Genomic DNA, 54,615 nt, shown 5'->3' with positions numbered 1-54,615 from the left:
AGTGACAAGCCGATGGCCTTTAATACGTCAGACAAGTGCAACTCGGCCGGCAGAGCATAGATCCCGCGAATGGCCGGGTCCCACACCCCGCCCCCCATCAGGAAATTCACGAACGAGAATATCGGATCGATATAAAGCGCAAAAAGGCATCCTAGAATGACGCCCATCGTGGTGCCGATGATGCCGGTGAACGCACCGCAAATAAAGAACACGCGCAGGATTGACCCCTCGCTCAGCCCGATGGTGCGCAAGATCCCGATATCCCGACCCTTGTTTTTGACCAGCATGATCAGACCCGACACAATGTTCATCGCGGCGATCAGAACCAGGATCGACAGGATGATGAACATGACATTGTCTTCAACCTCAAGCGCACGCAGGAATCCGCCAGAGGCGTCCTGCCATGTCCATAATTGCGACCGCTCGCCTGCAGCTTCGAGGATCGGGATCAGAACAGGATTCAGGTTTTCCGGCTGCGCCACCATGACTTCGATCTCATCGGCAACACCATCCCGGTTGAAAAAGCTCTGCGCCTCGGCAAATGGCATGTAGACCCGCGTGCGGTCGATGTCGTAGCGGCCAGCCGAGAACACATAGACCACCTCATAGGCGTTGACCCTGGGTGATGTGCCAAAAGCCGTCTTGACCCCGTTGGGGGACGTGACCTTGATCCGGTCACCCACGGTTGCGCCGATTGCGCGGGCCACGCCGGAGCCGATTGCGATACCCTCGGGATATCGGCTCAGATCACCGTAAGCCTGATCACTCTCAGCAATGCCTGGCAGCTGATACAGATCCTCAGGGCGCATGCCAAAGACCTCAACACCGGTGCTGCGGTCTCGGTTGGTGATCAGAACCTGCCCCTTGACCAAGGGCGCGGCACGTTCAACCCCGGGCACGTTAGCAATGCGTTGCGCCATGCCGTCGAAATCTGTCAGCGTCCGATCAACCCGGCCCTGTGCGTCAAGCTCTCCGGCGGAATACACGCTGACATGCGCGTTGGCCCCCAGGATCGTACCAACAAACTCCGCGCGAAAGCCGGACCGCACTGCTAAGGTCGCGATCAACGCAAAAACTGCCAAGGTGATGCCGATCAGCGAGATCCAGGTCATCACGCTGACACCGCCTTCGGCGCGCCGCGCACGCAGATAGCGCCATGCAATCTTCCACTCAAACGGGGCAAAAGGAGGGGGGGTCGTGGCCATTACTGCTCCGGCATTGCTTTGGCGCAGACCCTTTCGGGATTTCCGCCAAGGGTCAAGCCGTTAGACATCCAGGGCTTGGAGTTAGGCAGAAAGAGCGGATGTTTTGTCCAGAATGGCTTTGGTTATTCCACGGCTGCAAACACCGCGCACCTCAAGCTGTTGGAACACTGTATCGCGCAAATCCGCAGGCAGGTTCGAAATTGCCCGGTTGTGCAACCCAAGGCTCAGCGACGCCTGATCATCGATTCGCGCAACTTGATGCGCCAATTGCTGCGGCGAATAGGTCGGCCAGAGGCCGATATTGTGATCTGTCACCGCTTCAAACCACGGGTCTAGCCCACCTTGCGTTTTCAGGCAGTAAGCATTGAGCAACATGAACTCGGACGGACGTCGCCGCGAGCCAAAGAGCGCCTGCACTGATCCATAGCGTTCGTTGATCTCATCCAGCAGCGCAAGGATCAGTGACCGCCGGACCGGATAGGGAGTAGCGAAGGTTGTCGTCCTCACCTGATCCATATCGGGATGCGGAACATCCAACGCATCCAGGCTTTGCAGCAGCCAGTTGCGATGGAAATCACTTTCGATCTCGAACATGTTGATCCGCGCGGCACCGCTGTCCGAGAAAAACTCGGACATATCGAACCGGCGCAGTAAAAGGTTCTTGGCGTCGAAAAGCACCATGTTTTCAGACTTAGCCACGCGCGCAGATCCAAGTTTGAGCGCTTGTTGCGTGCGGTATCCGTTGTTTCCGCGCCAGCCACCGTTGCGGGCAAAGGGGATGCGATACCGGTTCTCGATCAGAGCGCGATACAAGGTCGGGCGTTTTGCGCAATGCTCTGGCCCCAACAAAACCTCGTCGCCCCCGACGACGTGAACTTTGGATCGCAACGGGCCGTAGGAGGGCAAGATCGGATCGATCTTGGTACGCAACCCGGCCTCATCAACGTCGTTCATGATGACGTGGATCGAGGCGACCATTTCCGGATCGACAAAACGCGCAAAAGACCTGGCCTGCAGCTCTAGCAGCGGCACATCTTTCGAATACACTATCGTCACAAAACTTAGCACGCGGCGTCGGCCCCCAATTGCTCAGCCTTCAGTCGAGCATGTACCAGAGTTTCTTCCAGGTCACTACACAAGTCGTCACAAAACGGTAGGTCGTCAAGACCTACACAATACTGAATGAGTTGGAACAAAACTTAGTAAACTTTTGGTTGAGAAGTTTTTCACAGACACGGCCTTATTGTTTCCGATATGGGTTTAATTCACGGACCCGATGGCAACTGAACTCATTTTGCAACGGTATTTGGCTAATTTGATTTCGCATTTTGCTTATTTTGGGAAATTTCGACACCCTATCGTTGGGGGAACACAAATTCAGAGCGGGGGTCGCTCATGAGTATTGAAGGGGAAAGCAAAGACGCAGGCCGGGAAGAGGCAATATCAGCCTCGCAACAGTTAGACTGTGAGACGGCCATGCTGTTACGGGCGACAATCCGCCCAATCTTTGCAAATGCGGGCAGCTGGACCGCATTGGCCGAGGTTCTGAAGGACAAAGGCTATCGCCTCGCCTTCCGACGTGGTCGGCTGTGCATCACCGAACACGAAACGGGCAAGCGGGTCTGCGGGCTAAAGTTTCTCGGGATCGAATTTCTGGATCTGGTACGCCGAATGGGGCGCCCGATCGTCGTGGCCCGAGGCAAGCACGCAGATGGCGACGTACTGACAGCCCGTCCGCACATCAGCCGCGCCTAGTATTTGCGCCAGACCTGAAGCGAACGGCGCAGGGTTTTGGCCAAGCAATGTCGTGCTGCAATCTTGATCGGCTCGGGCGTGTCCGGCCTCCGCAAAAGCTCAAGCAGCAATCGCGCTGGCATGTGGCCGCGTCTGTAGAACTCAGCAAAGTCCTCTAGCGTCAGGTTTCGGGCTGACTTGAACCCGTCGTAGAACTTTAGCCAGACCCTTGCATAGTCCAGCCCGGTTTCGGCATCATCCTGGGTCACACCTCTGTCCCAGAACAACGAAACCGCATCGTCCATACGCTCCCCTTGATACCCTGAAGCGATCAGTCGCAACATCAGGTCGTAATCAGCAGCAATCCGAAAATTGGTGTCATGTCCCCCCAAGGCCAGAAAAACGTCGCGGCGCAGAAAAACCGAGTTATGGCAAAAGGGCATGCGCTGAAGAATGGCTGTGACCGACATCCGTTTTTCTTTGCGCGTCTCGCCGCTTTGGAACTTTTGCACCGTAGAGCCGTATAGAAAGGCAGGACGTGTCGCTCGTAATCGATCAGCGGCCATGTTCAGCACATCATCCGAGGCAAGCGCGTCGTCCGAGTTCAAGAACAGAACGTATTCGCCGCGCGCGGCTGCAACGCCCTTGTTCATCGCGTCATAAAGCCCGGTATCGGGTTCAGAGATCAGACGCGCATTCGGGGCCTGATTGATCAGTTCCTGAACGAACGCAACGGTACCATCGGTAGAGGCACCGTCTTGAATGATATGCTCGGCCTCGGCGCAGTTTTGGCGCGCCATGCAGGCCATCGCGCGCTCGAACCCCGCCTGCCGCCCTTGCGACAGCAGATCATAGGTCGCCGTGACGACCGAGATCAGCGGGGAAGAGGCTTCAGCCGAGTTGCTCATAAATCTCGGCGATCTTGGTGACCGCAGCTTCGGGGCTCAACTCTTCGCTTTCGCCTGTGCGGCGGCTGGTCAGTTCGACCACACCGTTTTTCAGGCCACGTGGACCCACAGTGATCCGCCAGGGCAAACCGATCAGATCCATGGTGGCAAACTTGCCCCCTGCCCGTTCATTGCGATCATCATAAAGCGGCTCAAGGCCCAGCGCGGTCAGGGCGGCATAGAGTTTGTCACAGGCCGCATCGGCCTCTTCATCGCCTTGCTTGAGGTTTACGATACCGCAATGGAACGGGGTCACGCCTTCGGGCCAAATGATGCCCTTGTCGTCATGGCTCGCCTCAATAATCGCGCCGATCAGACGGCTGACACCGATGCCGTGACTGCCCATGTGAACCGGCGTCGGCTTTCCGTCAGGGCCTTGGACAGTTGCCCCCATCGCCTCGGAATATTTGGTGCCGAAATAGAAGATTTGACCGACTTCGATACCACGCGCCACGCGGCGACGCTCCTCAGGGACCTGATTAAACAGCGCCTCATCATGGGTTTCATCGGTGCGCGCGTATTTTGAGGTGAACTCTTCCAGAATGGCCTGGCACTGCGCCCGGTCATCATAGTCAATGTCCCTGTCGCCAAAGGTCAGGTCGGTGACGGCGCTGTCATAGAAGACCTCGGATTCGCCGGTGTCGGCCAGCACCAAGAATTCATGCGTGTCATCCCCACCAATGGGACCGGAATCCGCGCGCATCGGGATGGCTTGCAGGCCCATGCGTTCATAGGTGCGCAGATAGCTGACCAGATGACGGTTATAAGCGTGCAGCGCGTCCTCTTTGGTCAGGTCGAAATTATACCCGTCCTTCATGTAAAACTCGCGCCCCCGCATCACGCCAAAGCGCGGGCGGATCTCGTCGCGGAATTTCCACTGGATCTGATAGAGCGTCAGCGGCAGGTCTTTATAGCTGTTGACGTGGCCGCGGAAAATGTCAGTCACCAGTTCCTCAGCCGTTGGCGTGTAAAGCATATCGCGCCCGTGCCGGTCCTGCATCCGCAGCATTTCCTGGCCGTAGTCGTCATAACGCCCGGACTCGCGCCACAGGTCCGCCGATTGCAGGATCGGCATCTGAATGGCGATATGCCCGGCCCGCGCCTGTTCCTCATGCACGATGTTTTCCAGCTTGCGCAGAACCTTGAAGCCCAGTGGCAGCCAGGAATAAATCCCCGCAGCGGCTTGCTTGATCATGCCTGCGCGCAGCATCAGCCGATGGCTGACGATCTGAGCCTCGGAGGGGTTTTCCTTGAGAACGGGCAAAAAGTAACGGCTGAGGCGCATTATTTAACCTTCAAAGGTGAATTGGAACATCAAAAGGTGATTATGCCAAAGCCCCGCCGGGGGCAATCACGCAATGACAAATTTACCACCCTGGGTCGCAACGCAGGGTTTGACGCCGAAACTGCCGGGCAAGGAAAAGCGGGCCAGATGAAGCGCTTGCATCAGCGCCTTTGATGCGCCAAGAACAACCTCAAGAGCCGCAACAAGGGGATCGCCATGGCTTTGCCGGTTAAGGATCAGCTTCGCTACTGGGGTGTGGTGGCTGCGGTTTTTGTGTTGATTCTCTGGGCCTTGGGCGACGTTCTTCTGCCTTTCGTGATCGGTGGCGCCATCGCCTATTTCTTGGACCCGGTCGCCGACCGGCTTGAGAAACTGGGCCTGTCCAGAATGGCGGCAACTGCCGTGATTACCGTGGTTGGCGTGTTGAGCTTTGTCTTGCTGATCGTGATGGTCGTGCCCGCGCTGATCACACAATTGCTGGATCTGGTTGATATCCTTCCCAGCCTGTTCAAAGAGCTGCGCGGCTTTATCGAACGTCAGTTCCCATCCCTGCTGGATCAGGAATCGAGCACGCACCAGATGCTTGTGTCATTCGGAGAAACCCTGAAATCCAAAACCGGTGATGTTCTGCAAACGGTTCTGGCATCACTGGGTTCGGCCATCAATATCGTTGTGCTGATTGTCATCGTCCCGGTTGTCTCGGTCTATCTACTGATGGATTGGGACCGCATGATCGCCCGCATTGGCGAGCTGCTGCCGCGTGACCATGCCCCCACCATCAAGCGCCTCGCAAGCGAGATCGACGCTGTTCTGGCCTCGTTTGTGCGTGGTATGGGCACGGTCTGTTTGATCCTAGGTACCTATTATGCCGTCGCACTGATGCTGGCGGGACTGCAATTTGGTTTGATCGTAGGATTCATCGCCGGAATGGTGACGTTCATCCCCTATCTGGGCGCTCTGATTGGCGGAGCGTTGGCCATCGGCCTGGCCCTGTTTCAATTCTGGGGCGATTGGGCCCATATCGCATTGATTGCAGGCATCTTTGCGGTCGGTCAGGTGACCGAGGGCAATTTCCTGACCCCAAAACTGGTCGGCAGTTCGGTGGGGCTACACCCGGTCTGGTTGCTGCTGGCGCTGTCAGTTTTTGGGGCGCTGTTTGGCTTTGTCGGTATGTTGATCGCGGTTCCTGTTGCAGCAGGCTTGGGCGTGCTGGCGCGTTTCGGGACGTCGCTCTACCTCGACAGTCGCCTCTATACGGGGCTGGAAGGACAAGCGCAGGACGACGCGTGAATGGCCACTCAACTCAGCTTTGACCTGCCCTCAAAAAACGCTTTGGGGCGCGAAGATTTCTTTGTCTCGCCGGCCAATGCCTTGGCGGTTGCCATGATCTCGGCCACCTCTTGGCCCGGGGACAAACTGGTTCTGACCGGCCCAACCGGATCGGGTAAAACACACCTGACCCATGTTTGGGCCGCCGAGGCCAAGGCCGCCATCATTCAGGCCAGCACCCTGCGCCATGATGACGTGCCGCAATTGGCGCGGGGTCCGGTCGCCGTGGAAGACGTACCGTTGATTGCGACGGATCCTGAGCAGCAGAAAACCCTGTTCCATCTGCACAATCTGGTTCTGGCCGAAGGCAATTCCCTGCTGTTGACCGGGCGCGCCGCGCCCAGTTTCTGGGGTCTGACCCTGCCCGATCTGCAAAGCCGCATTGAAGGCGCACATCACGTTGCGCTTGAGGCCCCGGATGATGCCTTGCTGGGCGCGGTGCTGGCCAAGCTGTTTACCGACCGGCAACTGAATCCGGCCCCCGACGTAATGGCCTATCTGGTCAAACACATGGATCGCAGCTTTGAATCGGCCGCCCTGGTGGTTGATCGGCTGGACCAGATTGCGCTGGACGAAAAGCGCGAGATCACCCGCGCACTGGCCGTTCGGGTTCTGAACGCCCGCAACGACAAAGACCATGGGGATGATTGACCCAGCCATGACGATTGCGCATCCTGCGACCCAAAAGACCGGGGATATGATGGAACACAGCACCGAGATCGACGCCACGGACTATGGACCGTTCGGCAAGCCACTGATCGGTGATCCAAGTCTGCGCGCGCTGTCGCGCGTGGGAGTCGTGGATGTCGGATCAAACTCTGTCCGAATGGTGATTTTTGACGGCGCCGCGCGGTCACCGGCTTACTTCTATAATGAAAAGGTCATGTGCGAATTGGGTGCGGGCCTGTCGGAAACCGGGCGCCTGAACCCACGCGGATGCGAGCGGGCGATGGCGGCGCTGCGGCGGTTTCGTCACGTGGCAAATGATCTGGGCGTCCCCAAGCTTCATACCGTGGCTACGGCGGCTGTACGCGAAGCTGAAGACGGCCCCGATTTCTGCGATCTGGTCGAGCGCGAGATCGGCCTGAACATTCAGGTCGTCGATGGTTCGGAAGAGGCGCGGCTTTCGGCGCAAGGCGTCCTGCTGGGCTGGCCCGGAGCCTACGGCTTGATCTGCGACATCGGCGGTTCTTCCGTCGAGCTGGCCGAGATCGGAGGCGGGCAAGTGGGCCGACGGATGACCTCCCCCCTTGGGCCGCTGAAGCTGCGCGACATCAAGGGCGGACGCCGAGCGCGCAAAGCCCATATCAAGAAGACAATGGAAGAGATGCGCGACCAGATGGGTCTACAACGAGACCGTCTGTTTCTGGTCGGCGGCAGTTGGCGGGCCTTTGCCCGGATCGACATGCTGCGCCGCGGGTATCCTCTGAACGTTCTGCATGAATACCGCATGACCCACCAGCACGTGCGCGAAACAATTAAGCTCATCGAAAAAAGCGACGCGGATGAGCTGCGCAGCCAGGCCGGTGTGTCCGGCTCGCGTATGGCGCTGATGCCCTATGCGATGGACGTGCTGGCCCGGTTGATCCGCACGTTCAAACCCAAGGATATCGCCATATCCAGCTATGGCATTCGCGAAGGGCTGCTGTTCGAACAAATGCCCCAACATCTGCGGGACCGGGATCCGTTGATCGAAGCCAGCCGCTTTGCCGAAGCCAAGGACGCCCGTCTGCCGGGCTTTGGCAAGCATCTGTTCGACTTTGTTATGCCGCTCTTTCGCTCGGCCCCGCCGCAGAAGGTGCGGTTGATCAAGGCCGCTTGCCTGTTGCATGACGTTAGCTGGCGCGCGCATCCCGACTATCGCGCCGAGGTCTGTTTCGAATATGTCACCCGCGCTAACATGAGCGGTTTGAAACATTCCGAACGCGTGTTCATCGGGCTCGCGCTGCAGCATCGCTATCGCAACAAACGCGAGGGCAACCGCTTTGCCCCGCTCTATGAGTTGCTGGACGAACGCAGCCAGAAGCAGGCCGAAGTTCTGGGCAAGGCCATGCGGTTTGGTGCGATGCTGTGGATGCCGAACACCGCCGCGATGGGCAAACTGAAATTCTATCCCAAGAAACAAGAGATTGAGCTGATCCTGCCAAAGATCGCACAACCCGTATTCAACGAAGTGGCCGAGGCCCGGTTCAAATCATTGGCAAATGCCCTGAAAGCCGAAGCCCGCGTGATCGTCCGGCGCTAGGAACGCGCGGCGCGTATCAAATATCAGTTATGCCAGTTTCCGGGTCTGGTAGCGGCAAGTCCGGCTCATCCTGCGGTGGCTTCTTGCGAATGATGATGTCACCGTTGGGCAGCATCTCTGGCAACTCATAGGCGCTCCAATCTTCAATCTGCGCGGCAAGCTCGGCCAGGGCCGGTCCCATTTCCATCAGAAAAGATTGCATCGCTGGGCCAAACTGATCTGCCAGCCCCAGCAGGTCTTCCAGAGCGGGCTCCATTTCCTGCCGTAGCCCTTCCAGAAAAAGCTCGGCCCCGCGTTCCATCAGCGACGGGCCTTCTTGCTCTTGCGCCGCCGCAGGCAGCGCCATGGCAACGCTCAGACAGGAAGAGATCAAAAGTTGTTTCATGGGCTCAATATAGCTCTTGCACACCATGGGCGAAAGGTCAGAGGTCGATATCCAACGTCACCGGGAAGTGATCCGACGCAGTCAGCAACGCCTCACGCAGTTCTGGGTTCGACCAGCAAACCGCATCTCGGAACGGATGCCAAATGCGCCAGCTTGGGTCGCGCTGCCGCAAGTCGTCGCTGATCATGATGTAATCCAACAGAGCTTCCAGAAACCGTCCTTCATCGGGGCGCGCAAACCGCGCTGTTGACGGCAGCGAACCTGGTCGTGGCCCCAGAGCTTTGGCGGCATGGGGGTCGAACAATCCCGCCTCCAACAGAATTTCAACGGATGATCGGCCAAAAAGATGCTCGAATTCATCCAAACCGGGCCCGTCATTCAGATCGCCGAGCAGAATTGTCGGTGTCCCACAGTCCAGGTGTCCCCGCACCCGACGCGACAGCCAGATCGCTTGCGCCAATTGCTTGCGGCGATTGGCGATCGATATCCGGATCGCCTCGTCGCGCGATCCGGCCCCATGCGGCGCTTTGGACTTCAGATGCGCGCCAATCATCCGAAACGCGTTTCCCGCTTGAGTTTCGACGGCCAACTCCATCGGCGGCTTGGAGAACTGCACCACGTCCTGTGTTTCATCTACATCCAGATCAATGCGGAACTCCGCATCGAACCGAGGTGCGGTTGGATCGCTGGGGTCCCCGACCGGATCGTGGCGAGGCTTGAGAACGTTCGCGTCGTAGAGCAGCGCCAATTCCTGATGGGTGTCATTTGGGTAACCCATCACCGCATGGGTGGTGCGCAGATCAAACGCTTCGGCAAACCCCTGCAAGGCTCGCACGGTGTTCTGAGACTTGCCGGTATTTGGTGCTTCGACGATCAGGACCGCATCGGCGTCCAAGGCCGTCAGAACCTTGGCAATTGCCTCGGCCTGCTGCGCGCGGGTGACGTCATGGCGGCCAGACCATTCATCATCGACCAGCACCCTATCCTTGCGGTCGAAAAGATTAGCGAACCATTCGATATTGTAGGTCGCCAATCGCATCGTTCAGACCCGTGCGCCGTTGATTTCGTCCCAGGCACGGTTGATATCGATCATCTTCTTTTCGGCCAGTCGCACGGCTTCTTCAGGCACCCCCCGTGCCATCATCGCATCTGGATGCGTATCCCGCACGAGCTTGCGCCAGACCTTGCGAATTTCCTCTACGGGCATGTCGCGGGGTACACCCAGAACCGTATAGGGGTCGTGCGGCGCATCCGGTACAAACCGGGCCCGCAGGGCCATGAATTGCGCATCGGTCTGGCCGAAAATACGGCTCACCTGTTCCAGGAATTCATCCTCGTTCGGGTGATAGAACCCATCTGCCAAAGCAATATGGAACAGACCTTCCATCAGGTCACACAGCGTAGTGCTGTCATCGGAAAACATGACCGAGATCTTGCGGGCATAGTCCTGATAGCCCGCCACGTCGGTGCGGGCCATGTCGAACACGCGCGCTGCGTTGGCCTCGTCCTCGCGCGCGATCTGAAACACATCCCGAAAGGCGGTCACCTCATCGCGCGTCACCTGCCCATCTGCCTTGGCCATCTTCGCGCCCAGCGCGATGACGGCAATGGTAAAGGCCACAGACCGTTCGGGCGGGGTGCGCAGTTTTTCGAAAACGGCCGTCAGGCTTTCACCTTGGGTCAACGCGCTCAGCGCATCGGATATACGAGTCCAGATCGACATAGGCGCACCCTAACGCGGAGTTTCCCCGGTGTCAGGTGCGACAGATGACTGCGGAGCAAGAATTTTTTGCATCAGGATCAGATCCAGCCATTGACCCCATTTCCAGCCAACCTCTGGCATTCGGCCAACCTGCACAAAGCCAAGCGACGCATGAAAGGCTACGGCGCCCGGATTGGCCGAAGATATCCCCGCCACCAGAACATGAACATCCGCGGCACGCGCCACCTGTTCCAGCGCCACCATCAAGGCGCGCCCTGTTCCCTGCCCGCGTGCATTGGGCGACAATTGGACCGAGTGCTCGCAGCTCCGTGCATAGCCGGGGCCGGACCGAAACGGCCCATATGTGGCAAAGCCCACAACGTCATTGCCCTGCTCAGCCACAAGAAACGCAGCCCCCCGCCGTTCGATATCGACGGCAATGCTGCTTACATCTCTTTCGTCCGTTGTGAAGGTCACCAACGTGTCGCGGATGATGGGGTTGGTGATGTTCGCTATGGCCGCTGCATCCTCGACACGTGCCTTACGAATATTCATTCCAACACGCGCGGCCCATGCGGTGTCTGAAACTCCGCCCGCAGCGCCGCAGGTCCGGTATCGAAGACCACGAATTGCAGCTCACCCAGCAGTTTTGCCAGCTCGAGCGCGTCAGGGTGAAACACGACCAAACGGGTCAGACGGCAACCGCGATCCTGCAACATCCCCGCCGGGTGCAGATCACCGTGCCACTGAATCAACGCCGGGAACAGGTTGTCAAACGGCAAGCGTCCGCTCGGCGGCACCGCCATCTGCCAGCGCAAGGCCCCACGCGCCAGATCAATCGGTTCTCCGACACCATCCGGGAAAATCGACAGCGAGGATGCAATATCCGGCACGCTGCAGATCCAATTGCTCAACCGAGGCTGCCCCGCGAACCGATCCAGATCGAACCAACGTGTACGTTCCAGTTGCGGCGCGTCAGGATCGATCGCAATCGCTTCCAGATAGAGCCCCTCCGCAAGGCCAAGCAGTCGATTATAGGTGCCAAATTTCTCGTGCTTGCCACCCTCTTGCAACGGCACGCCAAGGGCTTGCTCAATATGGGCCGACGCCTCCTCCAACGTCTCTCCTGCCACCGCCAAATGGTCCAGTCTCATTGTCTTTCCTCCACCAGGAGACACGATCTTAGCTACGATCGACCGCCCCACGCCAAAAGATCCGCGTCTTCATCTGGCTAGAAATACCCTCGGCGGCAAGCGAGCACCAGTGCGACCGGTGGCAGACAGCGCCCTCCGAACTATCCGTTTCGCGCTTCGCCGATGAGGCCCAGAATATCCTGCGCCGCCTCGGGTATGTTGGTCCCGGGACCAAAAATAGCCTTCACCCCATGATCATAAAGGAACTGGTAATCCTGCTGGGGGATCACACCACCGCAGATGACGATGATGTCCTCAGCCCCGGCCTTCTTAAGCTCTTCCACCAATTGCGGTGCCAGCGTCTTGTGACCAGCGGCCTGAGACGAGATGCCAACCACATGCACATCATTGTCCACCGCATCTTGCGCCGCCTCGGCAGGTGTCTGGAACAAGGGCCCCACATCCACGTCAAAGCCGATATCGGCAAAGGCGGTTGCGATGACCTTGGCACCTCGGTCATGCCCGTCCTGCCCCATCTTGACCACCAATAGACGCGGGCGGCGGCCCTCGGCCTCGGCAAACGCCTCGATGGATTTCTGGATCGCGGCAAAGCCTTCGTCGCCCTCGTAGGCGGCCCCATAGACCCCGGCCAGAGTCTTTACTTCGGCGCGGTGACGACCGAATTCCTTTTCCATTGCCATGCTGATCTCTCTTACGGATGCGCGGGCGCGGGCGGCCTCGACGGCGGCGGCCAGCAGGTTTCCACCGTCACGGGCGGTCTTGGTCAGGGTGTCCAACGCCGCCTGACACGCAGCGTCATCACGCGTGGCGCGGATGCGCTCCAGTCGCGCCACCTGAGCCTCACGCACAGCAACATTGTCGACATCCAAAATGTCGATCGGGTCTTCCTGTTCTTTGCGGTATTTGTTCACGCCGACGATGACCTCTTCGCCCCGGTCGATCATGGCTTGACGGCGCGCGGCGCTTTCCTCGATCCGCAGCTTGGGCATGCCCGAAGCCACCGCCTTGGTCATACCGCCCATCTCTTCGACCTCTCGCATCAGGGCCCAGGCTTTTTCGACCAACTCATTGGTCAGGCTTTCCACGTAATAGGATCCGGCCAACGGATCGACCACATCGGTCACACCCGTCTCTTCCTGCAGCACAAGCTGGGTGTTTCGCGCAATGCGCGCCGAAAAATCAGTCGGCAGGGCAATCGCCTCGTCCAGAGCATTGGTGTGCAGCGACTGTGTACCGCCCAGAACAGCGCTCATCGCCTCATAGGCGGTACGGATCACGTTGTTATAGGGGTCTTGTTCCTGCAACGACACGCCCGAGGTCTGGCAATGGGTGCGCAGCATTTTCGACCGCTCGGACTTTGCACCAAACTCGGTCATCACCCGATGCCATAAGGTCCGCGCCGCACGCAGCTTGGCAATCTCCATGAAGAAATTCATGCCGATGGCAAAAAAGAACGACAAACGGCCCGCGAATTTATCGACGTCCATCCCGGCTTGGGTCGCTGCACGGACATATTCGCGCCCATCGGCCAGCGTATAGGCCAGCTCTTGCACCAGGTTCGCACCCGCCTCTTGCATGTGGTAGCCCGAGATCGAGATAGAGTTGAATTTCGGCATCTCGTTCGACGTGTATTCAATAATGTCCGAGATGATCCGCATCGAAGGTTCCGGCGGATAGATATAGGTGTTGCGCACCATAAACTCTTTCAGAATGTCATTCTGGATGGTGCCGGACAGAACCGATTTGTCGTGGCCTTGCTCTTCACCTGCAACGATGAAACTGGCCAAAATTGGGATCACCGCGCCGTTCATCGTCATCGAGACCGAAACCTGATCCAGCGGAATGCCGTCGAACAGGATTTTCATATCCTCGACCGAGTCGATGGCGACCCCGGCCTTGCCCACGTCGCCCACCACACGTGGGTGATCGCTGTCATAGCCGCGATGGGTGGCCAGATCGAAGGCAACGGAAACCCCCTGCTGCCCCGCTGCCAGATTGCGGCGGTAAAAGGCGTTGGATTCCTCGGCCGTCGAAAACCCCGCATATTGCCGGATCGTCCAGGGGCGACCTGCGTACATCGTCGCCTTGACGCCGCGCGTGAACGGGCCAAAGCCAGGCAGCGAACCCATATGCGGCAATTCAGCCGTATCTTCCTGAGTATAGAGCGGTTTGACGTCGATGCCTTCCAGCGTCTTTTTCGTCAGATCCTGCAGGGGACGACCGCGCAGCTCTTTCACGGCCAGCGCTTTCCAGTCCTTCGTTTCGGTCATGTCGCATTCCTCTCGTCTATTCGGTCATAGGCAGGCGCTGCTGCACCGCGTGCTGTTTCAGACATCAAACACAGTTGGGCCAACCCATCGGCCCCATCGGCCAGCCAGGTTAGATCGTCAGCGAACGTCGCCATAAGTTTCATTTCCTGTGCGCTGTTCAGGCCCTGAGGCCTCGCGTCTTCATCCTTGCTAAGCCACAGATTCGATGACCGCTCGGGGGTGTTTGAACGCAAAAGCTGCGCCAATTGCGCATCCGGATGCCCCGCAAACTCCTCGAAAGGCAGCACATAAAGGGGAATACCGGGGAACACATCGGCAAGGTCAGTGACCACACCGCGCCAACTGCGGTCATGTTTCGCAATCTTCTGCCAGCGCATATGCGGCCCGAAATGTTTGCCGTTGCGCGCGGCGTAACCCGCCAGAGAGGCCCAATAGGTGTTCAAGGCCCGAATATTCAAAGCAATCGCCGTCACGCGCGCGCCAAAAGCGCCAGATACCAATTGCGCACGCAAACGCGCTTCGGGATAGAGCTCTCCTTTGTGGAAATTCTGCTGCATCATGCCCAGAAAGTTCTCTTCGCTGACCAACAGATGCGTAACGCCCCGTGACTGGCAAAGGTCCAGTTCGTGTTGCAACTCGGCCCGCGATGCGTCCGTCATGGTTTTCAACGCGATTAAATCGGTTTCACGCGTGGTTTCAGGACCCCAGAAAGCTACGCCCTGTTGTTTCAACTCCGCTGCATTGCGCCGGACGTATTCCTGAAAACTGGTGGTCGCGCAGCGATGCGCACCAAAATGCAATGTGATTTCCATCCGCCTAACCCACCAAAGCGCACGCGATGTACGACTTTTTGAAGACATCCTGCATTCCAACGGTCGCATTCCCCCAAACACGGGTTATATTCGATGGAACAGGAGGCCTTATGACACGAACGCTTGCCCTTGTTTTCTCGGCACTATTCCCGTTGGCCGCGCTGGCCGCCGACGGCTCTGCGCCTGCGGATGACGAATTTGTTCGGCCCGCAGGCGACAGCGATCTTAGCGAATTTCTTTGGGTCAAACGCCCTATTGTGGTCTTTGCAGACACCCCGGCCGACCCAAGGTTCCAGCAACAGATCGATATGTTGCTTGAAGGGGAAGACGCGATGCGCGACCGGGACGTCATCGTCCTGACGGATACCGATCCGTCCGCGCGTTCGCCGATCCGGTCACAGCTGCGCCCGCGCGGTTTCCAGATGGTGTTTGTGGACAAGGACGGCGTGGTCAAGCTGCGCAAGCCCTCCCCTTGGAGCGTGCGCGAGATTGGGCGGTCCATTGACAAAACGCCCTTGCGCGAACGTGAAATCCGGGAACGGCGCGAAGGCGGTTGAGCGCGATTGCCACGCCCCAAGGCGCCAGCGTTATGCGCTAGGGTCCTTGGATGGTATGGCAAAGCGGCGAACAAGGTTATTCAAACTCCATGATCACGTCGTCTACGGCCAGACTGTCGCCTGGGCCTGCGTTGATCTTGGCGACCACACCCTTTTTCTCGGCGCGCAGGATGTTTTCCATCTTCATCGCCTCGACGGTGCACAAGGCCTGCCCCTCCTGCACCTCCTGCCCAACTTCGACATCGACCTTCACGATGAGGCCGGGCATGGGACACAGCAGCATCTTCGAAGTATCAGGCGGCAGTTTCTCGGGCATCAGCTTGGCCAACTCGGCCTGACGCGGGCGGCGCACATGCACTTTCAGGTCTGCGCCCCGATTGCGGATGCGGAACCCACCCGAGATCTTGTCGGCTTTCATCACAAGCGGAGCGCCCTCGACATCCAACTCAGCCAGCTGATCCCCAGGCGTCCAATCCGAGGCAACCCGCAAAGCTTCGCCATCAGCAAATTCCACCGTGGCACCTTGCTTGTCTGCTTCGACCGATACATCAAACTCCTGACCTTGCAGCGCGACATTCCAGCGTTTGCCCACCTTGCGTTCGTGATTGTCCATCCGGCCAGACACGCGGGTGCGGCGGATTTCGGCAACCCGATGCATGGCCGCACAAGACGCAGCGATGCGGCGGAGGTCGCCTTCGGGCAGGATCACTCCGTCAAACCCGTCTGGGTATTCCTCTGCGATAAACGCGGTGGTCATGTCGCCGCTGACAAATTTCGGGTGATCCATCACCGCCGACAGAAACGGCAGGTTGTGGCCGATGCCTTCGACCTCAAAACTGTCGAGCGCCACGCGCATCGCCTCGATCGCCTGTTCCCGCGTCGGAGCCCAGGTACAAAGCTTGGCGATCATCGGGTCGTAATACATGCTGATCTCACCGCCTTCATAGACGCCAGTGTCATTGCGAACCGCTGCGTCATCCTCGGGCGCGTCGCCATGCCACTTTCCGTTGGCAAGTAGCGGCCCTGCAGCGACCTCCTGCGGTGGGCGATAACGGGTCAGACGCCCGATCGAGGGCAGGAAATTGCGATACGGGTCTTCGGCGTAAAGTCGGTTTTCGATGGCCCAGCCGGTCAGCGTCACGTCATCCTGCGTGATCGAAAGCTCCTCACCCGCAGCCACACGGATCATCTGTTCCACCAGATCGACACCTGTGATCAGCTCGGTCACCGGATGCTCAACCTGCAGGCGAGTGTTCATTTCCAGGAAATAGAAATTCTTGTCCCCATCAACGATGAACTCAACCGTTCCGGCGCTTGCGTAATCCACCGCCTTGGCCAGGGCGACGGCCTGTTCCCCCATCGCACGGCGTGTTTCGGGATCAAGGAAAGGCGACGGGGCTTCTTCAACCACTTTCTGATTGCGGCGCTGGATCGAGCATTCGCGCTCACCCAGATAGATGCCGTTGCCGTGGCTGTCGCAGAGCACCTGAATTTCGATATGGCGCGGCTGGGTGACGAATTTCTCGATGAAAATCCGGTCATCGCCAAAGGAATTCGCGGCCTCGTTCTTGGAGGACTGGAAGCCTTCGCGCGCTTCCTCATCATTCCAGGCGATCCGCATCCCTTTACCGCCGCCACCGGCACTGGCCTTGATCATCACCGGATAGCCGATCTCGTTGGAAATCCTGACGGCCTCATCCGCATCCTCAATCAGTCCCATATAGCCGGGCACAGTGGACACGCCCGCCTCCTGCGCGATCTTTTTGGAGGTGATCTTGTCACCCATGCTTTCGATCGCACCTTTGGGTGGGCCGACAAAGGCAACGCCCTCGGCCTCTAGCGCTTCGGCGAATTTGGCGTTTTCCGACAGAAAGCCATAGCCCGGATGCACCGCCTGCGCGCCGCTTTGGCGGATCGCGTCCATCACCTTGTCGATCACGATATAAGACTGGTTGGCCGGGGGCGGACCGATATGGACGGCTTCATCCGCCATCGACACATGCAACGCATTCCTGTCCGCATCGGAATAGATGGCGACGGTGCCGATACCCATCTTGCGCGCGGTCTTGATGACTCGGCAGGCGATCTCACCCCGGTTGGCGATCAGGATCTTATTGAACATGGAACGTCCTTTGGCTTGGTGTTCGGGAAACGCAAAAACGCCACCCCAGGGCATGAACCCCGCGGCGGCGTTGCGCGTGAATAGAATCGAGACGCCGAGCGCCTCGAATAGCTGTGTCAGTTACAGTTGTTTTGGGTTTTGCAGTAAAGCACGTTACCGGCAGCCCCGACGGCCGCGCCGAGAATCGGATCAGCGTTGAGAACAGCCGCCCCAACGGCCCCGGCGCCACCGCCCAGCAAGGCCTGTTCGCCGGTCGAGTCGCCGCAGGCCGCAAGGCCCGCGCAGGTTGCTGCCACAAAGAAGAATCGCGAGATACGCATGATGACTGCCCTTCTGGTTGTCTTGTCGATTGGGCCGTCAGATGCACGAAATCCGCGTTGATATTCAATAACACGCGCTCAATTTCAGGCAGATGCGCAAACTTGCGCCGCCGACAAGCAAGCTTGTGCGCAAAGAAAAGCGCGGGCAGGTGAATGTGGGGGACACATGCCTGCCCGCGTAAGGAAGGGGTACGGAATAGTAGGTGCATGTGCGACGCAGGCAAAACAGAGCCGCACGGCACGTGTAGGTTGCATCCGCCCTCCGAGCAAACAAACATCGTTATTTCAGCGCATTGCTTTCCGGCTGAATCCCGCCCATTCCATTGGGACACGCGCAGATTTGCGCCGAAACGGTCCATGCCTGGCCCATTGATATGTCCCCTGGCAAAGGTCACGCCTGCCCGGCCCGATCGAAAACATCAGGGAAAGATTGCTGCAAAACGACCGGGTCGATCACCAGAAGCGCCTCGTAACTTGTTGGATCAAAAGGATCCTCTGCCGCTATCACTTCGCGTCCAAAGAGCCAGCTGAGGCGCCCCGCGTCCAGGTTTCCGCGTTCGAACGGCTGATCGCCGAAATGCAGCCAAAGCGCCTCGACAAAAGCGGCATCCGCGCGTCGGTCGGCGGGTTTGCGATCCCGAAAACGCTCTCTCCGGGTCAGCGGCGTTGCGCCTTTTGGGTTCGCGCGACGAATGGTGAACTGGAAGTCGGTGCCGGTCAGACGCCCGGGAAAACCACGATGCTTCAGCATGGTGTTTCTCCGATCAACATCTGCGAATTTCGACGCAAGGGTGAAAAGGCTGGGCAAGCCATTGAATTCTCCGAGGAGCTAAGGGTGGAATAGATTGCCTGTGGCACATGAACCGTGGTCATGGTCAGAGCCCTTCCCAGATACACTGGCTGTCATCCAACCGGTAGGCTTCAAAGAACTGAGTGGCCTCGGGCGTCGACGCGCCAAACTCCAGCGCGCGGTCTGCAAATGAAATCACGATACGGGCCGGATCCAAACCATGCTGCGCGACGTAAGGTACGGCCAAAGCCTCGCATAGATGTGCCATGTCTATGGCCGCGATGTCATAGGTGATACGCCCGACGGTCGCGCCGATTTTGGGCGCAACAAACCGGAACCGCACCCAAAGCTCACCGGGGTTGTTGTCCAGCAAAACGTCGTTCAACTCGACCGGCTGGCCCGAGGGGACAGGCAGAAGGTTTTGCGCATAGGCCGGACAGCACAACATGATCGCCAAAACACATCCACGACCCCGGAACCGCATAATGCGGCCTCCTCTTTCCGGGGTCGCGCGCGCGCGCCTCAAAGCTTGCGCGGGGATATGTCTTTTGGTGCGGATCATCGGAGGCTAACAGACCTTCTGTGTGCGTCAGAGCGGAATATTGTCGTGCTTTTTCCACGGATTCGTCAGCTGCTTGTTCCTCAGGCTGGCAAAGGCGCGCGAAACCCGGCGACGTGTTGAATGCGGCATGATCACCTCGTCGATGAACCCACGTTCAGCGGCAACAAACGGGTTGGCAAAGCGCTCTTCATAGTCTTGCGTGTGCTGCGCGATCTTTTCGCTGTCACCCAGATCGGCGCGGTGAATGATCTCGGTTGCGCCTTTGGCACCCATCACGGCAATTTCAGCGGTGGGCCAGGCATAGTTGAAATCACCTCGCAGGTGTTTGGACGCCATAACGTCATAGGCCCCGCCATAAGCCTTGCGAGTGATGACAGTGACCTTGGGCACCGTCGCTTCACCATAGGCAAACAACAGCTTGGCTCCGTGCTTGATCACGCCGCCATATTCCTGAGATGTTCCCGGCAGGAACCCGGGCACATCCACCAGCGTCAGGATCGGGATTTCGAAACAGTCGCAGAACCGCACAAACCGCGCCGCCTTGCGCGAACTGTCGATATCCAGACAGCCTGCCAGAACCATCGGCTGATTGGCGACTACGCCGACCGTCTGGCCTTCGAGCCGGATAAAACCAGTGATGATGTTCTTGGCATAATCTTCCTGAATCTCATAGAAATCGCCCTCATCCGCCACTTTGGTGATGAGCTCTTTCATGTCATAGGGCGTATTCGGGTTATCAGGGATCAATGTGTCCAGCGAAGATTCCACCCGGCCTGGGTCATCAAAGAAAGGCCGTGTGGGTGGCTTTTCACGATTGTTGAGCGGCAGGAAATCGACAAGTCGACGCACTTCGGCCAAGGCTTCGACATCGTTTTCGAACGCTCCATCGGCGACCGAGGATTTTTTGGTATGAGTCGAGGCACCACCTAGTTCCTCGGCGGTGACCACCTCGTTGGTGACTGTTTTCACCACATCTGGCCCGGTGACGAACATGTAGGATGTGTCTTTGACCATGAAGATGAAATCCGTCATCGCCGGGCTATAGACCGCACCCCCGGCGCAAGGGCCCATGATCACACTGATTTGCGGCACCACGCCCGAGGCCATGATGTTGCGCTGAAACACTTCGGCATAGCCTGCAAGTGACGCCACGCCTTCCTGAATCCGGGCTCCACCCGAGTCGTTGATGCCAATCACAGGCGCGCCGTTCTGCATGGCCATATCCATGATCTTGCAAATCTTCTGCGCATGGGTTTCCGACAGAGACCCGCCGAACACGGTAAAATCCTGACTGAACACATAGACCATACGGCCATTGATCGTGCCCCAGCCCGTCACCACCCCGTCGCCAGCAGGCCTTTGTTTTTCCATTCCAAAATCAGTGCAGCGATGGCTGACAAACATGTCGAACTCTTCAAAGCTGCCCTCATCGACCAAAAGCTCGATCCGCTCGCGCGCGGTCAGTTTGCCACGAGCATGCTGAGCCTCAATCCGTTTCTGCCCACCGCCCAGCCGCGCATTGCTGCGGCGGTCTTCGAGTTCGGAAAGGATATCTTTCATGACGGTATTCCCCTATGAAATTTGCCGCGAACATACCGACAGTGTAGCCGGTTCCAAAGCGATATTCGGCAAATTTGCAAATCTTCAGCAATATATCGTCGTAAAATTGCAAATCAGCAAATCTTACAGCAAGCCAAATTCGCCCATGGCAATTCTCAAAACAAGACTCTATGGGTGAACCATGCAGTTCAGAACATCGGCTGTCAGCCGGACGCCTCCAACGATTGCGACGCTGGTCCTGCTCTCTGGCCTCTCGGCTCTGAGCATGAATGTCTATCTGCCCAGCATGCCGAATATGGCGGTCTACTTTGAGACTGATTATCGGGTCATGCAGCTTTCGGTCGCTCTTTACCTTCTGGTCAATGCGGTGCTGCAAGTTCTGATCGGCCCGGTGGCCGACAAGGCCGGACGGCGCCCTGTCTTGATGTGGGGGCTAAGCCTGTTCCTGCTGGCGACACTGGGCTGCATCTACGCCCCAAATGTCGAGGTTTTTCTGGCCTTCCGCATGTGTCAGGCGATTATCGTCGTAGGCATGGTCCTGAGCCGGGCTGCTGTTCGAGACATGTATGACCAGGACCAGGCGGCCTCGATGATCGGATATGTGACCATGGGCATGGCGGTGGTCCCGATGATCGGCCCGGCCATTGGTGGAGTGCTGGAAGAAACCTTTGGATGGAAGGCCAATTTCTGGATGCCCTTCGCACTGGGGGCCCTGACGCTGATTCTGACCTACAGGGATTTCGGCGAAACCGCAGCGACCAGTGGCAAAACCTTGCTTCAACAGTTTCGTGAATACCCCGAATTGCTCACCTCACCACGGTTCTGGGGCTATTCCCTGTCGTCGGCGTTTTCCTCTGGGGCTTTCTTTGCCTATCTGGGCGGAGCCCCTTTTGTCGGAACCGAAGTCTTTGGCTTGAGCGCCGCCCAGGTTGGTGTTTATTTCGGTGCTCCTGCCTTGGGGTATTTCTTCGGCAATTTCATCAGCGGCCGATTTTCGGTACGCTTCGGCGTCAACCGGATGGTCCTTTGGGGCTGCTTGCTCAACGCTGTCGGCGTGATCTTGTCCGCATCGCTGGTTCTGACAGGGCTTGGAACCGCAATCAGCTTTTTTGGATTGATGACCTTTGTCGGGCTCGGGAATGGCATGTCGATCCCCAACGCCACTTCGGGCGCTCTTTCCGTCCGGCCCCATCTGGCCGCAACCGCATCCGGCCTAAGCGGCGCAATCATGCTGGGTGGAGGCGCTGCGCTCAGCGCTTTGGCCGGTGCGCTGCTAACCGTAGAAACCGGCGCCATGCCGCTGCTCTGGCTGATGCTGATCACAGCCATCCTGGCGATCTGCGCCATCAACGCGGTAATCTGGCGCGAAAAGCAATTGGGTCTGTAGACCGGCTTGCCACACGAGGTTTGCAAAGTTAGTTTTTCAGATCAGAAAAACTGCAAAGGCGATGCATGGCCACCCAAAAACTCTATGCCGGCGCCAAACTGCGCGAAATGCGCACGCGTCTGACCCTCACACAAAAGGAATTTGCAGCCAAACTCGGCGTCTCCCTGCCCTATCTGAACCAGATGGAGAACAACAACCGTCCAATCTCGACCACGGTTGTTCTGGCGTTGGCGCAAGAGTTCGGTATGGACGTGACCGAACTCAGTACCGGGGACAGCGAACGCTTGGTCTCGGACATGCGCGAGGCTCTGGCTGATCCAGTCTTTGCCGATGCGATACCACCCCTGGCCGATTTGCGCCTGACCGCGTCGAACGCCCCCGCCCTGGCCCGCGCCTTTATCGAATTGCACCGCGTTTATCGACAAACCCACGAGCGCCTGGCCTCGCTAGACGAAGCGCTGGGACGCGAAGACGCACGCGTGCAAGCCAGCCCGTGGGAAGAGGTGCGGGACTTTTTCCATTATTGTGACAACTATATCGACGCCGTCGACCGCGCCGCCGAGAATTTCGCCAGACAAGCGGATGAAACAGGCGGGATCCGTCAAGCCGCCATAGCAAGCCTGTCACGCCAAGGCATTCAAGTTACTTTCGCTGATACCGAAACCCTCCGCAGCTATGATGCCGCGGGCAAAAGTCTGCGGATTTCGTCGCGGGCCGCCTCGTCTACGCAAGCGTTCCAGATTCTGCTGCAAGTCGCATTGATCCAACAGGATAAGCTGCTTGAGGCAACACTGGACTTCGCAAAATTCCACAGCGAAGAAGCCCGTGCCATCGCCAAAATCGGCTTGGCAAACTACTTTGCAGGGGCATCACTGATGCCCTACGGCACTTTCCTTGCTGCCGCGCAGGACTGCCGCCATGATCTTGAGATACTCAGCAACCGCTTCGGCGCCTCGATCGAACAGGTCGCCCATCGGCTCTCGACTCTGCAACGGCCCGGTGCAAAAGGCATTCCGTTCTTCTTTGTACGCGTCGATCAGGCGGGAACTATCACCAAGCGCCATTCCGCCACACGGTTGCAATTTGCCCGCTTCGGCGGTGCTTGCCCCCTTTGGAACGTCCACCGCGCCTTCGAGACGCCGGGCCATTTCCTGCAGCAACTCGCAGAAACTCCGGATGGCGTGCGCTATATCTCATTGGCGCGTGATGTATCGAAATCCGGCGGTTCTTTTGGTTCACCCGTGCGCCGCTACGCCATAGCTCTGGGATGTGAGGTGCGCCACGCCGAAGCGCTGGTCTATGCCGACAACCTCGACCTCAATAACGCCAGTTCCTATGAGCCAATCGGCATTTCCTGCCGCATCTGCGAACGGCAAAACTGCCATCAACGCTCGGTCCCGCCACTGGAACGCCGCTTGTCCATCGACACCCATACCCGAAAGACCCTGCCTTACACAGTCACCTAATCTTCTTCTGTTCAAAAATACCTCGGGGGAGTCGCGGCCTGCCGCGACGGGGGCAGAGCCCCCACCCCGGTCTCGGACACATAATCAGGCTTTCGACAGGATCGCCCAGATCTCATCCTTCAATACCGCGCGTTTTTTGCGCAGCTCGACCTCGGCCAGCTCTTCCATGGGCTCGACATTGGTTTCAGCCCGGTGAACCGCGCGGTTGATTTCGTGATACTCGTCCGCCAGACGCGCGAAATGTGCATCTGTCTGCTTCAACTGGCTCATCGCTTCGACTTTGTCTGGAAATTCTTCCGCCAGTTCATGCGGTGTATGGGACATTCTGTTCGCTCCTTGATTGCAGTTTCACTGCAGACTAGGCGCGTCTATTCCAACCGGCTTTGACGCGGATCAAACGGATGCGAAACATTGCCCTTTCACGATACTCCTTACAGCAGAAACCTAACGTTGCGCCTCTGCCCAATTTGGATGGATCCAGGGGCGATCATTGGCTTTCGGCAAAGCCTCCTTGCCCAAGAGATGATCCGACATCTTCTCACCCACCATGATCGACGGCGCGTTGAGATTGCCATTGGTGATCTGCGGGAAAATCGAGCTGTCTGCCACACGCAACCCGTCCACCCCGATCACGCGCCCTTCGGGATCAACCACCGCTGAAGGGTCTTCAGCCCGCCCCATCTTGCAGGTGCCACAAGGGTGATAAGCGCTTTCGGCATGTTCCGCGATAAATGCATTCAGCTCGTCATCGCTTTGAACAGCGTCGCCGGGTTGAATTTCCTTGCCCTTGTAGGGCTTGAACGCATCCTGACCGAATATCTCGCGGGTCAGGCGAATACAGGTTCGGAAATCCTCCCAATCCTTTTCGTGGCTCATATAGTTGAACCGGATCACCGGCGCATCTTCTGGCTTGGCTGAGCGCAAAGTGATTGCCCCGCGCGACGGCGAACGCATGGGCCCGACATGGGCTTGATATCCATGCCCTTCTACCGCAGCCTGCCCGTCATAGCGCACCGCCATCGGAAGAAAATGATACTGGATATCGGGATATTCGACCCCGGCCGCCGACCGGATGAATGCCGCGCTTTCAAACTGGTTCGAGGCCCCCAGGCCGGTTTTTGTAAACAGCCATTGCGCGCCGATCAGACCTTTGCTGATCAGGTTCCAATGTTTGTAGAGCGTAATTGGCTGCAGGGATGCCTGCTGGATATAAAGTTCAAGATGATCCTGTAGATTTGCCCCCACGCCCGGGCGATCTGCGACCACCTTGATCCCATGTTCGGCCAGATGCGCTGCCGGTCCAATTCCTGACAACATCAGCAGCTTGGGCGAGTTGATCGAGGATGCCGCCAGAATCACTTCGCGCCGCGCGCGGATGACCTTTTTCCGCCCGCCTCGGACCAGTTCGACCCCAACTGCCCGACCGTGTTCCATGACGACGCGGGCCGCCAGGCCGCGCACGATCTCGCAATTGTCGCGTTTGAGCGCGGGCTTCAGGTAAGCATTTGCCGCCGACCAGCGTCGGCCTTTCCAGACCGTCTGCTCCATCGGCCCAAAGCCTTCCTGCTTTTCCCCGTTATAGTCACCTGTGACCTCATACCCGGCTTGTCGCCCGGCATCGACAAAGGCCTGAAACAGAGGGTTTTCCCTTGGGCCGCGCGACACGTGCAGTGGACCATCTGTGCCCCGCCAGGCTGGATCCCCTCCGTGCCCGCCATCATGCCAGGACTCCATGCGTTTGAAATAGGGCAGCACGTCGGCATAGGACCATCCGTCGGCCCCCATCTCGGCCCAGGTGTCAAAATCACGTGCGTGGCCGCGCACATAGACCATGCCGTTGATCGAAGACGACCCGCCAATGACCTTTCCGCGCGGACAAACCAGACAGCGATTGTTCAGATGAGGCTCGGGTTCGGACAGGTAACCCCAGTCATAACGGCGCATGTTCATCGGGTAGCTCAGCGCCGCAGGCATCTGAATGAACGGGCCTGCGTCAGTCCCACCATGTTCAATCACCAAGACCGAGGCCCCGGCCAGGCTAAGCCGGTAAGCCATCGCACATCCGGCGGACCCGGCTCCAACGATGACAAAATCTGCTTCCATTCTCATAGCTCCTTGCCCGCTGGGACAGCCTTACGCCGCCGGCGGGAGTATTTTCGAAAAGATGAAGAGGTCATTCGCCACGCGGGAAGCGTTGGCTTTCCTCGACGATGTTCAGGTCCATATGGTTCCGCATGTAACGCTCGGATGCTTTTTGCAGCGGCTGGTAGTCCCACGGGTAATAGCCGCCCTGTCGCAGCGCCTCATAGACCACCCAGCGGCGGGCCTGACTGGCGCGTACATCGGCATCGAACTGATCCAGGTCCCAGCGCGCCTCGGACTTGGCCCGCAACGATTGCAGCGTGCCTGCATGTTCGGGGCGGTCGGCCAGGTTGGTTAACTCATGCGGATCACTGTCCAGATCAAATAGTTGGTCGGGATCAAGCGCGCATCGATTGTATTTCCATTTGCCATAGCGCAAGGACACTAGCGGCGCATAGGAGGCTTCGGCTGCGTATTCCATCGCCACGGGCGCAGTACGCTCGGCGCCCTGCGCCAGCGGCACAAGGTCTTCTCCATCTGTCCACGGAGCGATTTCAGCCATGTCGACCCCGGCTAGCGCACCCAGAGTCGGGGTGACGTCAATCGTGGACACCGGCGTGTCGATCCGACCAGGTGGAAGATCCGGCGCCGAGATCATCAGGGGCACGCGGGCCGACCCTTCGTAGAAGTTCATTTTGAACCACAGCCCCTTTTCGCCCAGCATATCGCCGTGATCCGAGACGAAGAGGATGATCGCGTCCTGCCGGGTTGCCTCGAGCACGTCGAGGATCTCACCAATCTTGTCGTCCAGATAAGAGATATTGGCGAAATAAGCGCGGCGGGATTTGCGGATATCGTCTTCGGTGATGTCAAAACCGCGCCAGTCATTGGCGTCGAAAATACGCTGCGCATGCGGGTCTTGATTGTCATATCCCAGATCCGCCACCTCGGGCAACAGATGGTCGCAATCCTCATAAAGATCCCAGTATTTGCGGCGCGCCACGTAAGGGTCATGCGGATGGGTAAAGCTGACGGTCACGCACCATGAGCGGTCGTCCTTGCCGCGCGCCAGATCATAAAGCTTGGCCTTGGCGTGATAGGCGACCTCGTCATCATATTCCATCTGGTTCGAGATTTCGGCGACACCGGCGCCGGTGACCGATCCCATGTTGTGATACCACCAGTCGATCCGCTCACCGGGTTTGCGATAATCGGGGGTCCAGCCGAAATCAGCCGGGTAAATATCCGTGGTCAGGCGATCCTCGAACCCGTGCATCTGATCGGGGCCGACGAAATGCATCTTGCCCGACAAGCAGGTGTAATAGCCCGCGCGGCGCAGATGATGCGCATATGTGGGGATATCGCTGCGGAACTCGGCCGCGTTGTCATAAACCCCGGTGCGCGAGGGCAGTTGCCCGGACATGAAGCTGGCCCGTCCCGGCGCGCAGAGCGGTGATGCCGTATAGGCATTGGCAAAACGGGTCGAACGGGCGGCCAGTTTCTTGAGGTTAGGAGCATGCAGCCATTCGGCGGGACCGTCAGGAAAGAGGGTTCCGTTGAGCTGATCCACCATCAGGATCAGAATGTTGGGTTGTGTCATTTTTCCGCCTCGAGCAAGGTGTCGAGAACCCGCATCGCGTGGTTCACCGCCAGTTGCGGTTCTTTTGGTGCAGTCAGAGCCGCGCGAATATAGAGCCCGTCGATCAAGGCGATCATGTTTTCAGCACCCTCAACAGGGTCTCGCAGCTTGGCGCGCAGGGCGTCGATCAGATTTGACCGAATCCGCGCCTGATAGATCTGCCACAAGCGCAACGCGTCCGGGTTGGTCTGAGCCAGAACATAGAAGGTCATCCAGGCCGTGATCACGTTGGGCGTAAAGCAGGACGGCGCAAAACATGCCCGGATAATGGCCTGGGCCCGTTCACCCGGAGCGGCTTTCTTCAATTCGGCCCGCGCCTCGGCCCCAAAATCGGACAGGATGCGTCGCATCGCGGCCAGGAAAATCTGATCCTTGCCGCCAAAATAGTGATGGGCCAGCGCGCTGGACATGCCTGCGCGCTTAGCGATCTGGCTGACAGTAACATCCAGGGATTTGGCCGCACCCAACTCGGCGATCGTCGCTTTGATGATCGCGTCCCGGCGCAGGGGCTCCATTCCGAGTTTTGGCATTGCTACACCTCAGACACAGGCAACGTGTCAAAACGCTACGGCGTTTTTATTGACTCGTCAATCAAGAACCGAGCGTCAGTGGGTGTCGCTAGAATTTGGTTTCGACGTCGGGCGGTGTCACGGCCTTGCGGTTCAATCTGGCTTCGCGCCACGAGATAAAGCTGACCGCAGCGACGATCACTGTTCCACCCGCCACGACCCAGATGTCGACGCTTTCGTGAAAGACCAACGCGCCCAGCGCCGTGGCCCAGATCAACTGCAGGAAGGTGACCGGTTGGGTTACGGCCACCGGTGCGGCCTGAAGCCCAAGTGTCATGAAATAGTGGCCCGCCGTTGCAAAGCTGGCAACGAGGAACAGCACAGCCAGATCACGCAGGCTGGGCTGGACCCAAACCGCCAGCGCAAAAGGGATGAGCACAATCGTGACCCAGATCGACATATATGCGACGACGACCGCCGGTTTGACGTCACGCACCAACAGTTTGGCCAACAGATAGGATGCCCCCAGCATCAACGCGGTTCCCAACATCGCCAGGTGACCTATCGAAACCTCGCGAAAACCAGGGCGCAGGATGATCAGCACACCGATCAGCGCCACCCCAATCGCAGCGATGCGACGGAAGGCGAGTTTTTCACCCAGAAACAGCGCGGCACCCAAGGTCACATAGATCGGTGTCATATAGTTCATTGCGGTCACTTCAGCCAAAGGGATCTGCGTCATCGCAAAAAACCACAGCATCACCGCCAGGGCGTGCACCACTCCGCGCAGTCCGAAAAGGGTCAGCAATCGGGGTGTAAGCTGCGTTGCTCGAATGGCCTGCAATGCAGGCAAGAGGAAGACCAGACCAAACACGAACCGCAAGAACGCTGCTTGAATCGGGTTCATGGTGGTCCCCAAGGACTTGACCAGCGCAGTCATGACCACAAAGCACAGCCCTGCAGACAGCATCCAGAACATGCCGACCGCGGGTCGGTTTGGAGCGGGTGATACATTCATGCCAGTGCTTGAACACCGAAACCGAGCGGGCAACAACCCTTCACATGGCAACAAGTTTGTAGGCAATCGCCAACATGACAGCCCCGATGATCAAATCGAGGATTTGCCAGGATTTTTCGCGCACAAAGATCGGCGACAAAAGGCGCGCTCCAAAGCCCAGCGAAAAGAAGAAGACAAAGCTTGAAACCATGGCGCCTACGGCAAAGCTGAAACGGTCCTCATATTGGGCCGAGATAGACCCAATCAGAACCACGGTATCCAAATAGACATGCGGATTCAGCCAAGTGAATGCCAGAACGGTCAGCAAGGCGGTATGCAAGCTAATACGCTTGCCCGCGCCCACCTCCATCACCGCGCCGCCGCGCCAGGCCGACGCAAGACTGCGTAGCCCGTACCAGGTCAGAAACAACGCACCGCCATAACGCATGACGGTCTCAAACCAAGGAACGGCCTGAGCAAGGGTTCCGAACCCGGCGACGCCAGCAGCGATCAAGACGGCATCCGAAACGGCGCATGTCAGGCAAATCGGAAGGACATGCTCACGCCGTAACCCCTGGCGCAAGACAAAAGCATTCTGAGCGCCAATGGCCAGGATAAGGCTAAAGCCCAGAACAAACCCTGCGATGAACGGTACGGACATGCCACCCCCTTGATTGCCGTGTTGACTAGAGGGTTGGTGGACTTCTATCAAATTAATGTTTCTTACTCAGGTTAAGTACAACTAATGCAATTCGATCCCAACCACTTGTCTGCCCTGGCGGCGATCCTGCGCCATGGCAGCTTCGATGCTGCTGCCGATGAATTGTCGGTTACGCCCTCCGCGATCTCTCAACGCATCAAAGCGTTAGAAGACAGGCTTGGCGTGACGCTGGTACACCGGGGCACCCCGTGCACCGGTACGCCTGCGGGGTTGAGGATCGCCCAACATGCCAGCAGCATCGACCTGCTTGAGGCGCAGTTGAACCGTGATCTGTCGCTGGAGCAGAACCACGGCGCAGCGCGGGTGCGCATAGCTGTTCCGGCTGACGTTCTCGCCACCTGGTTCATGGACGCAATGGCCGCGGTTGACGGGCTGCTGTTTGATCTGGTGATCGATGATCAGGACCATTCCGCTGAATGGCTCAGACGCGGTGAGGTCAGCGCAGCAATCACTGTGGGCGGGCAGACCATAACAGGTTGCGACACATTCTCGCTGGGGCAGATGCGTTACCTGGCGACGGCCAGCCCGAGCTTTGCAGACAAATGGTTTCCAGATGGTGTAACTTCCAAAGCTCTGCAGGTCGCGCCCTGCCTGACATTCAACCGCAAGGACAATTTGCAAAAAAAGTGGGTCACGCAGGTTACAGGAAAACGCTTGTCGCCCCCGACCCATTTTGTGCCGTCCACCCAAGGCTTTGTAGAAGCCGCAACCGCCGGGCTGGGATGGGGTATGAACCCGGAACGCCTTGTGCAAAAGGGGCTGAGCAATAGTACCCTGTGCGAGATCATACCAGAGAGCCCGCTGGATGTTGCCCTGAGCTGGCAGGTTGGCCGCATCCTAGGGCTCGCTTTGAAACCCTTGACCCAAGCCGTGAAAAAGCAGGCAGTCCAGGCGCTTAGACCTCCAGCTTAAACTGTCTTTGAGGCTTTGGGATCCACGATCCAGAAACAGGCAAAAGAGGCCCACAGGCTGACAAGTACGATAAACACGATCGCCAGCGCGACTTCATTCGTATGCGCAACTGCAGCCAAAGCCGCCGACAGCACCACTCCGACCAGTCGGCATATGCTTTTGACGGCCGCTGCACCTTGGATTCGCTGGTCCTTGGGGGCGACGTCCAAGAAGTACAGTTTTCGTGCGCTGCCGACCCCAGTCACCGCGACTGAGACGACGAATAACGCAACCGCATGCAGATGAACTTGGTGGTCTATGTGCAAGTAGTGAAAAGCCAATAGGACTATTCCCGTGACAGCGACCATGAGTGTCCCTGTCACCATAACCGCCCGGTGCGACTTAAGGTTGATGAACTGCCACAACGGCGCAGATACCAAATAACCTGATGCAGACGATACGATCATGGCTGTCAGACCTTTGGCCGATGTGTGATGCGCTTCGGCGGCGATCAGAGCGAAGAACGGAACCGAAAGCGTGACCGCAACCAGTGGCAGGCGCATGACCATGTAGCGGCGGAACCAAGGGTACTCGAACATCCCCACGATACCTCCAACAACCTGCCGCAGTGTTCGGCGCGATTTTGGGGCCGCGTTTTCTTTATCCTGATCCACAGTCCTTTCTGCCATCGCCAGAATGCAAAGGGCAGACAGCGAAAAGAATGCGATGGATACGGCGATGACCGTCGAATGGCGCGAGAATGGCGGGTTGTCTTTGGTGATTTGATGGACCACCAAAGCGATCCCGATCGCCCCCAACCCGCCAACTCCAAGCTGCAGGTAATTCACGACCATGCGGGCCTTGGAGCTCAGGTGATCGCCCATGACATCCGAAAACATCAGTGCCTGCCCTTCTTCGATCAGCCCAATCAGGAAAAAGGCGGCGACAAAGGCAACAGCCGTTAGCGGAACATGCCCGACCGAGGCAATCAGAATGGCCATGAACAAACAGCAGCCGATTGCAATTTCAGTCAGCGCAATACCACGCTTCTTTCGTCTCTGCGCCGCGATGGGCTGCGCAAGAAACACGTCCGAGATCATGCTGCCGACCATGCGCACGGACACAAGCGCGCCTGCCAGGAACATTGGAACTTCAAGAGACACGGCAAGAAACGGCAGAACAACCGACGGGCTGCCCAGTGTCCACGCCACCTGAGACAGAATGCTTTGCCCGGCCAGAACCGGCAGGTTGCGTCGCTTGAGATCTTGTTGTTCGTCTGCCATGCACCTGAACTCTAAGCGCGCGGGCGAAAGCGGTGCAAATGAAAAACCCGGCTCAACAGGCCGGGTTTGAACAATAATTCTGTCGGACGTGGCTCAGAGCTGTGCCATTACTTCGTCGGTGGCCTCGAAGTTTGTGGTTACGCGCTGCACATCGTCATCGTCTTCCAGCGCGTCCACCAGCTTCATCAGCTTTTGCATATCTTCCAGACCCAGCTCGGTCGTGGTCGTAGGCTTCCAAATCAACTTGGTGGACTCAGACTCGCCCAGCGCAGACTCGAGCGCATTCGATACATCATTCAGATCAGTATCCGCGCACCAGATGATATGGCCGTCTTCCGAGCTTTCGACATCTTCGGCACCAGCCTCGATGGCCGCTTCAAAGATGGTATCGGCATCCCCTGCCGTGGCCGGATAGACCACCTCGCCCTTGCGGTCGAACATGAAGCCAACCGAACCGGTTTCACCCAGATTGCCGCCATTTTTTGAAAAGGTCGAACGCACGGTCGAGGCGGTGCGGTTGCGGTTGTCGGTCATTGTTTCGACGATGACCGCGACGCCATTGGGGCCGTAGCCCTCATAGCGGATTTCTTCGTAATCATCGCCTTCTCCCGCAACCGACTTCTTGATCGCGCGGTCGATCACATCCTTGGGGACCGAGTTCGACTTGGCCTCTTTCACCGCAAGACGCAGGCGCGGGTTCTTGTCGGGATCGGGGTCGCCCATCTTGGCGGCGACCGTGATCTCTTTCGACAGTTTGGAAAACAGCTTGGACCGCGCGGCGTCCTGACGTCCCTTGCGGTGCTGGATATTGGCCCATTTGGAATGGCCTGCCATGGTGCGTCCTCGTCATCGTGATTGCGTATTCGGCGCTCATATAGACGTTTGCGGGGGGCAGGATCAAGAGAGCGGCTTGCGAGACGTCCCCTTGCGGGTATGGTAGCGCCATGACGACAGATCAAATCATTCTTTTCGCCCTTTTCATCACTGTTTTTGGCATGTTGCTTTGGGGTCGCTTCCGGTATGACCTTGTGGCTTTTGCGGCGCTTATGATCGGCGTTGTTCTGGGCGTTGTGCCCGTCGACAACGCCTTTGCCGGATTTGGTCATCCTGCCACAATCATTGTCGCTTTGGTTCTGGTAGTCTCTGCCGGCCTGGTCCGGTCGGGCGCGGTGTTCTTGATCACGCGCAGTCTGGTGGATGCCTCGCGCGGCTTGGGTGCCCATATCGCGCTGATGGGCGGGATCGGTGCGGTGCTGTCGGCCTTCATGAACAACGTGGCTGCGCTGGCGCTGCTGATGCCCGTCGACATTCAGACCGCACGCAAGGCGGGGCGTTCCGTAGGCCTGACGCTGATGCCCCTGAGTTTCGCCACGATTTTGGGTGGTATGGCCACGTTGATCGGAACCCCACCGAACATCATCATCGCCTCGATCCGGCAGGAAACGCTGGGCGAGCCCTTTAAGATGTTCGACTTCGCGCCTGTCGGTGGCTTGGCGGCCATCGCAGGGCTGGCCTTCGTGGCATTGATCGGCTGGCGGTTGATCCCCAACCGAGGGCCGCAAAAAGAAACCTCCGAAGCGTTGGCGGAATATATCGCCGAGCTTACGATACCCGCCGAGTCCGCCCATATCGGCAAGCGCGTCAGCGAGCTTTACGAAGCTGCTGAAAAGTCGGATGTGGCCATTATCGGCCTGATCCGTGATGGCAAGCGGCGATATGGGCGCTCGGCCCATGCGACGTTGAAAGAGGGCGACGCGCTGGTGTTGGAAGCCCGCCCCGAAGCGCTGGATGAGTTCCGCGCAGCCCTGAATCTCGATTTCTCGGACACGCGGCGCCAGGAGGTGCTCACGGCCGAGGGCGACGGGGTTGAAGTAATCGAAGTCGTCGCCACTGAAAACGCCCGCATCACCGGGCGCACTGCGCAGGGGCTGGGGCTGGCCTGGCGGCAAAGCACGGTGTTGATGGGGATATCGCGTCAGGGGCGCCAGATCACCGAACAGGTCCGCAAGACCGAGGTTGAGGCGGGCGATATCTTGCTATTGCTCTGCCCCCGAGATCGCGGCACGGATGTGACCGAATGGCTGGGATGCCTGCCCTTGGCGACGCGTGGCCTGAACGTGACCGCCAATGACAAAGCAGGGCTGGCCATCGGGCTGTTTGCTGCGGCAGTTCTGGCCGCCAGTATCGGGTTGATTTACCTACCCATCGCATTGGGATTGGTGGTCATTGCCTATGTTCTGACCAAGATCATGCCAATCGCCGATATCTACAACCATATCGAATGGCCGGTGGTGGTACTGCTGGGCTCGATGATACCGCTGGGCAGCGCGCTTGAGACCTCGGGAGGGACCGAGTTGATCGCAAACGCGCTGATCCAGATCACAAACGGCCTGCCCGCCTGGGCCATTCTGACCGTTCTGATGGTGGTGACGATGACGCTTTCGGATGTGTTGAACAACACGGCCACGGCCATCGTCGCGGCCCCGGTCGGTATCCAGATGGCGCAAACGCTGGGTGTCTCGCCCGACCCGTTCCTGATGACCGTCGCCGTCGCGGCCTCAGCAGCGTTTCTTACTCCGATCGGGCATAAGAACAACACCTTGGTTCTGGGGCCCGGCGGGTATCATTTCGGCGACTACTGGCGCATGGGCCTACCGCTTGAGATCCTGATCATCGCCGTCTCAGTCCCCGCCATCCTTGTGTTTTGGCCGCTGTGACAAGTATGAGCCAAACATGAAAAAATTCCTGATCCTGCAATTGCGCCCGGAAACCGAGGCATCTGATGCCGAATTTGCGTCGATCCTGAACCGCGCGGGTCTGGACGCCAAGCGCGCCCATCGCATTCGGCTGGACCGTGAAGACTTGCCCGCCGGGCTGGAAGTGATGGATTATGCCGGTGTGATCGTTGGGGGCGGGCCAGGCTGCGTCAGCGACGACCCGGCCAGTAAATCTGCGTTGGACACCAAGATCGAAGGGGCGATCATGGGGTTGATGCCTCAGATCACGGCGCAGGATCATCCATATATGGGATGTTGTTATGGGCTGGGCATTCTCGCCGCGCATCTGGGTGGTGACGTTAGTAAACGTCAATATGGCGAGCCGGTGGGCCCCTCTGAATGCCGACTGACGGAACACGGGGCCCAAGACCCGCTGACCGCTGGTTTACACTCAAGTTTCGAGGCCTTTGTCGGCCACAAAGAGGCGGTGCAATCCCTGCCCGATGGCTGCGTGCATCTGGTCGCGTCCGACCCCTGCCCGATTCAGATGATCCGCTGGGGGCAAAACGTCTATGCCACTCAGTTTCACCCCGAAGCCGATGCTGCCGATTTCGAACACCGTATCAATATCTACAAAAATTACGGCTATTTCCCTCCGGAAGATGCGCAAAAGCTGATCGACCTTTGCCATTCAGCGACCGTCACCCAGCCCGGCGAAATCCTGCGCCGTTTCGTGCAACGCTACGGCTGACCTAACGGCGCTGTTGCCTGAGCCTTCCCCCCTCGCATAGGCTGACCTGACGTGGCTTTGGGAGGAGTGGGAAGTGGACTTGTTGATTGGCGTGGGCCTGCCCCTGTCTCTGGCGATCATCATGCTGTCTTTGGGGATCGGGCTTGAGGTCGCCGATTTTCGCCGTGTTCTGCAGCGAGGTCATGCTTTTGCCATTGGCGCGGTGTGTCAGGTTCTGCTGTTGCCGATTGCGGCGTTCATCACTGTCACGCTTTTCGCATTGCCGCCCGAGATCGCGGTGGGCTTTATGATCCTCAGCCTGTGTCCGGGCGGTGTGACAAGCAACATTCTGTCAAAGCTGGCGAAGGCTGATGTGGCGCTGTCCGTTAGCCTGACGGCGGTGATCAGCCTTTTGTCGATCCTGACCGTGCCTATTCTGGCGGCATGGTCGATCAACCATTTCATGGGGTCTGACGCGCCTGAGGTCTCGATCACCGGTTTGGCAGTCGCCATGTTCCTGATCACAACGCTGCCCGTCGCCATCGGGGTCAGCCTGCGCCACTTCGCGCGCGGCTTTGCTGACCGGGTTGATGCCCCTTTGTCAAAAGCGGCAACTGTTCTGTTTGTACTGATCGTGATCGCTGCGCTGGCCGGGAACTGGCAGCTTTTCGTTGAAAACCTGGGCAGAATGGGCGCAGGGTTAATCGCCCTGAACATCGCGCTTTTGCTGATCGGGCTTGGATTGGCACGTGCCGCAAAACTGTCGTGGACCGAGAGTAAAACAATTTCGATCGAAACGGGGATTCAAAACTCGACGCTGGGCATAACACTGGCCGCGCTGATAACTGGCACTGAAAGCGGGTTCAGCCCGCTGGCGCTGCCCTCGGCTGTCTATGGAATAACCATGTATGTGGTCGTGTTGCCTTTCCTTGCCTGGTTCCGCAATCGCTGAAAGGACACGCGATGACCAATAACTCTGCAGATGCGATTGTCGTTGGTGCTGGGCTGGCCGGGCTGGCTGCTGCTGCCGAGCTTGGGGATCGCGGCAAGTCGGTGATTATCGTCGATCAAGAGCCGGAACACTTTCTGGGTGGTCAGGCGTTCTGGAGCCTGGGCGGCCTGTTCATGGTAAACACGCCCGAACAACGCCGCATGGGTATTCGCGACAGCCAGGATCTGGCTATGCGTGACTGGATGGGCAGTGCTCAGTTTGATCGCGACGAAGACGCATGGCCACGCAAATGGGCCGAGGCCTATGTCGAGTTCGCGTCGGGCGAAATGCGCCCTTGGCTGCACCAGATGGGCCTGCGCTGGTTCCCGATTGTGGGGTGGGCTGAACGGGGTGGATCCTATGCCAACGGTCACGGAAACTCGGTGCCCCGGTTTCACATCACATGGGGCACGGGTCCGGGTGTTCTGGAACATTTCATCCGCCGCGTGCGTGAACATGTCAGTGCCGGGCTGATCCAACTGCGGTTTCGTCATCAGGTCAGCCACATCATCATGCAAAACGGTGCGGCCAAAGGCGTCTCGGGCGAGGTTCTGGCGGACGATACCGCCCCGCAGGGTGCCAAGACCAACCGCGATGAGACCGGCGAGTTCGAGGTTTATGCACCCTCAGTCATCGTAACCTCTGGCGGTATTGGCGGCAATTTCGAGATGGTGCGCAAGAACTGGCCGCGCGAGCGGCTTGGCGCACCGCCTAAGGATATGGTCGCGGGAGTTCCGTTTCATGTGGATGGTCGGATGATCCCGATCTCGGAAAAGGCGGGTGGGCATGTGATCAATGGCGACCGCATGTGGCATTACACCGAAGGTGTGCGCAATTGGGATCCGATCTGGCCTTCGCATGGCATACGCGTTTTGCCCGGCCCAAGCTCCATGTGGTTCGATGCACGCGGCAACCGGCTGCTACCGCCCTGCCTGCCCGGTTTTGACACGTTGGGAACGTTGCGCGAGATTCTGAAAACAGGCTACGAATACAGCTGGTTCGTTCTGACACAGAAGGTGATCAAGAAGGAATTCGCCTTGTCCGGGTCAGAGCAGAACCCCGACTTCACCTCGGGCAGTTGGAAAGAAGTGATCCGCCAGCGCATCCTGTCCGGTTCCAAAGCAACGGCTCCGGTTGAGGCTTTCAAGGAAAAGGGCGAAGATTTCGTTGTGGCAAATACACTGACCGAGTTGGTCAATGGTATGAACCACCTTGGGGGAGGCCTGATCGATGAAGCCCATCTGCGAGCGCAGATCGAAGCCCGGGATTCTCAGGTCGACAACCCGTTCTCGAAAGATGCGCAGATGATGGCCATTTTGGCTGCGCGAAACTATCGCGGTGACCGGCTGATCCGTACGGCCAAACCCCATAGGTTCCTGGATCCGGCCAACGGCCCCTTGATCGCTGTGAAACTGCATATCCTGACCCGCAAGACCCTGGGCGGTTTGCAAACCAATCTGGACAGTCAGATGATCGGTGCTGATGGGCAGGTTGTTCCCGGCCTGTTTGCGGCGGGTGAGGTCGCAGGCTTTGGCGGCGGCGGATACCATGGGTATAACGCGCTGGAAGGCACGTTTTTGGGCGGTTGTATCTTCTCGGGTCGCAACGCGGGCCGGTCGCGCGCCATTGCGTAAGCGGGCTATGGGATGCGGACGAATTTGAGCACGGGTGCATCGCTGCGGTCCAGCATCACAAGGCTATCGCCGGCTTGCGCGTAGGTCGCGACCTTTTGCAGGGTAACAAAGAACTGCCGTTCGACCTCTTCCAGTTCGGGTGGGCACGCCATCAAAGTGGCGGCAATGTTGTCCGGGAACGTGATGTTTTGCCCGGAAATCTCAGCCTGGCCGGTAAAGCGATTGCAGCCGCCAGTGCCTCCGAATTGTCCATCCGTGTCAAACATAAGTTCGGGGTGCCTGTCAGTTTCAAGCGCAACGCCGTCGATCCCGATCAGTGACCATTTCGTATTGTCGAGCGATGCCACCTCTTGTCCCTGCACTTGCACCAGCATCAGGTCGGCGACGGTTCCATTGTCGTTCGTCAGCACCGGATAGACCGTATCTGTTGTAAACAACAACTGGTCGCCAACAAAGATCGAGCCTCGAACCGCATAGCTGTGGTTTTCTTTGATAAGGGCGACATCAAAGCTGAGTTCATATTGTGCCGGTACTCCGGTCAGAGCATAACGCTTGGCCGACAGGGTAACTGACGGCGCATCCGCCCGAGAGATGTCCTGCAACTCGACATATAGCGTGGCATCCGGGGGTGTGGCGATGCGTTCACGATAGGATGCCGAACCTTCGATTGTTCCGGCAAAAGCAGAACCCGCCAAAGCGGCAAAAACTGCTGTGCTTGTCGCTTGCGCTAGGGGACGTTTCATCTTTGGACCCTTCAGTTGCCGATACATATGGCAAACAGATTGTGATGATATGAAGAACTACAACCCCCGGATGCGAAAATCGGCAATTCCGCGCCGGTTTCAAAGCGGCCAGATCAGCGGGATCAAAAGCGAGGCCAGCAGCCCAACGGTCAGATTCAGCGGTACACCGACCTTGAGAAAGTCGGTGAAGCGATACCCGCCGGGGCCATAAACCATCATGTTGGTTTGATAGCCAATGGGCGTTGCGAACGAAGCGGACGCAGCCACCATGACTGCGATGACCAGCGGCCTGGGGTCGATCCCAACGGCCTGCGCCAGCCCGATCGCAATGGGCGTGACAACAACGGCCACGGCGTTGTTCGACACAAGCTCGGTCAGGACCGAAGTCAGCAGGTAAACCGCCCAGACGATCAGGAACGGGGGCAGCATACCCAAACCCGGCGCCACTGCCTCGACGATCAACGAGACCGCACCCGAGGCGTCCAGCGCGGCCCCGATGGCCAGCATGGCAAAGATCAGCGCCAACAGCCGCCCTTCGACAAAGGAAAAGGCCTCATCCGCGTCGATGCACCGGGTCAGAAGAACCACTGCGACGGCTAGGATCGAAAGCAACAGGATCGGTGCCACTCCGATAGCCGCCAAAACCACGATCCCGGTCAGGGCAGCGATTGCAATCGGAGCATGGCTGCGCCGGAACGCACGGGCCGATGGTTGCGAGACGTCAACCATATCCATATCCGCCGCCAACCTCTGGATATCAGCAGGCGCACCTTCCAAAAGCAGCGTGTCACCTACCCGAACCACCAGCTCATCCAACTGACGACCGATATTCTGGTTTCTGCGATGCACAGCCAAAGTGTAAACACCGTAGCGACGCCGCAAACGCAGGGCCCCCAAGGTCCGCCCGACCATGCGGCAACCCGGTGTGATCAGAACTTCGACTGTCTTGGTTTCGACCGCTGACACCTGATCGACACGTTTCAGTTCGCGGTTGCTCTGCAGGCTCAGCAACTCGGTCATTGCGGTGCGCAAGACCACGCGGTCGCCAACCTCAAGGGTCACACCCTTGAGATTGCGCCGCAGTGACGCGTCACCCCGGATCACATCGATCAGACGCACGCCGGGACGTTTGAACAACTGCACACCGCTTACTTCGCGGCCAATCAGGTTGCTGTCGGGGGGGATGACGGCTTCGGTAAAGAACTTCATCTTGGAGCGGTCGCTCAGCATCGTCGCCATACTGTCACGATCCGGCAGCAGGCGAGGAGCGACAAAACGCAGATAGAACATGCCATAAATCACCAGTGCGATTCCAAGTGGTGTGACCTCAAAGATCGAAAACGCCGTCAGGCCCTGTGCCCGCGCCACCCCGTCGACCAACAGGTTTGTCGACGTTCCGATCAAGGTCAGCGTGCCGCCCAGAATGGCCGCATAGCTGAGCGGTATCAAAAGCTTGGACGCAGACACACCAAGAGTCCGTGCGATCTGAACGAACACAGGGATCATCACGACGACCACGGGTGTGTTGGACACCACGGCCGAGGCCAAGACCACAAAGCTCATCAACAGAGCTATGGCCAGTTTCGGGTTCACCTGCGCCTGTTTCTGCGCAACCGAGGTAAACGCATCCAACGCACCGGTGCGCACCAAAGCGCCCATGATGATGAACATCGCCCCGATGGTCCAAGGCGCGGGGTTTGACAGTACTTGCAAAGCATCCTGATAGGGCAAAATCCCTGTCACGAGCATCAGCGCGACACCTCCGATGGCGACGACCTCGGTGGGATAGACCTCGCGGAGGAACATGATGAACATGCCCGCGACAACGACCAGCGCCAGAATTGCGCTGCCTGTCTCTGTCAGTTGAAGAAATTGCATTCTTGGTTTTCAGTCCAAACCCGGGCCTACGTGCCTGCCCGATAGTGTCCTGCATTGCAGATGTCAGAGCAAGCCCTGCGTGATCTATTCCGGCCCCGCCTGCTGCAATCGTCCGCCAACGCGTACCATTTGAACAGATTTGGCCTGCCCATTGGTGTCATCGGTTTCCACAAAAACACCGCTGAGCGTCGCTTCGCCATTCGCCGGGGTGAACCGTGCCTTGGGCATTCCCGTGATAAAGCGACGCATCGGTTCCTGCTTGTCCATCCCGATAACCGAGTCGTAGTCCCCACACATGCCTGCATCCGTCAGGTAGGCTGTCCCACCGGGTAAGATCTGAGCATCGGCCGTAGGGACATGCGTATGTGTTCCAACAACGAGGCTCGCGCGCTTGTCGCAGTAATGGCCCATTGCCATTTTCTCGGACGTTGCTTCGCAATGCATATCGACGATAATCGCCTGCGCCTGACCGCCGCGCGGATGGGATTTCAGGATCGGCTCGATGGCTGAAAACGGGTCATCAAAGGGCCGCTTCATGAAGACCTGCCCCAAGACCTGCACAACCAAAACTTTGCGCCCACCCGGGGCCGTATACAGACGATGCCCCCGGCCCGGTGCGCCTTTTGCAAAGTTGACCGGGCGTACGATACGCGGCTCACTTTCGATGAATTGCAGCATGTCTTTCTGGTCGAAGGCATGATCGCCCAAAGTCAGGCAATCGGCTCCCGCATCCAATAACAGCTTGGCGTGATCGCCGCTGAGACCCATCCCGTTCGACGCGTTTTCGCCGTTCACAATGACAAAATCCAGCCGCCATTCGTCGCGCAGACGCGGCAAATGTTGCTGCACCGCCGCGCGTCCGGCGCGGCCCATGACATCACCCAGAAACAAAATTCTCATAGAGACTGTCCTAAGTGTGGTCTTGTGCAATCACAAGTCGTTATACTGAAAACCGATACGTATTCAGATTTGTATTTCAGGAGAACCTCGATGCTGCGCAGTGCCCTTCTTACATTGGCCCTTTTGGCCGTGGCCGCTTGTGATCAACTAGCCGCTGATGACAATGCGACGGGTTTGGCGAACCCGGCGGCAACCTACTGCATCGAACAAGGCGGTAAATATGAGATCAAGGACGGCGCAGACGGTCAGACCGGAACTTGCACATTGGCGGATGGGATGCAGCAGGACGCCTGGGACTTTTTCCGCGCCGAAAACATGCAATAGCTCTAGAACGTCAGCACTCGGCTTTCGGTGACCACCATATCCAGCGGCTGATCCGTCGGCTCCAGCGGCAAACCCGCAGCCTCTTGCACATCAAAGGCAAAGCCGATGGCCAGCGTGGCTCGTTTGTCACGCAGTCCTTCAAGCGTGCGGTCGTAAAATCCACCGCCATAGCCCAGGCGACCGCCCCTTGCGTCAAAGGCCACCAGCGGTACGATCAGAATCTCGGGTTCGAAATAATCGTCTTGCGCGGGCACTTTCGCCCCAAACGGCCCGTCTTTCAAAGCCCCCTCTGGCGTCCAACGGGAAAACTTCAACGGTTGCTCTGCCGCTTGAATAACGGGCACGCCAACGGGCCCATAAGCCGAGGCCTCGGCCATGGCGGGCAAGGGATCAATCTCGGTCCGAATGGGCATATAGCCTGACAGCGGCACGCCGCGATACCCCGCCAGAACTTCGGACAGGCGCCCTGCTCCTCCGGGCGCGCGCGCATCAAAGGCTGCCTTGCGGCGGGCAAACGCCTCTTTCCGGGCAGCGGCTTTGATTTCGATCAGGTCCATCACAGCAGCACCACGCTGGCCAATCCAAGGAACAGGAAAAAGCCCATGACATCTGTGGTTGTCGTCACAAAGGTTCCCGAGGCCAGCGCAGGATCCGCACCCCAGCGATCAAGAACAACCGGGACCACTGTCCCAACAAAGCCCGCGATGATCATATTCACCACCAAAGCCGAGCCGATCACGACCCCCAACAAAGGTGAATCGAACCACAACATACCCACCGTGCCCAGAACAATCGCAAAGCACAGACCGTTCAGCAGTCCGACCAGCAGTTCGCGCCGGATCACGCGCATCACGTTTGAGCCGGTCAGGTCGCGTGTCGCCAGCGCGCGCACGGCAACGGTCAGGGATTGTGTGCCCGCATTGCCCCCCATCGAGGCCACGATCGGCATCAGGATGGCCAGCGCCACCAACTGATCAATGGCCGCCTCGAACTGAGAAATCACCAACGACGCACAAATCGCTGTGCACAGGTTGACCGCCAGCCAGGGCAAGCGCCGTCGGCTGGTGGCGGCCACGCTGTCCGAGATTGAGCTTTCATCGCTGACACCAGCCAGCCTGAGGATATCTTCCTCGTGCTCTTCATCCAGCACAGCCATGGCATCATCGATGGTGATCACGCCCACCAAACGCCCGTCCGGGTCCACCACAGGAGCCGAGATCAGGTGGTACTGGTTGAAGGCATAGGCCACGTCTTCCTCATCCTGATCGACAGGAATGGTGTGATATTCATCGGCCACGATTTCCAGCAAAGGAACCTCGCGACGCGTCGCCATCAGCTTGCCCAGCGCGACCTGCGCCGCGGGTTTCAGGCGTGGGTCCACCAGAACCACATGATAGAACTGGTCCGGCAGATCGTCGTTGGCCCGCATGAAATCAATGGCTTGTCCTACGGTCCAATGCTCGGGCGACATCACCACTTCCCGCTGCATCAAGCGACCGGCCGAGTTTTCCGGGTAAGACAAGGCCTGTTCGGCGGCGATCCGTTCGGAATCTTCGAGAGCGCCAAGGATGGCTTCCTGTTGCGGCTCTTCCAGGTCTTCGAGAAGGTCAACGACATCGTCGCTTTCCATCTCACGCACCGCGTCGGCCAGAACGTCGGGGCGCAACACGCTGATGACCTCTTCGCGAACCGATTCGTCCAGTTCCGACAGGATGTCGCCGTCGAATTCCTGGTCATAGAGCCGGATCAGACGTGCCCGATCAAACGGGTTGATCTGCTCCAGAAGGTCGGCAATGTCGGCTGGGTGCAGCGGCTCCATCAATTCGATCAGCTTGTCGCGATCTTCAACGTCCACAGCATAGAGAATCGCCGCTACGGTCCGACGATCCAGCGCATAGGCGTCGTCCTCTCGGGTCACGTCGGGTCTGACTTCGTCATTGCCTGTCGTCATACGCTGCCCCTTACGTTGGTGATTGCTGTCTAAATAGAAGAAGCAGCTACGGGAAAACAATGACAATGCTTCGATTTACCCGCAAGTTTCGCACCCTTATGGTAAAGCCCGGTTCAATTTTGTTCGGAGAGCACGGTCCATGGCGCAATCGACGCTGCTGAAGGGGCGAATCCTGAGTTTCGAGGCGTCGCCTTTTGAGGAAGACCCGGATGCAGCAGCGCGGGTTCACGAGGCAGTTCTGATCGAAAACGGACGTATCGCCGCGCTCGGCACATTTGACGCATTGTCAGCCGCGCACCCAACGGCAGATGTCCGTGACTATGGGAACCATCTGATCATGGCCGGCTTTATTGACCCGCATGTGCACTACCCGCAGACCGCAATCATCGCCAGCTGGGGCAAGCGCCTGATCGACTGGCTGAACAGCTATACCTTTCCAGAAGAGATGAAGTTCGGCGATCCCGACTATGCCGCGATGATCGCCAACCGGTATCTGGACCTGACCACTGCGCATGGCACCACCACCATGTGCAGCTATTGCACGATTCACCCTGAAAGCGTGGATGCGTTCTTTACCGCAGCCCAGGCGCGCGGCCAGCGAGTGGTGGCCGGGAAAACCTGCATGGATCGTAACGCACCCGAAGGGCTGCGCGACACGCCGAAAACCGCCTATGACACATCTCAAGCCCTGATCGAGAAATGGGATGGGGTCGACCGGCTGTCTTATGCCATCACGCCGCGCTTTTCCCCCACATCTACGCCTGAGCAGTTGGAAGCGCTGGGGGCACTTTGGGCCGAGTACCCGCATTGTCTGATGCAAACGCATCTGAGCGAACAGACCGATGAGATCGAATGGGTCCGGTCCCTGTTCCCGGACGCGCGCGATTATCTGGATACCTATGAGAAATTTGGCCTGCTGGGGCGCGGCGGGCTCTATGGTCATGTGATCCATCTGGAGCCGCGCGAGAGGGACCGGTTGCGCGAGGTTGATGCGGCGCTGATCCACTGTCCGACATCGAATACATTTATTGGTTCGGGCCTTTTCGACATGAACGGGTTGATCGCAGATGGTCATCGGATCGGGCTTGCCACCGATACTGGCGGCGGGTCGAGTTTTTCCATGTTGCGAACCATGGCAGCGGCCTATGAGATCGGGCAGTTGCGGGGGCGTCCGCTGCATCCGGCGCAATTGCTGTGGCTTGGCACTGCCGGGTCGGCACGCAGCCTTCGTATGGAAGATCGTATCGGGAATGTCGCTGTCGGGATGGAAGCGGATCTCGTTGTTCTGGATCTGGCCTCTACGCCGGATATTGCCCAACGCGAGGCCCATGCCAGCGAGTTTTGGGAGGCGGTGTTTCCAACCATCATGATGGGGGATGATCGGGCCATTTCTGACGTCTGGATCGGCGGTGCGCGCGTTGGGGCGTGAAAACGGGCCTGCGGCGGGAGTAGTCTTGGCCAGATGAAGTAGGGATCCCGCTAGTTGGCCAGCGCGCGCGCCATGCGGTTCTGGGTTTCGACCACGCGGGGCAGATCAATTGTGGCTATGGCCCCGTCGCGCACGATCTGTCGACTTTCAACAAACAGGTGTTTGACTTGTGTTGGACCCGCCAAAAGCAGCGCTGCCGGGTCCCAGCTGCCGGCGCTTGAGATACCGCTGACATCCCAGATCGCAATATCGGCGCGCTTGCCTGGCATCAGGCGGCCGCAGTCGGGGCGGTTCAAGACGTCGGCGCCGCCACGTGTGGCGATTTCAAGCGCCTCGCGGGCAGACATGGCATCGGCGCCGTTGACAACCCGTTGCAACAGCAGCGTTTGCCGCGCTTCGGTGATGAGGCTGCCATTGTCATTGCTGGCCGAACCATCCGCCCCCAGCCCCACATTGACACCGCGATCACGCATAGCACGTACCGGAGCGATGCCCGAGCCCAGGCGGCAGTTCGAACAGGGGCAATGAGCGACACCGGTACCGGTGCGCGCAAAGAGATCGATCTCGGCCCCGTCCAGCTTGACGCAATGGGCGTGCCAGACGTCCGAGCCCGTCCAACCCAGATCTTCGGCATATTGCCCCGGTCGGCAGCCGAATTGCGCCTGAGAATAGGCGATATCCTCGTCATTTTCGGCCAGATGGGTGTGCAGCATGACTCCCTTGTCGCGCGCCAGTAATGCTGTATCGCGCATCAATTCGCGGCTGACCGAGAATGGTGAGCATGGGGCCAGCCCGACGCGGCACATCGATCCTTCTGCTGAATCATGAAACGCAGCGACCACGCGGATCATGTCGGTCAGGATATCCTGCTCGGCTTCCACCAGGCTGTCGGGCGGCAATCCACCATTGCTTTCCCCAATGCTCATCGCGCCGCGTGTGGGGTGAAAGCGCAGGCCCAGCTCGGCTGCCGCCGCGATCGTGTCGTCCAGCCGCGCGCCGTTGGGGTAGAGATAGAGGTGATCTGAGCTGAGCGTGCATCCCGATAGCGCCAGTTCTGCCAACCCAATCTGCGCCGAGGTAAACATCTGGTCGGGCCCAAATCTGGCCCAAATCGGATAGAGTGTCTTGAGCCACCCAAAGAGCAGCGCATCCTGCCCGCCCGGCACCGCGCGGGTCAAGGTTTGATAAAGGTGGTGATGGGTGTTCACGAGACCCGGGGTCACAACGCAACCCGATGCGTCATGGATCTCACCGTTGGTGGTCAAACCATGGCCGATCTGCGCGATCTTACCGTCGCGCAAAAGCAGATCCGCGCCGGTCAGTTCTTCCCGCGCGTCATTCATTGTCAGGATGACATCAGCGTTTCGGATCAGGATTTCGGTCATTTCGCGCGCTCCATGCTGTGCCCGCCTCATAAGATGGAGTGCGTGGCTGGTGGAAAACGGGCGTAAGAACCAGCCTAGGCCAGCGTAGCGCGTGCCGGTTTCGTCGGCAATGGCTTCAGTATTGACGCAGGATCTCCAATGCTTTGGCATGGATCTGAGGGTTCGCCGCGGCCAGTGCGCGCCCTCCGAGATGGGCGGGGTTACCCTGCCAATCTGTCACCACCCCGCCCGCCGCCTCGATCAGCGCGATTGGGGCCTGAATGTCATGCGGGTTCAGTCCCGCCTCGATTACCAGATCCACCTGCCCTGCGGCCAAGAGCGCATAGGCATAGCAATCCATGCCATAGCGGGTCAGTTTGGCCTGCTGCGATACAGCACGAAACCCATCACGATCTGCGGGTGTTCCGACCTCAGGAAAGGTTGTGAACACAATGGCTTGATCCAGATCCCGCGTCTGACGGGTGGCAAGTTTGCGTTGCCCTGCGGGACCTTCCAAAACGGCCTGCCCTTCAAAACCCGCGAATCTCTCACCAATATAGGGTTGGTCGATCACCCCCAAGCTGGGCCCTGAACCGTCCCCCAAGGCGATCAGAACCCCCCATGTGGGTGTGCCACTGATAAATCCACGCGTTCCGTCGATTGGATCCAGCACCCAGGTCCGCCCACTCGTGCCTTCGCTGGCGCCAAATTCCTCGCCCAGAATGCCGTCATCTGGACGATGCTGTGCCAGTATCGCGCGCATCACCTTTTCAGCCTCGCGATCTGCTGCGGTGACGGGATCGAACCCAGACTCAAGTTTGTTGTCAGCCGCAAGATCTGGCTGACGAAAGAAAGGAAGAATGGCCGCGCGGGCTGCGTCGGCCATTTTATGGGCGATCTCAAGATCGTTTGGATGAGCTATCGTCATGCACAAGCCGTGCGGTGACCGCGCTGCGTTGTCAACCCCGCCAGACGGCGTAGATCAAAAGGATCAGGCGACGTCGCTCAGCACCCGCGCAAGTTCAAACAGACGACGGCGCTGGTTTTCCGGAATCGAATAATAGGACCTCACCAGATCAAGTGCCTCTTTGTCACCCATCAAATCTGCGGGAACAGATTTCTTCAGCGAATCATCTTTGGCGGATTCTTCAAGCCCTTCAAAGAAGAAGCTGACCGGGACATCCAAAGCTTCGGCAATATCCCACAGGCGCGATGCGCTTATCCGGTTGGCCCCGGTTTCATATTTCTGGATCTGCTGAAACTTAATACCAACTTGCTGCGCCAACTGTTGTTGGGTCATGCCAATCAGCCAGCGGCGATGCCGGACGCGTTTGCCCACATGGACATCAACGTGATGGGTCATTGGTATTCTCCTTTGTTACTCAAACAACCGCACGGCAAACACGACAGAGCCCCCTCCCGCAAAACATGCAGGCGACCGCTTAAGAACGTCCTAACCCGGAACGTACCCCCCCGTTCGGCACCACGCCACAATATTGCCGAATTCTGAATATTTTTCAAGAAGGTTGAGTCGCAATCACAGAATAGTTGTTTGCGGTTGTACCTTGCAAAAGCTGCCTCAGATTGCCGCTGGCGCGCCAAGGAAGGACCTGAAGGAATTGACATTTGCACGCGGTCATCTGCCTATACGCGCAACCGGAGGAGCACGATGCAGGCATATCGGATCAGCGCGCAGGGTGAGACGCCAACTCTAAGCACCCTTGCGACACCCAGCCCGAAACATGGACAGGTGCGGGTTGAGATCAAAGCCTGCGGGCTGAATTTCGCAGATTTGCTGATGCAGAAGGGAACCTACCAGGACACGCCACCTGCACCCTTCACGCTGGGCATGGAGATTTCGGGTGTGGTGGATGAGGTTGGCTTTGGGGTTGTGCATCTCAGCGTTGGTGACCGGGTCGCTGTGTTTTCCGGTCAGGGCGGGCTTGCCGAGTTTGGGGTTTTTGACGTCGACAGGGTCACGCGCATCCCCGATTCGATGAGTTTCGAGGACGCTGCAGCCATCCAGATCGCTTATGGCACCGGTCACATTGCTTTGCATCACCGTGCGCGATTGCAACCGGGTGAGTCCTTGTTGGTCACCGGCGCTGCGGGCGGTGTCGGATTGACCGCCATCGAGATCGGCAAGCTGATGGGGGCCACGGTGATCGCTCAGGCACGCGGGGACGAGAAACTTGCCATCGCGCAACAGGCCGGAGCAGATCACCTGATTGACGCAGATGAGGACTTGCGCGAACGCGTCCTGGCGCTGGGGGGCGCAGATGTGGTCTATGACGCGATCGGCGGCGATGTGTTCAAAGCAGCGTTTCGGGCGACCAACCCAGAAGGTCGCCTTTTGCCGATTGGGTTTGCCGGTGGCGCGGTGCCGCAGATTCCGGCCAATCACTTGCTGGTTAAGAACCTCTCGGTCATCGGGGTCTATTTTGGCGGCTATCTGAAATTCCGCCCGCAGATCATTCAAGACAGCCTGGCCACCCTGTTTCGCTGGCATAGCGAGGGGAAGATCAAACCCCATATCAGCCATGCCCTGCCCCTGTCAGAGGTAGCGCAGGGCCTGCAATTGCTGGCCGAACGCAAATCGACAGGCAAAGTTGTCATCACTCCCTGACCAGCATCACCCAACGACGGCGCGCAACGGAGTCCCTCCCAGCATCCGAAAGTTCTGACGCACCAGAGCGGCCAAAGCATCGACAACCGCGCCACGCTTGTTCCCACCACCATAGAGGTTGATCTTGTGGGCGGGCAGATCGGGCAGGATCCCACCCGAGTCGATCTGCTCCAAATGGGCGGCCTCGGTCCCGTCAAGCATCGCATGGACCGCAAGATCGGCTGCAACGGTCGCTTCAATAGTGCGGTCGTTTTCGGTTTCGACTGACAGTTCCCACGATATGCCTGCCTCATCCAAGGCAGCGATAACCTGTGGCCGGAACAAACAGCGGCGCCCCAGAGCCAGCGGGATCGGGCGCTTGCGCCACGCAGTTCCGCCCGGAGCACCAATCCATCGCAACGGCAGTTCGGCAACGGTTTCCGCACCATCTGCTGACGATGGTTCGGTGGTCAGGATCAGATCACATTCACCGCGATTGAACATGTCTTTCAGTTGTAATGAGTAAGACGAGACCAGTTGCACACGAACCCGCGGAAAGTCTGCGTTGAAACGTTGAAGCACGCGGGGGATTGCTGGGTAAACAATATCATGCGGCACCCCCAGCACCACCTCACCTTCAAAGGCCTGGTCTGTCAGCTTTGAGATGACCTCATCGTTCAAGGCGACCATACGGCGCGCATAAGCCAGCAGTTGGTCGCCTGATGCGGTCAGAGCAATTGTACGTCCACTGCGGTCCAAAAGCTCAAGCCCCAACAGTTCTTCCAGACGTTTCAACTGCATCGAAACTGCCGATTGTGTGAGGTGCAGAAACCCGGCGGCGCGCGTCACACCGCCATGATCGGCCACGGCAACGAATGAGCGCAAGGTGGTGATATCCAGATTTCTCATTTCACAATCCTTTATGGTTCACATCAAAAACATTCGTTTTCAATATATCACAGATCACCGCATATACATCAATAGGTTTGATTTAAATCGGTGAAAATATCACAAGGACGAAAGGAAGCAGACCATGACACAACTTACGCTTTCAAAAGCCGTTCGCGCGCGCCGTGTATGGACGTTGCGGAGCCTCTGGAGCCTGCTGAGCCTTGCCCGGCAACGACGCGCCCTTGCTCATTTGGATGAACACGCGCTTGAAGATATTGGCGTGACGCGCGATGAAGCCTGCAAAGAGGCGAAACGTCCCATCTGGGATGTGCCGGATAACTGGCTCAAAGAGCTGTATTAATCAGCGTATCGAAACAGTCTTGTGGCAGCCGGAACGCTGCCACCGGATTTCTCCACCATTTCAGTAAGAATTAAACCTAAAACCCTTGAAACATGTATCCGACTCTCCGATATTTATCGAGAAACCTGGTCGCACAAGCGGGCGGGGCTGGAACAATTTGAAGGGAGACCCTTTTATGGCACAATTCGACACGATCCGGACGGCGGCCGGCGCGCGCGCTGCCGAGATTGATGAGGGCCTGCGCGCCCATATGAACAAGGTCTACGGCACGATGTCCGTGGGCATGCTGATCACATTTGCAGCGGCCTGGGCTATTGCCGGATTGTCGACAACGACTGACCCGTCGGCGGCGGCTGCTCAGTTGAACGCAAATACCTATCTTACATCGTTTGGATACAGCCTGTTCGCGTCGCCCCTGAAGTGGGTCATCATGTTTGCCCCGCTGCTGTTTGTCTTTGGCTTTAGCGCCAGCATCAACCGCCTGTCGGCTGCCGCCGCACAGCTGGTGTTCTACGTGTTCGCTGCCGTTATGGGTGTGTCGATCAGCTGGATCTTCCTCGTCTTTACAGGTCAGTCGATCATTCAGGTCTTCCTGATCACTTCGATCGCTTTTGCCGGCCTTTCGCTTTACGGCTACACGACCAAGAAAGACCTGTCGGCGATGGGAACTTTCCTGATCATGGGTGTGATCGGCCTGCTTGTCGCCATGGTGGTCAACATCTTCCTGGCGTCGTCGGCTCTGGCCTTCGCGATCTCGGTGATCGGTGTTCTGATCTTTGCGGGCCTCACAGCCTATGACACCCAGAACATCAAGACCACATACCTGCAAATGGCCCATTCGGGCGATCAGGAATGGCTGGGCAAAGCCGCCATCATGGGCGCGCTGAGCTTGTATCTGGACTTCATCAACATGTTCATGTTCCTGCTGCAGCTCTTCGGCAACCGCGAATAACGCGGCTTACTTTCCAAGACAAAGGGCGGGTCCGAATAGGCCCGCCCTTTTTGTTTGCGAGTCGCTATATGCCCGTCCGACAGTTACTCCCCGCCCAAGCCCATCGCTTGCTGCCTTTGTTGCATCAGGTTTATGATCTGCATCTGGCACATCAGCCTGCGCGCTATGCCACACTGCCCGATGATCGGCAGATGGCGGCCCATATGCAAACTGGGCTGTCGATGCCCGATGTGTACGCTTTGGGTTATTTGCAGAGTGGCGCGCAGACGACTACCTGAAATGACAAAGGCCCGCGATATCGCGCGGGCCTGTGATTAAAATCTCGGGTGCAGCCTTATCAGCTGCAGTTCAGCGGCACAGCAAAGCCCGAGCTGCGCGAAGATGATCCTTTGCGGAACACGTCACCTGCGGGCAGACAACCGGTGAATTGCTCGGTCAAATTGCCAAAGTTCGAACCGACTGTGTTGTCAACTTTGACGCTGTTGTTGCTGGTCCTGACCACACCAAACAACGTCCCGTTCACACTTACCGTGCTCAGGAAAAGCGGTGTGCTGCTGCCAACCAGCTCGACCGCATCACCCGGGGTACGACCACCATTGTCGATCGCAACGCCAGCGACCTTGACCATTTCGGTCTGGTCAGAGCTTACCGCGACGGTCGGCAATTCTGCCAATTCGGCGGGAACGTTGGTTGCGGGTGGCACAAAGGCTGCGGCGCCTTCGACATCCGAGATTGTGCGCGGCTCACCATCAATGCCGGTAAAACCAACACCTTCACGATTAAAGGGGTCTTCGCAGGCTGCGAGGGTCGCAACGGCGAGTACGGGGATCAAGAGTTTTTTCATGACGCTCAACATTTTGGAACGATTGGGCCGACCGTAAGGTCACGATGCGTCAAAAAGCAAGCCACTGCGCAAAAGAATGATTCCACCCCTGATGCGCCTCTGCAACGGCCCCAGTTCAGCAGGACCGGTCAAAAGGTGGACCTGATGCAACAAAAAACCCGGCTTTTCAGCCGGGCTTTGTACATTCGTCCAAGCGGACAGGCAGATTACTTGATCTTGCCTTCCTTGTACTCGACATGTTTCCGAACAACCGGATCGTATTTACGAATGGTCATTTTCTCGGTCATGGTGCGCGCGTTTTTCTTGGTCACGTAGAAGTGGCCCGTGCCCGCGGTCGAGTTCAGACGGATCTTGATGGTCGTCGGCTTCGCCATGATTATCTCCTGCGTCCGAAAAGGCAGGGGCCTTTCGGTTGAATTCCTATGAGCGTGCGCTTTTACGCCCTGCGCCAGCCATGTCAAGGACATTCGCGCCTGTCAGACGTACAATGGCGTGCCAGGCTAATCCTTGAGGTTTGGCACCCCCATATAGGTGTGAATCTGGTCTCGGTCGATCTTGGATAATCCCAACGCGGTGGCAAGCTGCCGCAGATAAGCTGCCTCTTGTGCGTTATCCAGACGAATCGCTGCCAGCGAAGTCGCATAGATCTGGGTCCGCATCGGAGCTGCGGTATCTGCCGCCAGCCCCATCACATCAATCGGGCCGTTCAATTGCTCTTGTACAAAAGCGCGCTCTTCTGCGCTGATGTCATCGCCGAGCTCTCCGAGGATGGTTTCCTTTTCCTGCGTGTCCAGCTCACCGTCTGATTTGGCCGCCTGAATCATCGCCCTGAGCATCAGTTTGGCTTGCTCCTCCATCGCGGCGCCAGCAGGGGTGCCACGCATAACCGTGTCCATCATCTCGGCGCTATGCTGCCCGCCAGTACGCGCTGCACCCTGGATCGCGTTCATCAGACCGCCCAAGCCAGCTGCGCCTGCGGCATTGGTCATGCCCATGTTGCTAAGCATGTCCTGCAGGCCCGAGGCCCCGCCGGGCATGCCAAACTGTTCGGCCATCTTACCGAGTTGTTCGATGCCGAAACCACCACCGGCGCCCTGCATCATGTCCTGCAGACCGGCCATTCCGCCCATTTGCTTGTATTTCTCCAAACCCTTGGCAGCCGCAAATCCGACTGCGACCGAGGCCAGTGCTTTCATAAAGCTCATTGTGTTCCTCCCTCTTTTGTCTGCATCCGCTTGGTCACGCCAATCGTGCGTCCCCAGTATGCAGCGAATAAAACGGGTGTCAGCGCCCTGCACCTTGTCTGTGCCAAGATGTATACCAGTTTCCCGCATTTTTCGAACAGTCCACAGAAGGCAGAGCAAGATTCAAGATCTGATCAATCAGCGACCGGGCGTCGCCTGTGTGGAAGCCATCGGGACATGACGCGCGGAGAGCCTGTAAGCCGGATCCTGTTCAGGGGTTGCCCCCTTTGATGACCATTCCTCTAGGCCGCACATCGCTGCGCGGCTCAAGCTGCCAACCCGGTCCCTCTCGGCCAAGGCGTGCCTAGCGGCGGTATCGGCAGGCGCCGACCGGCCCGCGCGGGGACCCTATTCGGCATTGCTCCTGGTGGGGCTTGCCGTGCCACCCCTGTTGCCAGGGGCGCGGTGGGCTCTTACCCCACCGTTTCACCCTTACCCATGGCCAAGGCCAAAGGCGGTTTGATTTCTGTGGCGCTTTCCGTCGGGTTTCCCCGCCCGGGCGTTACCCGGCACCATTGCCTTGTGGAGTCCGGACTTTCCTCTCGGGCGGATGCCCCAGCGGCCATCCGGCCCTCCGCGCAGAGGCGGGGTATGCGCTACGCCCAGCGACGTCAAGAGCGGCTGGGGTGCGAAGGGGCCAGCCCCTTCTTGGCCTGCGGCCAATTCAACCCCGAGGTATTTCTAAACAGAAGAAGAGGGATCAGGCTTAAGATCTCAGTACCGAGAAGTCTTTGGCGCAGAGCGGGCCCTTGGCCCAGGGTCGGTATCGCAGGCGCACGGCGTCGAGCAGAGTCTGGTCGTCTGTGGGCGCGGAAAAACCCGCGGCTTTGGCGCACCGACGAAACTCTTCCTGCGTAAAGGGTTCGAGCGGGGCATTTGTCGCGCGCGGTTCGGCCAGGTGTTGGCGTTCCAGCCGCAGCCAGTCGAATTTTGGGCCCGGGTCGGTCTTGCGACCGGGGGCCATGTCCGAGTGACCTATGACGCCTGAGGATGGGATGGACCAGCGAGTCATGATCTGGCGCAGAAGGTCTTCTAGCTTACTCATCTGGGGCTCAGAAAAGGGCTGCGCGCCGCTATTGTCCAACTCGATCCCGACGGAGCGG

57 protein-coding genes and 1 other RNA gene (2 of these 58 running past the window's edge) are annotated in these 54,615 nt (G+C 58.3%); 20 read left to right on the top strand and 38 right to left on the bottom strand.

Annotated features, from left to right (window positions below; genetic code table 11):
- Window positions 1-1,205, bottom strand: the 5' portion of a protein-coding gene (locus GOX45_RS14725) for a lipoprotein-releasing ABC transporter permease subunit (protein ID WP_171101906.1). Its footprint begins 82 nt before the window's first position; the window shows 1,205 of its 1,287 coding nt (coding positions 1-1,205); the start codon lies at window positions 1,203-1,205; the stop codon falls past the left edge of the window.
- A gap of 81 nt (window positions 1,206-1,286) precedes the next feature.
- On the bottom strand, window positions 1,287-2,261 hold the full coding sequence (locus GOX45_RS14720; protein ID WP_171101905.1) for a hypothetical protein: 975 nt from the start codon (window positions 2,259-2,261) through the stop codon (window positions 1,287-1,289).
- 339 nt (window positions 2,262-2,600) lie between these two features.
- Here GOX45_RS14720 and GOX45_RS14715 point away from each other — a divergent pair, with 339 nt between their 5' ends.
- Window positions 2,601-2,960, top strand: coding sequence for a hypothetical protein (locus tag GOX45_RS14715; RefSeq protein WP_171101904.1), 360 nt, complete (start codon window positions 2,601-2,603; stop codon window positions 2,958-2,960).
- On the opposite strand, the gene GOX45_RS14710 is transcribed toward GOX45_RS14715, so the two are convergent.
- On the bottom strand, window positions 2,957-3,847 hold the full coding sequence (locus tag GOX45_RS14710) for a glycosyltransferase family 2 protein (RefSeq protein ID WP_171101903.1): 891 nt from the start codon (window positions 3,845-3,847) through the stop codon (window positions 2,957-2,959). The two genes, GOX45_RS14715 and GOX45_RS14710, sit on opposite strands and share 4 nt — an antisense overlap.
- Window positions 3,831-5,171, bottom strand: a complete 1,341-nt coding sequence (gene proS, locus GOX45_RS14705; protein ID WP_171101902.1) for a proline--tRNA ligase — start codon at window positions 5,169-5,171, stop codon at window positions 3,831-3,833. The genes GOX45_RS14710 and proS overlap by 17 nt, the downstream gene beginning before the upstream one ends.
- On the opposite strand from proS, the gene GOX45_RS14700 reads away from it, so the two are divergent.
- The 4 genes from GOX45_RS14700 to GOX45_RS14685 are packed head-to-tail and all read left to right on the top strand — an operon-like array spanning window position 5,103 to window position 8,745.
- The gene (locus GOX45_RS14700) at window positions 5,103-5,345 is read left to right on the top strand and encodes a hypothetical protein (RefSeq protein WP_171101713.1); all 243 of its coding nucleotides are present in this window, start codon (window positions 5,103-5,105) and stop codon (window positions 5,343-5,345) included. The two genes, proS and GOX45_RS14700, sit on opposite strands and share 69 nt — an antisense overlap.
- A gap of 42 nt (window positions 5,346-5,387) precedes the next feature.
- The gene (locus tag GOX45_RS14695) at window positions 5,388-6,461 is read left to right on the top strand and encodes an AI-2E family transporter (protein WP_171101901.1); all 1,074 of its coding nucleotides are present in this window, start codon (window positions 5,388-5,390) and stop codon (window positions 6,459-6,461) included.
- Window positions 6,462-7,151, top strand: a complete 690-nt coding sequence (locus tag GOX45_RS14690) for a DnaA ATPase domain-containing protein (RefSeq protein ID WP_171101900.1) — start codon at window positions 6,462-6,464, stop codon at window positions 7,149-7,151.
- Window positions 7,152-7,200: 49 nt separating this feature from the next.
- A complete protein-coding gene (locus tag GOX45_RS14685; RefSeq protein WP_371808985.1) occupies window positions 7,201-8,745 on the top strand; it encodes a Ppx/GppA family phosphatase in 1,545 nt (514 codons plus the stop codon).
- A gap of 16 nt (window positions 8,746-8,761) precedes the next feature.
- On the opposite strand, the gene GOX45_RS14680 is transcribed toward GOX45_RS14685, so the two are convergent.
- The 7 genes from GOX45_RS14680 to GOX45_RS14650 form a co-directional block, all read right to left on the bottom strand.
- Window positions 8,762-9,130, bottom strand: coding sequence for a hypothetical protein (locus tag GOX45_RS14680; protein WP_171101898.1), 369 nt, complete (start codon window positions 9,128-9,130; stop codon window positions 8,762-8,764).
- A gap of 37 nt (window positions 9,131-9,167) precedes the next feature.
- Window positions 9,168-10,169: an endonuclease/exonuclease/phosphatase family protein gene (locus GOX45_RS14675; RefSeq protein ID WP_171101897.1), complete on the bottom strand. Its 1,002-nt coding sequence runs from the start codon at window positions 10,167-10,169 to the stop codon at window positions 9,168-9,170.
- Between the two features lie 3 nt (window positions 10,170-10,172).
- The gene (locus GOX45_RS14670; RefSeq protein WP_171101896.1) at window positions 10,173-10,853 is read right to left on the bottom strand and encodes a molecular chaperone DjiA; all 681 of its coding nucleotides are present in this window, start codon (window positions 10,851-10,853) and stop codon (window positions 10,173-10,175) included.
- 9 nt (window positions 10,854-10,862) lie between these two features.
- Entirely contained in the window at window positions 10,863-11,387 is a 525-nt protein-coding gene (locus GOX45_RS14665; protein WP_171101895.1) for a GNAT family N-acetyltransferase, read from the bottom strand.
- Window positions 11,384-11,986 carry a VOC family protein gene (locus tag GOX45_RS14660; protein ID WP_171101894.1) on the bottom strand — a complete coding sequence of 201 codons (603 nt, stop codon included), beginning with the start codon at window positions 11,984-11,986 and terminating at the stop codon, window positions 11,384-11,386. The genes GOX45_RS14665 and GOX45_RS14660 overlap by 4 nt, the downstream gene beginning before the upstream one ends.
- A gap of 140 nt (window positions 11,987-12,126) precedes the next feature.
- Window positions 12,127-14,256: a methylmalonyl-CoA mutase gene (scpA, locus tag GOX45_RS14655; RefSeq protein ID WP_171101893.1), complete on the bottom strand. Its 2,130-nt coding sequence runs from the start codon at window positions 14,254-14,256 to the stop codon at window positions 12,127-12,129.
- On the bottom strand, window positions 14,253-15,068 hold the full coding sequence (locus tag GOX45_RS14650) for a hypothetical protein (protein WP_171101892.1): 816 nt from the start codon (window positions 15,066-15,068) through the stop codon (window positions 14,253-14,255). The genes scpA and GOX45_RS14650 overlap by 4 nt, the downstream gene beginning before the upstream one ends.
- A gap of 110 nt (window positions 15,069-15,178) precedes the next feature.
- Here GOX45_RS14650 and GOX45_RS14645 point away from each other — a divergent pair, with 110 nt between their 5' ends.
- On the top strand, window positions 15,179-15,625 hold the full coding sequence (locus GOX45_RS14645; RefSeq protein WP_171101891.1) for a DUF4174 domain-containing protein: 447 nt from the start codon (window positions 15,179-15,181) through the stop codon (window positions 15,623-15,625).
- A gap of 76 nt (window positions 15,626-15,701) precedes the next feature.
- On the opposite strand, the gene GOX45_RS14640 is transcribed toward GOX45_RS14645, so the two are convergent.
- From GOX45_RS14640 to GOX45_RS14620, 5 genes are all read right to left on the bottom strand, one after another.
- On the bottom strand, window positions 15,702-17,747 hold the full coding sequence (locus GOX45_RS14640) for an acetyl/propionyl/methylcrotonyl-CoA carboxylase subunit alpha (RefSeq protein ID WP_171101890.1): 2,046 nt from the start codon (window positions 17,745-17,747) through the stop codon (window positions 15,702-15,704).
- A 116-nt stretch (window positions 17,748-17,863) separates the two neighbouring features.
- A complete protein-coding gene (locus tag GOX45_RS14635; protein WP_171101889.1) occupies window positions 17,864-18,067 on the bottom strand; it encodes a hypothetical protein in 204 nt (67 codons plus the stop codon).
- Window positions 18,068-18,458: 391 nt separating this feature from the next.
- Window positions 18,459-18,818 (bottom strand): hypothetical protein, encoded by a 360-nt coding sequence (locus GOX45_RS14630; RefSeq protein ID WP_171101888.1) that lies wholly within the window; start codon window positions 18,816-18,818, stop codon window positions 18,459-18,461.
- A gap of 124 nt (window positions 18,819-18,942) precedes the next feature.
- Window positions 18,943-19,341: a DUF6497 family protein gene (locus GOX45_RS14625; RefSeq protein WP_254430631.1), complete on the bottom strand. Its 399-nt coding sequence runs from the start codon at window positions 19,339-19,341 to the stop codon at window positions 18,943-18,945.
- A 105-nt stretch (window positions 19,342-19,446) separates the two neighbouring features.
- Window positions 19,447-20,979: an acyl-CoA carboxylase subunit beta gene (locus GOX45_RS14620; protein ID WP_171101887.1), complete on the bottom strand. Its 1,533-nt coding sequence runs from the start codon at window positions 20,977-20,979 to the stop codon at window positions 19,447-19,449.
- Here GOX45_RS14620 and GOX45_RS14615 point away from each other — a divergent pair.
- From GOX45_RS14615 to GOX45_RS14605, 3 genes are all read left to right on the top strand, one after another.
- On the top strand, window positions 20,978-21,157 hold the full coding sequence (locus GOX45_RS14615; RefSeq protein ID WP_171101886.1) for a hypothetical protein: 180 nt from the start codon (window positions 20,978-20,980) through the stop codon (window positions 21,155-21,157). The two genes, GOX45_RS14620 and GOX45_RS14615, sit on opposite strands and share 2 nt — an antisense overlap.
- 3 nt (window positions 21,158-21,160) lie before the next feature.
- A complete protein-coding gene (locus GOX45_RS14610; protein WP_171101885.1) occupies window positions 21,161-22,366 on the top strand; it encodes a multidrug effflux MFS transporter in 1,206 nt (401 codons plus the stop codon).
- Between the two features lie 65 nt (window positions 22,367-22,431).
- The gene (locus GOX45_RS14605; RefSeq protein WP_171101884.1) at window positions 22,432-23,832 is read left to right on the top strand and encodes a short-chain fatty acyl-CoA regulator family protein; all 1,401 of its coding nucleotides are present in this window, start codon (window positions 22,432-22,434) and stop codon (window positions 23,830-23,832) included.
- An 84-nt stretch (window positions 23,833-23,916) separates the two neighbouring features.
- On the opposite strand, the gene GOX45_RS14600 is transcribed toward GOX45_RS14605, so the two are convergent.
- The 6 genes from GOX45_RS14600 to GOX45_RS14575 form a co-directional block, all read right to left on the bottom strand.
- The gene (locus tag GOX45_RS14600) at window positions 23,917-24,156 is read right to left on the bottom strand and encodes a YdcH family protein (protein WP_171101883.1); all 240 of its coding nucleotides are present in this window, start codon (window positions 24,154-24,156) and stop codon (window positions 23,917-23,919) included.
- Window positions 24,157-24,276: 120 nt separating this feature from the next.
- Window positions 24,277-25,935: a choline dehydrogenase gene (betA, locus tag GOX45_RS14595; protein WP_171101882.1), complete on the bottom strand. Its 1,659-nt coding sequence runs from the start codon at window positions 25,933-25,935 to the stop codon at window positions 24,277-24,279.
- 70 nt (window positions 25,936-26,005) lie between these two features.
- Window positions 26,006-27,514, bottom strand: a complete 1,509-nt coding sequence (gene betC, locus GOX45_RS14590) for a choline-sulfatase (RefSeq protein WP_171101881.1) — start codon at window positions 27,512-27,514, stop codon at window positions 26,006-26,008.
- Complete coding sequence (betI, locus tag GOX45_RS14585; RefSeq protein ID WP_171101880.1) at window positions 27,511-28,083, bottom strand: transcriptional regulator BetI; 573 nt, start codon at window positions 28,081-28,083, stop codon at window positions 27,511-27,513. The genes betC and betI overlap by 4 nt, the downstream gene beginning before the upstream one ends.
- Window positions 28,084-28,171: 88 nt before the next feature.
- Window positions 28,172-29,080, bottom strand: a complete 909-nt coding sequence (locus tag GOX45_RS14580; protein WP_254446029.1) for a DMT family transporter — start codon at window positions 29,078-29,080, stop codon at window positions 28,172-28,174.
- Window positions 29,081-29,120: 40 nt separating this feature from the next.
- Window positions 29,121-29,720 (bottom strand): LysE/ArgO family amino acid transporter, encoded by a 600-nt coding sequence (locus tag GOX45_RS14575; protein WP_171101879.1) that lies wholly within the window; start codon window positions 29,718-29,720, stop codon window positions 29,121-29,123.
- Between the two features lie 84 nt (window positions 29,721-29,804).
- Here GOX45_RS14575 and GOX45_RS14570 point away from each other — a divergent pair, with 84 nt between their 5' ends.
- Entirely contained in the window at window positions 29,805-30,692 is an 888-nt protein-coding gene (locus GOX45_RS14570; protein ID WP_171101878.1) for a LysR family transcriptional regulator ArgP, read from the top strand.
- Here the strand turns inward: GOX45_RS14570 and GOX45_RS14565 are convergent.
- Both GOX45_RS14565 and GOX45_RS14560 read right to left on the bottom strand, forming a co-directional pair.
- The gene (locus tag GOX45_RS14565) at window positions 30,689-31,954 is read right to left on the bottom strand and encodes a permease (RefSeq protein ID WP_171101877.1); all 1,266 of its coding nucleotides are present in this window, start codon (window positions 31,952-31,954) and stop codon (window positions 30,689-30,691) included. The genes GOX45_RS14570 and GOX45_RS14565 overlap by 4 nt on opposite strands.
- A gap of 93 nt (window positions 31,955-32,047) precedes the next feature.
- Window positions 32,048-32,788 carry a YebC/PmpR family DNA-binding transcriptional regulator gene (locus GOX45_RS14560; RefSeq protein WP_171101876.1) on the bottom strand — a complete coding sequence of 247 codons (741 nt, stop codon included), beginning with the start codon at window positions 32,786-32,788 and terminating at the stop codon, window positions 32,048-32,050.
- Window positions 32,789-32,898: 110 nt separating this feature from the next.
- Between GOX45_RS14560 and GOX45_RS14555 the strand changes: the two genes are divergently transcribed.
- The 4 genes from GOX45_RS14555 to GOX45_RS14540 all read left to right on the top strand — a co-directional run bounded on the left by GOX45_RS14555 (window position 32,899) and on the right by GOX45_RS14540 (window position 38,026).
- Window positions 32,899-34,671, top strand: a complete 1,773-nt coding sequence (locus GOX45_RS14555; RefSeq protein WP_171101875.1) for an SLC13 family permease — start codon at window positions 32,899-32,901, stop codon at window positions 34,669-34,671.
- Window positions 34,672-34,687: 16 nt separating this feature from the next.
- Window positions 34,688-35,422: a glutamine amidotransferase gene (locus GOX45_RS14550; RefSeq protein ID WP_171101874.1), complete on the top strand. Its 735-nt coding sequence runs from the start codon at window positions 34,688-34,690 to the stop codon at window positions 35,420-35,422.
- 73 nt (window positions 35,423-35,495) lie between these two features.
- Window positions 35,496-36,353, top strand: coding sequence for a bile acid:sodium symporter family protein (locus GOX45_RS14545; protein ID WP_171101873.1), 858 nt, complete (start codon window positions 35,496-35,498; stop codon window positions 36,351-36,353).
- 11 nt (window positions 36,354-36,364) lie between these two features.
- Window positions 36,365-38,026, top strand: coding sequence for an FAD-binding dehydrogenase (locus GOX45_RS14540; protein WP_171101872.1), 1,662 nt, complete (start codon window positions 36,365-36,367; stop codon window positions 38,024-38,026).
- Window positions 38,027-38,031: 5 nt separating this feature from the next.
- Here the strand turns inward: GOX45_RS14540 and GOX45_RS14535 are convergent, their stop codons facing one another.
- The 3 genes from GOX45_RS14535 to GOX45_RS14525 all read right to left on the bottom strand — a co-directional run bounded on the left by GOX45_RS14535 (window position 38,032) and on the right by GOX45_RS14525 (window position 41,547).
- Complete coding sequence (locus tag GOX45_RS14535; RefSeq protein WP_171101871.1) at window positions 38,032-38,769, bottom strand: YbaY family lipoprotein; 738 nt, start codon at window positions 38,767-38,769, stop codon at window positions 38,032-38,034.
- A 99-nt stretch (window positions 38,770-38,868) separates the two neighbouring features.
- Window positions 38,869-40,647, bottom strand: a complete 1,779-nt coding sequence (locus GOX45_RS14530) for an SLC13 family permease (protein ID WP_171101870.1) — start codon at window positions 40,645-40,647, stop codon at window positions 38,869-38,871.
- Between the two features lie 84 nt (window positions 40,648-40,731).
- Window positions 40,732-41,547 carry a TIGR00282 family metallophosphoesterase gene (locus GOX45_RS14525; RefSeq protein ID WP_171101869.1) on the bottom strand — a complete coding sequence of 272 codons (816 nt, stop codon included), beginning with the start codon at window positions 41,545-41,547 and terminating at the stop codon, window positions 40,732-40,734.
- Between the two features lie 90 nt (window positions 41,548-41,637).
- Between GOX45_RS14525 and GOX45_RS14520 the strand changes: the two genes are divergently transcribed.
- Entirely contained in the window at window positions 41,638-41,871 is a 234-nt protein-coding gene (locus GOX45_RS14520) for a DUF333 domain-containing protein (RefSeq protein WP_171101868.1), read from the top strand.
- A 2-nt stretch (window positions 41,872-41,873) separates the two neighbouring features.
- Here GOX45_RS14520 and GOX45_RS14515 read toward each other — a convergent pair whose 3' ends face one another.
- Both GOX45_RS14515 and mgtE read right to left on the bottom strand, forming a co-directional pair.
- Window positions 41,874-42,431 carry a 5-formyltetrahydrofolate cyclo-ligase gene (locus GOX45_RS14515; RefSeq protein ID WP_171101867.1) on the bottom strand — a complete coding sequence of 186 codons (558 nt, stop codon included), beginning with the start codon at window positions 42,429-42,431 and terminating at the stop codon, window positions 41,874-41,876.
- Complete coding sequence (mgtE, locus tag GOX45_RS14510) at window positions 42,428-43,822, bottom strand: magnesium transporter (RefSeq protein ID WP_171101866.1); 1,395 nt, start codon at window positions 43,820-43,822, stop codon at window positions 42,428-42,430. Before mgtE ends, GOX45_RS14515 begins: the two co-directional genes overlap by 4 nt.
- Before the next feature lie 139 nt (window positions 43,823-43,961).
- Here mgtE and guaD point away from each other — a divergent pair, with 139 nt between their 5' ends.
- Window positions 43,962-45,251 carry a guanine deaminase gene (gene guaD / locus GOX45_RS14505; RefSeq protein ID WP_171101865.1) on the top strand — a complete coding sequence of 430 codons (1,290 nt, stop codon included), beginning with the start codon at window positions 43,962-43,964 and terminating at the stop codon, window positions 45,249-45,251.
- A 50-nt stretch (window positions 45,252-45,301) separates the two neighbouring features.
- Here the strand turns inward: guaD and GOX45_RS14500 are convergent, their stop codons facing one another.
- From GOX45_RS14500 to GOX45_RS14490, 3 genes are all read right to left on the bottom strand, one after another.
- On the bottom strand, window positions 45,302-46,636 hold the full coding sequence (locus GOX45_RS14500; protein WP_171101864.1) for an 8-oxoguanine deaminase: 1,335 nt from the start codon (window positions 46,634-46,636) through the stop codon (window positions 45,302-45,304).
- A gap of 115 nt (window positions 46,637-46,751) precedes the next feature.
- Window positions 46,752-47,543, bottom strand: a complete 792-nt coding sequence (hisN, locus tag GOX45_RS14495; RefSeq protein ID WP_171101863.1) for a histidinol-phosphatase — start codon at window positions 47,541-47,543, stop codon at window positions 46,752-46,754.
- Window positions 47,544-47,606: 63 nt separating this feature from the next.
- Window positions 47,607-47,978: a helix-turn-helix domain-containing protein gene (locus tag GOX45_RS14490; RefSeq protein ID WP_171101862.1), complete on the bottom strand. Its 372-nt coding sequence runs from the start codon at window positions 47,976-47,978 to the stop codon at window positions 47,607-47,609.
- Between the two features lie 306 nt (window positions 47,979-48,284).
- On the opposite strand from GOX45_RS14490, the gene GOX45_RS14485 reads away from it, so the two are divergent.
- Window positions 48,285-49,241 carry an NADPH:quinone oxidoreductase family protein gene (locus GOX45_RS14485; protein WP_171101861.1) on the top strand — a complete coding sequence of 319 codons (957 nt, stop codon included), beginning with the start codon at window positions 48,285-48,287 and terminating at the stop codon, window positions 49,239-49,241.
- Window positions 49,242-49,247: 6 nt separating this feature from the next.
- Here GOX45_RS14485 and GOX45_RS14480 read toward each other — a convergent pair whose 3' ends face one another.
- Complete coding sequence (locus GOX45_RS14480; protein ID WP_171101860.1) at window positions 49,248-50,129, bottom strand: LysR family transcriptional regulator; 882 nt, start codon at window positions 50,127-50,129, stop codon at window positions 49,248-49,250.
- A gap of 124 nt (window positions 50,130-50,253) precedes the next feature.
- Here GOX45_RS14480 and GOX45_RS14475 point away from each other — a divergent pair, with 124 nt between their 5' ends.
- The 3 genes from GOX45_RS14475 to GOX45_RS14465 all read left to right on the top strand — a co-directional run bounded on the left by GOX45_RS14475 (window position 50,254) and on the right by GOX45_RS14465 (window position 51,702).
- Complete coding sequence (locus GOX45_RS14475; RefSeq protein ID WP_171101859.1) at window positions 50,254-50,472, top strand: DUF1127 domain-containing protein; 219 nt, start codon at window positions 50,254-50,256, stop codon at window positions 50,470-50,472.
- Window positions 50,473-50,647: 175 nt separating this feature from the next.
- Window positions 50,648-51,424: a Bax inhibitor-1/YccA family protein gene (locus tag GOX45_RS14470; RefSeq protein WP_171101858.1), complete on the top strand. Its 777-nt coding sequence runs from the start codon at window positions 50,648-50,650 to the stop codon at window positions 51,422-51,424.
- A 68-nt stretch (window positions 51,425-51,492) separates the two neighbouring features.
- Entirely contained in the window at window positions 51,493-51,702 is a 210-nt protein-coding gene (locus GOX45_RS14465) for a hypothetical protein (RefSeq protein ID WP_171101857.1), read from the top strand.
- 59 nt (window positions 51,703-51,761) lie between these two features.
- On the opposite strand, the gene GOX45_RS14460 is transcribed toward GOX45_RS14465, so the two are convergent.
- The 5 genes from GOX45_RS14460 to GOX45_RS14440 all read right to left on the bottom strand — a co-directional run.
- A complete protein-coding gene (locus tag GOX45_RS14460) occupies window positions 51,762-52,268 on the bottom strand; it encodes a hypothetical protein (RefSeq protein WP_171101856.1) in 507 nt (168 codons plus the stop codon).
- 206 nt (window positions 52,269-52,474) lie between these two features.
- A complete protein-coding gene (gene rpmG / locus GOX45_RS14455) occupies window positions 52,475-52,642 on the bottom strand; it encodes a 50S ribosomal protein L33 (RefSeq protein ID WP_037309480.1) in 168 nt (55 codons plus the stop codon).
- Between the two features lie 126 nt (window positions 52,643-52,768).
- Window positions 52,769-53,473: a DUF533 domain-containing protein gene (locus GOX45_RS14450; protein ID WP_171101855.1), complete on the bottom strand. Its 705-nt coding sequence runs from the start codon at window positions 53,471-53,473 to the stop codon at window positions 52,769-52,771.
- A 219-nt stretch (window positions 53,474-53,692) separates the two neighbouring features.
- Window positions 53,693-54,090: RNase P RNA component class A (rnpB, locus tag GOX45_RS14445), an RNA gene on the bottom strand.
- Window positions 54,091-54,218: 128 nt separating this feature from the next.
- Window positions 54,219-54,615: the 3' portion of an N-acetylmuramoyl-L-alanine amidase gene (locus GOX45_RS14440; RefSeq protein ID WP_254446028.1), read on the bottom strand. Its footprint extends 308 nt past the window's final position; 397 of the gene's 705 nt are visible here — the last part of the coding sequence; the start codon falls outside the window, past its right edge; it ends in the stop codon at window positions 54,219-54,221.

Origin of the sequence: Ruegeria sp. HKCCD7255, from assembly GCF_013031565.1 — a bacterium.
Lineage (GTDB): Bacteria > Pseudomonadota > Alphaproteobacteria > Rhodobacterales > Rhodobacteraceae > Ruegeria.
This window is presented reverse-complemented; position numbering and strand designations above follow the sequence as displayed.

What these genes read in the sequence shown, in the direction of transcription:
- GOX45_RS14470 (WP_171101858.1), top strand. Translation starts at nt 50,648, where the DNA reads ATGGCACAATTCGACACGATCCGGACGGCGGCCGGCGCGCGCGCTGCC.
- GOX45_RS14675 (WP_171101897.1), bottom strand. Translation starts at nt 10,169, where the DNA reads ATGCGATTGGCGACCTACAATATCGAATGGTTCGCTAATCTTTTCGAC.
- rpmG (WP_037309480.1), bottom strand. Translation starts at nt 52,642, where the DNA reads ATGGCGAAGCCGACGACCATCAAGATCCGTCTGAACTCGACCGCGGGC.
- GOX45_RS14715 (WP_171101904.1), top strand. Translation starts at nt 2,601, where the DNA reads ATGAGTATTGAAGGGGAAAGCAAAGACGCAGGCCGGGAAGAGGCAATA.
- GOX45_RS14645 (WP_171101891.1), top strand. Translation starts at nt 15,179, where the DNA reads ATGACACGAACGCTTGCCCTTGTTTTCTCGGCACTATTCCCGTTGGCC.
- GOX45_RS14530 (WP_171101870.1), bottom strand. Translation starts at nt 40,647, where the DNA reads ATGCAATTTCTTCAACTGACAGAGACAGGCAGCGCAATTCTGGCGCTG.
- GOX45_RS14625 (WP_254430631.1), bottom strand. Translation starts at nt 19,341, where the DNA reads ATGCGGTTCCGGGGTCGTGGATGTGTTTTGGCGATCATGTTGTGCTGT.
- GOX45_RS14450 (WP_171101855.1), bottom strand. Translation starts at nt 53,473, where the DNA reads ATGAGCTTTATGAAAGCACTGGCCTCGGTCGCAGTCGGATTTGCGGCT.
- mgtE (WP_171101866.1), bottom strand. Translation starts at nt 43,822, where the DNA reads ATGACGACAGGCAATGACGAAGTCAGACCCGACGTGACCCGAGAGGAC.
- GOX45_RS14600 (WP_171101883.1), bottom strand. Translation starts at nt 24,156, where the DNA reads ATGTCCCATACACCGCATGAACTGGCGGAAGAATTTCCAGACAAAGTC.
- GOX45_RS14690 (WP_171101900.1), top strand. Translation starts at nt 6,462, where the DNA reads ATGGCCACTCAACTCAGCTTTGACCTGCCCTCAAAAAACGCTTTGGGG.
- GOX45_RS14485 (WP_171101861.1), top strand. Translation starts at nt 48,285, where the DNA reads ATGCAGGCATATCGGATCAGCGCGCAGGGTGAGACGCCAACTCTAAGC.
- GOX45_RS14670 (WP_171101896.1), bottom strand. Translation starts at nt 10,853, where the DNA reads ATGTCGATCTGGACTCGTATATCCGATGCGCTGAGCGCGTTGACCCAA.
- betC (WP_171101881.1), bottom strand. Translation starts at nt 27,514, where the DNA reads ATGACACAACCCAACATTCTGATCCTGATGGTGGATCAGCTCAACGGA.
- GOX45_RS14680 (WP_171101898.1), bottom strand. Translation starts at nt 9,130, where the DNA reads ATGAAACAACTTTTGATCTCTTCCTGTCTGAGCGTTGCCATGGCGCTG.
- GOX45_RS14570 (WP_171101878.1), top strand. Translation starts at nt 29,805, where the DNA reads ATGCAATTCGATCCCAACCACTTGTCTGCCCTGGCGGCGATCCTGCGC.
- GOX45_RS14520 (WP_171101868.1), top strand. Translation starts at nt 41,638, where the DNA reads ATGCTGCGCAGTGCCCTTCTTACATTGGCCCTTTTGGCCGTGGCCGCT.
- GOX45_RS14710 (WP_171101903.1), bottom strand. Translation starts at nt 3,847, where the DNA reads ATGAGCAACTCGGCTGAAGCCTCTTCCCCGCTGATCTCGGTCGTCACG.
- GOX45_RS14555 (WP_171101875.1), top strand. Translation starts at nt 32,899, where the DNA reads ATGACGACAGATCAAATCATTCTTTTCGCCCTTTTCATCACTGTTTTT.
- GOX45_RS14620 (WP_171101887.1), bottom strand. Translation starts at nt 20,979, where the DNA reads ATGAAAGATATCCTTTCCGAACTCGAAGACCGCCGCAGCAATGCGCGG.
- GOX45_RS14475 (WP_171101859.1), top strand. Translation starts at nt 50,254, where the DNA reads ATGACACAACTTACGCTTTCAAAAGCCGTTCGCGCGCGCCGTGTATGG.
- GOX45_RS14615 (WP_171101886.1), top strand. Translation starts at nt 20,978, where the DNA reads ATGACGGTATTCCCCTATGAAATTTGCCGCGAACATACCGACAGTGTA.
- GOX45_RS14665 (WP_171101895.1), bottom strand. Translation starts at nt 11,387, where the DNA reads ATGAATATTCGTAAGGCACGTGTCGAGGATGCAGCGGCCATAGCGAAC.
- GOX45_RS14565 (WP_171101877.1), bottom strand. Translation starts at nt 31,954, where the DNA reads ATGGCAGACGAACAACAAGATCTCAAGCGACGCAACCTGCCGGTTCTG.
- GOX45_RS14610 (WP_171101885.1), top strand. Translation starts at nt 21,161, where the DNA reads ATGCAGTTCAGAACATCGGCTGTCAGCCGGACGCCTCCAACGATTGCG.
- GOX45_RS14560 (WP_171101876.1), bottom strand. Translation starts at nt 32,788, where the DNA reads ATGGCAGGCCATTCCAAATGGGCCAATATCCAGCACCGCAAGGGACGT.
- GOX45_RS14480 (WP_171101860.1), bottom strand. Translation starts at nt 50,129, where the DNA reads ATGAGAAATCTGGATATCACCACCTTGCGCTCATTCGTTGCCGTGGCC.
- GOX45_RS14580 (WP_254446029.1), bottom strand. Translation starts at nt 29,080, where the DNA reads ATGAATGTATCACCCGCTCCAAACCGACCCGCGGTCGGCATGTTCTGG.
- GOX45_RS14550 (WP_171101874.1), top strand. Translation starts at nt 34,688, where the DNA reads ATGAAAAAATTCCTGATCCTGCAATTGCGCCCGGAAACCGAGGCATCT.
- scpA (WP_171101893.1), bottom strand. Translation starts at nt 14,256, where the DNA reads ATGACCGAAACGAAGGACTGGAAAGCGCTGGCCGTGAAAGAGCTGCGC.
- GOX45_RS14650 (WP_171101892.1), bottom strand. Translation starts at nt 15,068, where the DNA reads ATGGAAATCACATTGCATTTTGGTGCGCATCGCTGCGCGACCACCAGT.
- GOX45_RS14700 (WP_171101713.1), top strand. Translation starts at nt 5,103, where the DNA reads ATGGCTGACGATCTGAGCCTCGGAGGGGTTTTCCTTGAGAACGGGCAA.
- GOX45_RS14540 (WP_171101872.1), top strand. Translation starts at nt 36,365, where the DNA reads ATGACCAATAACTCTGCAGATGCGATTGTCGTTGGTGCTGGGCTGGCC.
- GOX45_RS14635 (WP_171101889.1), bottom strand. Translation starts at nt 18,067, where the DNA reads ATGCGTATCTCGCGATTCTTCTTTGTGGCAGCAACCTGCGCGGGCCTT.
- GOX45_RS14460 (WP_171101856.1), bottom strand. Translation starts at nt 52,268, where the DNA reads ATGAAAAAACTCTTGATCCCCGTACTCGCCGTTGCGACCCTCGCAGCC.
- proS (WP_171101902.1), bottom strand. Translation starts at nt 5,171, where the DNA reads ATGCGCCTCAGCCGTTACTTTTTGCCCGTTCTCAAGGAAAACCCCTCC.
- GOX45_RS14695 (WP_171101901.1), top strand. Translation starts at nt 5,388, where the DNA reads ATGGCTTTGCCGGTTAAGGATCAGCTTCGCTACTGGGGTGTGGTGGCT.
- betI (WP_171101880.1), bottom strand. Translation starts at nt 28,083, where the DNA reads ATGCCAAAACTCGGAATGGAGCCCCTGCGCCGGGACGCGATCATCAAA.
- GOX45_RS14490 (WP_171101862.1), bottom strand. Translation starts at nt 47,978, where the DNA reads ATGACCCATCACGTTGATGTCCATGTGGGCAAACGCGTCCGGCATCGC.
- guaD (WP_171101865.1), top strand. Translation starts at nt 43,962, where the DNA reads ATGGCGCAATCGACGCTGCTGAAGGGGCGAATCCTGAGTTTCGAGGCG.
- GOX45_RS14525 (WP_171101869.1), bottom strand. Translation starts at nt 41,547, where the DNA reads ATGAGAATTTTGTTTCTGGGTGATGTCATGGGCCGCGCCGGACGCGCG.
- GOX45_RS14465 (WP_171101857.1), top strand. Translation starts at nt 51,493, where the DNA reads ATGCCCGTCCGACAGTTACTCCCCGCCCAAGCCCATCGCTTGCTGCCT.
- betA (WP_171101882.1), bottom strand. Translation starts at nt 25,935, where the DNA reads ATGGAAGCAGATTTTGTCATCGTTGGAGCCGGGTCCGCCGGATGTGCG.
- hisN (WP_171101863.1), bottom strand. Translation starts at nt 47,543, where the DNA reads ATGACGATAGCTCATCCAAACGATCTTGAGATCGCCCATAAAATGGCC.
- GOX45_RS14500 (WP_171101864.1), bottom strand. Translation starts at nt 46,636, where the DNA reads ATGACCGAAATCCTGATCCGAAACGCTGATGTCATCCTGACAATGAAT.
- GOX45_RS14535 (WP_171101871.1), bottom strand. Translation starts at nt 38,769, where the DNA reads ATGAAACGTCCCCTAGCGCAAGCGACAAGCACAGCAGTTTTTGCCGCT.
- GOX45_RS14685 (WP_371808985.1), top strand. Translation starts at nt 7,201, where the DNA reads ATGGAACACAGCACCGAGATCGACGCCACGGACTATGGACCGTTCGGC.
- GOX45_RS14605 (WP_171101884.1), top strand. Translation starts at nt 22,432, where the DNA reads ATGGCCACCCAAAAACTCTATGCCGGCGCCAAACTGCGCGAAATGCGC.
- GOX45_RS14575 (WP_171101879.1), bottom strand. Translation starts at nt 29,720, where the DNA reads ATGTCCGTACCGTTCATCGCAGGGTTTGTTCTGGGCTTTAGCCTTATC.
- GOX45_RS14640 (WP_171101890.1), bottom strand. Translation starts at nt 17,747, where the DNA reads ATGTTCAATAAGATCCTGATCGCCAACCGGGGTGAGATCGCCTGCCGA.
- GOX45_RS14660 (WP_171101894.1), bottom strand. Translation starts at nt 11,986, where the DNA reads ATGAGACTGGACCATTTGGCGGTGGCAGGAGAGACGTTGGAGGAGGCG.
- GOX45_RS14630 (WP_171101888.1), bottom strand. Translation starts at nt 18,818, where the DNA reads ATGCTGAAGCATCGTGGTTTTCCCGGGCGTCTGACCGGCACCGACTTC.